This is a genomic window from Billgrantia pellis, assembly GCF_008297955.1.
Taxonomy (GTDB): domain Bacteria; phylum Pseudomonadota; class Gammaproteobacteria; order Pseudomonadales; family Halomonadaceae; genus Halomonas; species Halomonas pellis.
Map to the genome: position 1 here is coordinate 394,091 of NZ_VTPY01000005.1, position 57,671 is coordinate 451,761.

Below are 57,671 nucleotides of genomic sequence, written 5' to 3' on the forward strand. Positions count from 1 at the left end.
GTCGGCATAGAGCTTGATCTTCTGCTGATAGGAGGGCATCACCTGGCGAATGAAGGTGAGCGCTTCCTGATGAACCTGAGGGCTGTCAATCAACACCTCGCCGATATCCTGGCGCAGGTAGTCGCGCATGGCGCGGATGATGACATTCGATTCACGGTAGATCAGGAACGGCGCTGGGCGCTTGCCCGCTTCCTCGGTGATCGATTCCCATACCTGGACGAGATAGTCGAGGTCCCACTGCAGCTCTTCGCTGCTACGCCCGATGCCGGCCGTGCGCACGATGACGCCCATCTTCTCGGGCACGGTGAGCTGCCCCATGGCCTCCTTGAGCTGGGTGCGCTCCTCGCCCTCGATACGGCGCGAAATGCCTCCGGCACGCGGATTGTTGGGCATCAGAACCAGGAAGCGTCCCGCCAGGCTGATGAAGGTGGTCAGCGCCGCGCCCTTGTTGCCGCGCTCCTCCTTGTCGACCTGAATAATGACTTCCTGACCTTCCTTGAGCACTTCCTTGATGCTGGGGCGCCCTGAGGTGTCTTTCAGGAAATAGTCGCGTGAGATTTCCTTGAGGGGCAGGAAGCCGTGACGATCGGCACCGAAGTCGACGAACGCGGCTTCGAGGGAGGGTTCGACGCGGGTGATCTTGCCGCGATAGATATTGGCTTTCTTCTGCTCCCTGGCACCGGATTCGATGTCCAGGTCGTATAGGCGTTGTCCATCGACCAGCGCGACACGCAGCTCTTCCGGCTGGGTCGCATTGATGAGCATCCGTTTCATGTTGTCTCGCAATCTGGACGCGCCGGGGGCATCGAAGAAGGCGAACCTCTGGGTGCTGCGTGCTTGTGCTCAGCGCATGTCGCGGATGCACAGTGGCGCCCGATCGTGGCGGCACCCGGAGGGGGCCCGGCACGACATGATCATGTTGAGTACGCGGCGGAGGCAGGACATGTCTCGGTGGGCTTCTCCCATCCGGCCCTGCGGTCACCGCCAGACACCTGGCATTCATCGATTCGCCAACGCCGGCCACCGGCACGATGTTGAACGATTCCCGTGGCCACCGCCCGCCTGTCACTATCGGCGGGCCGGGATCCGGGCGTGGCGTCACTACTGTCTTTTTTTCCGTACATCACTCGTCGGCGGCGGGATCCCGATACGAGTACAAGGATCGTCGCGGCCCGATTTCGTCGCTCCGGCCTGCGTGTCTGTCGGGCAGGCGCCATGGGACCGAAGGGATCCATCCGAGCGAGCTGGCAATATAGCAGTATTGCCAAGGCGCAGCAATTGGCGCAGTGCGGCGCCGAGTACGTTAGAATGCTGGCCCACAACAGGTTTTCCAGCAGGAATGAGATGGCCGAAGGTCGCGACGTACAGTGGTTGGAAGTGGGCGAGGGCCAGGCGGGGCAGCGGATCGATAACTTCCTCATCACGCGCCTGAAAGGCGTGCCGCGAACGCTGGTCTACCGCATCGTGCGCAAGGGCGAGGTGCGGGTGAACAAGAAACGGATCAAGGCAGACTATCGCCTTCAGGTGGGGGACTTGGTGCGTATCCCACCGCTGAAGCTCGCCCCGCGCGAGGCAGTCAGGCACGTCAGTGATGGACTGCGCAATCTACTGGCGGGTAGCGTGCTGGTGGAAGGGCCGGGCTGGCTGGTGCTGAACAAGCCGGCCGGGCTTCCCGTGCACGGTGGCAGTGGCGTCAAGATTGGGCTGATCGAGGCGCTGCGACAAGTGCGCGAGGATCTCGACTTTCTTGAGCTGGTGCACCGGTTGGATCGCGACACTTCGGGCTGCTTGCTACTGGCCAAGTCGCGGCCGGCGCTGCTGACCCTGAATGATTCGCTCAAGCGGCACCAGATGGACAAGCGTTATCTGGCTCTGGTAGCAGGGCGCTGGCCGGCACGGCGTGAATTCGTGAGCGCGCGCCTGGAGCGGTTCGACGCCGGCAACGGGGAGCGCCGAGTGCGGGTGGATACCGCCGGCAAGGTGGCGCGGACCCGGTTCGCCGTGCGCGAGGCCCTCCCCAAGGCGACACTGATCGAAGCCGAGCCCGTGACCGGGCGCACTCACCAGATCCGGGTGCATGCCGCCCACGCGGGCCACCCGTTGTTGGGTGACGACAAGTACGGTTCACGAGAGGGCGAGGCGCTGACGCGTACCTTGGGGCTGTCGCGACTCTTTCTGCATGCCGCTTCATTGACGTTTCCCGAACCCGATAGCGGCCGGCCGGTGCAGATCCGAGCCCCCCTGCCTGCTGAACTCGAGGCGGTGCTGGCCGGTGCTCGTGCCTCGACCTGAATGGTTATCTCAAACCTTTATGGAGCCGCGATGCGTTACCGACTGGTGATCTTCGACTGGGACGGGACCCTGATGGATTCCGTAGCACGCATCGTGGCCTGCATGCAGGCGGCAGCGCTCGAAGCCGGATGGGGGCACCTCGAGGAGGCCGCCGTGCGCGACATCATCGGCCTGGGGCTGCCCGAAGCGATAGATCGATTGTGCCCGGGTATCGACGCCGAGCGCTTCGAACTGTTGCGTAGACGTTATGCCTATCATTTCGTAGAAGGGAGTCGCGCTCCGATGCCGTTCTTTTCCGGAGTGGAGGCGGGTATCGCGACGTTGCGCGAGCATGACGAGCGCCGTCTGGCGGTAGCTACCGGCAAGAGTCGTCGTGGGCTTGACCGCATCTTTCGCGAGAGCGGCAGCGGCGGCTGGTTCCATGCCAGCCGTACCGCCGACGAGACCCGCTCCAAGCCACACCCCCAGATGCTCGAGGAGCTGCTGATCGAGCTGGACGTACCGATCGAAGAGGCGGTCATGGTGGGCGATACCGAATACGATCTTGAGATGGCGCGTGCACTGGGAATGGATCGCGTCGCGGTGACCTGGGGTGTGCATGCTCCCGAGCGACTGGCCGCGTGCCGCCCCGTCTATACTGCCGGGGCGGTCGAGGAACTGTTCGACTGGCTGAATCGTTAGCGGCGACATAAGGAAGGCGAGCCCATGAGCGACGACAAGCGTGAAGACCGCTGGACCGAAGGACCGGAGCTGACTCCCGAGCAGGCGCGGGAGCAGGACTCGCCATCGGAGTCGGAGAGTGCGGAGATCCTGCGCGAGCGGCAGCGGCTGGCTCAACAGGAAACACTGGACCGCTGGATAGGTGGAGTGCTGGTCGAGCAGCGTCGCTCGCGACGCTGGAAGCTGTTTTTCCGCTTTGCTTATGTCCTGCTGCTATTGGGCCTGTTGCTGATTTCCTTTTATGGGATCTTCGGCGTGCCGATGACGCAGGAACCGGAGCAGCCGCATCTGGGTGTGGTCGAGGTGCGTGGTGTGATCGATGGCGAATCTCCGGCGAGCGCCGAGCGCATCATCACCGGCCTGAACCGTGCGTGGGAATCCAATAGGGCAGCGGCCGTGGTGCTGCACATCGACAGCCCCGGGGGCAGCCCGGTGCAATCCCAGCGCGTCTACAACGAAATAATGAGACTGCGGGAGGAGGGCGACAAGCCGATCATCGCGGTCATCGAAGATGTCGGTGCCAGTGGGGCCTACTACATGGCGGCGGCGGCTGACGAGATCGTAGCGGCGCCAGCCAGTCTAGTGGGCTCCATCGGCGTCATCTTCGCCAGTTTCGGCTTCGAGGAGGCGATCGACCGTCTCGGCATCGAGCGTCGCATCTACGTCAGTGGCGAGAACAAGGGCTTTCTCGATCCTTTCTCGGAGGTGGCGCCGGAGGAGCGGCAGTTCTGGCAGACGGTCATGGACACGACGCATCACCAATTCATCGAGTCCGTGCGCCACGGGCGCGGTGAACGCCTGGCCGATGACGAAGCGCTCTTCACGGGATTGATCTGGAGCGGAGAACAGGCCCTGGAACTGGGGCTGATCGATGGTATCGGCAGTCTCGACGAACTCTCTCGCGACCTGTTTGGCGAACTGCGGCTGCACGACTATACCCCACGCCTGGATCCCTTCGAGCGGCTTTCACGGCAGTTCGGGCGAGTCGCTGCGGAGTGGATGGGCGTATCCTCCAGCCGTTCCCCGGTCCGCTATCAATTACCCTAAGAGTACCCTGGAGCTGAGCTGGAAGCCTGGGAACAACCCGGCTTCCAGCGTCGGCGCTAGCGGTTATCTCTCCGCTCCCTTAGCAGCAAAGGCTACGTGAGGCCATTCAGCGGTTGGGGAACCTCAGCTCTGCCGCCTGAGAAAAACCCTCCTTCCTCTTTTACGCGGTTTCGTTCATGTTTACGAAACATTACCAAATGATTACATATTGGTAGCCAAGCCCTCCGCTGAAACGGGGGACTGAGCGATAGGCCGGCGGGCGACGCGAACGAAGCCAATGCTGAACGAAACCGGGCTATGTCCGTTGCGGAAAGTTCGCCATGTGAACGGTCGTAACGCATTCTATAGGGGGCTTTGTGGCGCTAGAAAACCGAAATACAAGTTCCTGCTCTCTGTTTTCCAGTATAAGAAAGTTATACACGCTTTTAAGCGACGAGCAGCGCCGTCGGCTGCTGTCGTTGCAAGCGCTTGTCGTATTGATGGCGTTTGCTGAGCTTTCCAGTATAGCGGCTATCGGTCCTTTTATGGCGGTGGTGGGGGATGAAAGTCATCTTGTCGATGAGGGAGTATTGGCTGATATCTATCGTTTGTCGGGGGCTGGGGATTCCACGGTTTTTCTGTTCTGGCTGGGTCTCGGGGTAATGGGGATACTTACGCTTGCTTCACTGATCTCTATTTTTACCACTTGGAGATTGTCGCTATACTCTCAGCAGGTGGGGGCTGAGCTTAGTACGCGTTTGTTCAAGCATTACATGAACCAGGATTGGCTGTTTCATTCCAATGGAAGTAGTAGCGAGCTTACCAGCAAGCTTTCACAAGAGTGTCGGCGCATCAGCGATAATGTGCTTACCCCGCTGATGCAGATGAATGCCAAGATCGTGATGGCCTTGTTTGTCGTCATTGCTGTTTTTATTTTCAACCCCTGGGTGGCCGTATGTGGACTGATACTGTTTGGGACGGTCTACTGGGGGTTGTATCGCGTCGTGCGACGAAGGTTGATGAATAACGATAGAATGATCAGCGCAACCAACCGCCTGCGTTTCAAACTCATGAACGAAGGCTTCGGTGGTATCAAGGACGCCCTGCTACTCGCGCGCCAGCCTGAGTTCAATCGTCGCTTTGAGCAATCCAGCCACCTGCTGGGGCGCGCCAAAGGTATCACCAAGGCCCTCAGCCACTCACCACGCTACCTCATGGAACTTGTCGCCTTTGGCGCAGTGATCATGCTGGTGCTTTATCTGCTGGTTACCCACGAGGGTCATCTTGGTACGATCCTGCCGATTCTTTCCGTGTATGCCATGGCCGGCTTCAAGCTATTGCCAGCTTGCCAACAAATCTACGGAGGTCTGGCTACGGTGCGGGGCAATATCGCTTCCTTCAACAACCTGAGAGAGGACCTGGAAGCAAGTCGTCAGGAAGCGTGCGATGAACCGGGCCACAAGACGAACAAATGGGTGCCGCGGCGTGCCATCCGTCTGGAAAACGTTACGTTTCGCTACCCGGGCAAGGAGGAGGCTGCGCTCGAAGGCATCAATCTGACGATTCCTGTCAACGGCACTATTGGCTTGGTGGGGGCCTCCGGTTCCGGCAAGAGTACAGCCATCGATCTGCTCCTGGGGTTGATCGAGCCTGAAGAGGGCCGGCTCACATTGGATGGACATCCCGTCACCTCTGCGCGCCGCCGAGAATGGCAGAACAGTGTTGGTTTCGTGCCGCAAAACATCTTCCTGGCTGATGCGAGTATTCGTGAAAATATCGCCTTTGGGCTGCCGGCAGAGCAAATCGATGACACGAAGATCTGGAGCGCCACCCAGATGGCACATCTGGATGAACTGCTGGAGCGCTTGCCCCATGGTCTGGAGACTCGAGTCGGCGAACGAGGGATTCAGCTCTCTGGCGGCCAACGCCAGCGTATCGGCATTGCCCGTGCGCTCTATGACGATGCCGAGGTCCTGGTGCTGGATGAGGCGACCAGTGCCTTGGACGGCATTACGGAGCGCCTGGTCATGGATGCGATTCATGCCTTCTCCGGAAAGAAAACCATCATCATGATCGCCCATCGCCTGGCAACGGTCAGATCTTGCGGTTGTATTTACATGATGGACGCCGGGCGCGTGATCGACAGCGGTACCTACGATGATCTGGTGAGGCGGAACAAAACGTTCCGGCAAATGGCGGAGCACGCTTGATCGACTTTGATAACACTGTCTGCAGGAAGTGTGCACTATGCCTGCATGGGAAAGGTTTGGCTAAATAAAGTTAAATAAAAAACGACCCGTCACAACAATGGGGGTAGGCGGATTCGTGTCAGGGTCGTTATGCGCAGGAGAACGGGGCGATGTTGAAAAACAAGACCAAAAAAATAATAAAAAGAGCTTTCAGGAAAACTGGGCTGGAAGTAAGAAGAGTGGCGGAGGCGAAGTTTTTCGACCTTTCTGAGGATAAGGGCCATCCGCTGGAGGCCGTCTATGCTGCGCGTGGAAAGCCATGTCTGGTGAAAGTTTCCTTGTCTCGGCTGGTGACGTTCGGGTACGGCGCGTTCTCGCTGGAAACGGGCGGTGGGCATCCGTTTCTGAAGACGCTTGAAGAATACAAGAAAAACCCCGTCATGTCGGAGAGGGAATCGTCACTATGTCGATTCTATGAGCTCTTTCGTCCGGCTTCGGCAAGCGAGTTGATGGGGCTGTCACAGCCTAGCTTTTCAAGATTGAATGAGCTATCGGCGCTTGAGGCTCCGCCGCTGTGGGCATGGGAGTCTCCTGAAGAATATGGTTCCTACATAAAAAGCATTCATCAGAAGGAGGATATAGAACAAGGGGCAAGATTTGGTGCTTTTGTTGGGGGGAGCCAATTCGGACCCGTCGAAACGAGAAAGCTGGCTGTCGAGTATTGTCGTTTGACGCGATTGTACGATTCGATCAGGGCGTATGGTTTCAGAGCCGATAGGTGTGAGCCCATGACGGGGGTGGCCATGGTCAACGGGAGCGAATGGTTGATAACCGTTTCAACGGGGCAGCACCGTATCGCATGCATGGCCGCTCTGGGCTATGACTCCGCCATCATTAAGTTACAGCCGACAAAGGCGCCAGCAGGGCTAATGCTGAGGTCATGCCACCGTCATTTTCCTACCGTGCTGAATGGCTTTCACACAGAGGAAGAGGCGCTTGAGATATTCGATAGGTTAATATCCAAGAAGCCGCCCAGGGCGGCCCACAAGTGGCTGGCTTATTGTGCTCATGGCGACGCAGTTGAGCCTGTGGTCGAAAGGAATCAATTGAGTGCCTTTCCCTGTTAGGCATGTGTTCTGTCCCGGTTGGCAACGCAAGGCGCGCCGCGAGATATGCCGGTCTAGGGTCGTAGCGGGTCCAGGCCGGCCTCGCGCAGCAGTTCGCACAGCCGGATCAGCGGCAAGCCGATCAGGGTGTTGGGGTCGTCCCCTTCGAGCTTTTCGAACAGGGCGATACCCAGCCCCTCCATGCGAAAGCTGCCGGCACTGTCGAGCGGCTGTTCGTGCTGCACGTAGTGGCCAATCTCTGCGTCGCTGAGTTGTCGGAACACCACATCGTAGCGCTCATGACAGACCCGATGGCGTCCGTTGCGCGTATCAATGAGGGCCAGCCCGGTAAGAAAGGTGACGCGGCGGCCCGAGAAGCGCATCAATTGGGCGCAGGCCGTAGCGGAGTCGCCGGGCTTGCCGAGCACTTCGCCGTCGAACACTGCGACCTGATCCGACCCAATCACCAGGTGGTCGGGATGATTCTCTGCCACGCGGTTTGCCTTGGACAAAGCCAGCCGATGCACCAGCGATTCGGGGGGCTCGCCGGGATGCGGGGTTTCGTCGATATCGGGGCTGACCCAGGCATAGGGCAGGCCAAGGCGATCGAGAAGCTGGCGGCGCCAGCGCGAGCCGGAGGCGAGTACGAGGCGAGAATCCGGGCGAGGCATGGGGCGCTCCTGTGGGTCGATTGAGGGCCGGTGGCACGGCACGGGCCCGTTAGCCGGTAGGCTATTGTAACCCGCTGACAAGGCGGCTTTGACAGGGGCAAGGGGAGTGCCTATCATTGCGCGCCTATGTTGACCTCAAGACTTCCCCACAGGGTCGAGCCCTACCGGCTCGCAGCCCGCTCCGAAAGCCTCGCTGGTCTGATGGCACTCGAGGACTTCGAGCGTCTCGCGGAGCAGGTTGGCCGCCAGGCCGGCGATTGCCGCGTATGGCTCGGTTTCGGTGTCGATGCCCAAGGGCGGCGCGAGATTCGCGGCCGCCTCGAGGCTGAGCTGCAACTGCCTTGCCGGCGTTGCCTCGAGCCGCTGGCGCAGCATGTCGAAAGCGAGTTCCTGCTGGGCATGGTCACGAGCGACGCTCTGGCGGCAGAGCTGCCGAGCACCCACGAGCCGGTGCTGGTGGAAAACGAACAGCTGAACCTGCTGGCGGTGGTCGAGGACGAACTGATCCTCAGCCTCCCCCAGGTGGTTTACCACGACGAGGCCCAGTGCGGCGTCTCGCGCGACCAGCTGAGCAGCGGCGAGGAGGCCGAATCGACCGAGCCGACTCGCGTCAGTCCTTTCGAGGTGCTGCGTCGCCTCAAGGGCAAACCCTGATTCTTTATCGTCTCACTTCGGAGTGACACCATGGCAGTTCAACAGAACCGTAAGACTCGTTCCAAGCGCGGCATGCGTCGTAGCCACGACGCCCTGAGCGCCCCGACCCTGTCCCAGGACAAGGAAACCGGTACCACTCATCTGCGTCACCATGTCTCTCCCGATGGTTTCTATCGCGGCCGTAAGATCGTCGACGCCTGAGCCGATTCGCTGTCGATGACGTCCGGCCCGTGACCGTGCGGATCGCCATCGACGCGATGGGCGGAGACGCGGGGCCTCGCGCTGTCGTACAGGGCGCGGCAGCTGCGGTGCAGGCCTGGCCTGGCTTGAGCATCGACCTGTTCGGCCCTCGCGACCAGCTGCAAACCGAGCTGATGAGCCTGCCGCGGCACCTTGCCGTGGCCGGCTCGCGTCTGTTCGTGCGCCACGCGCCGGAAACGATCCGTCAGGATCAGCGCCCGTCCGATGCCTTGCGGCGAGGTGGCGATACCAGCATGGCGCACATGTTGGCCCATGTCGCGGAGGGCGGTGCCATGGCCGGGGTCAGTGCCGGCAACACCGGTGCCCTGATGGCGTTGGCCCGGCGCGAGCTGGGCATGGTGGCTGGTATACCGCGTCCCGCGATATGCACCGCCATTCCGACCCGAGGCGACGGACGCTGTTATCTGCTGGATCTTGGCGCCAATGTCGATGCCGACGCCGAGCGACTGGTGGATTTCGCCCACATGGGCGACATCATGGCACGCCATGTGGATGGGCTGGGCGCTCCTCGGGTCGCGCTCCTCAACGTGGGTAGCGAGGGGACCAAGGGCAGCGCCACGGTACGCGAGGCAGATGCCTGGCTGAGCGAGTCGGAGGCGTTGAACTATCGCGGCTTCATCGAGGGTGACGGCATCTTTGCCGGCGCCGCCGACGTGGTGGTCTGCGACGGCTTCGTCGGCAATGCGGTACTCAAGGCCAGCGAAGGCTTGGCGCGCATGTTGATCGAGCGCGTGCAGGCAACTTTCGAGTCGCACTGGAGCAGCCGCCTGGTAGGAGTGTTGGCCAGGCCGGCGTTGCGAAGGCTGAAGGGCGAGCTGGACCCGGTGCGCTACAATGGCGCCAGCCTGTTGGGACTCGACGGTATCGTGATCAAGAGCCATGGTAGTGCCGATGCCACGGGCTTTTCCTATGCTGTGCTGCGTGCGGCCCAGGAGGTCAGCCGGGACTTGCCGGCCCGTCTCGCTCGCGAGCTGGGCGCTCGCCAGCACAGAACTCAACAAGAGTAATGGTGAACGACATGACTCAACCCCTTGCCCTCGTCTTTCCCGGACAGGGCTCCCAGCAAGTTGGCATGTTGCGGGAGCTGGCGGAGCGCTACAGCGTCGTCCGGACGACATTCGAGGAGGCAGCCGATGCGCTGGGCTATGACCTGTGGAAGGTCGTCCAGGAGGGGCCCGAAGAAGCGCTCAATGCGACTGCCTGCACGCAACCGGCGCTGCTGACGGCAAGTGTCGCCATTTGGCGCGTATGGCAGGAGCTCGAAGGGCCGCGGCCCGGCGCCATGGCCGGACACAGCCTCGGCGAATACAGCGCCATGGTCTGCGCCGGTGTCATGGGATTTGCCGACGGCGTACGCCTTGTGCGGCTGCGCGGCGAAGCGATGCAGGAGGCCGTGCCGCTCGGCCAGGGAGGCATGGCGGCCATCCTGGGGCTTGATGACGTCACCGTTGAAACGGTCTGTCACGAGGCCGCGCAAAATGATGTCGTGGCAGCAGTGAACTACAATGCCCCGGGGCAGGTGGTGATTGCCGGCGGCAAGGCTGCCGTCGAGCGGGCCATTGCGCTGTGTCAGGAGGCCGGTGCCAAGCGTGCCATGCCGTTGCCGGTGTCGGTGCCCTCGCACTGCGCCCTGATGCGGCCTGCTGCGGAGCGACTCAAGGCGGCGATGGCCGACCTTGAGATGCGTCCGCCTCGCTATACCGTTTACCAAAACGTCGACGCCCAGGCGCATGCCGACGTCGAGACGCTGCGGACGCGGTTGGTCGAGCAGCTCTATCAGCCGGTACGCTGGACTTCCTGTATGGAGGCAATGTCGGCTGGCGGTGCCCAGGTGTTTATTGAATGTGGCCCGGGCAAGGTGCTCACCGGCCTTGGCAAGCGCACCATCAAAGGCAGCAAGGGGCTGGCGGTCAATGACCCCGACAGCCTCGAGGCCGCTCTGGAGCTGGCACGCGAGACCGCCGGCCAGTAATTGCGATGCGGGGACGCATGCCCCCGAGACTCAACAGCACACCAGCGGAAACGGAATTATGACGAGCGAACGCAGAATCGCCTTGGTCACCGGCGCCAGTCGCGGCATCGGTCGCGCCATTGCCCATGAGCTGGGCCGCCAGGGGCGCGTGGTGGTCGGTACCGCGACCACGGAATCCGGCGCCGCACGGATCGACGAGGACCTGCGCACGAACGGTATCGAGGGCGCCGGGCGCGCCCTCGACGTGACCGATCAGGCTAGCGTCGATGCGCTGATCAAGGCGATCACCGACGAGTTCGGTGCGCCGACCGTTCTGGTCAACAATGCCGGCATCACGCGGGATAACCTGCTGATGCGCATGAAGGAAGACGAATGGGATTCGGTGCTCGACACCAATCTCAAGTCCGTCTACCGCGTTACCAAGGCCTGCCTGCGCGGCATGACCCGGGCACGCTTCGGACGCATCGTCAGCATCAGTTCCGTGGTGGCGACCATGGGCAATCTCGGCCAGACCAACTATGCTGCCGCCAAGGCGGGCATGGAAGGCTTTACGCGCGCCCTGGCGCGAGAGGTGGCGTCGCGGGCCATTACCGTCAACGCAGTGGCGCCGGGCTTCATCGCTACCGACATGACGCAGGCGCTGCCCGAAGAACAGCATCAGGCGCTTCTGACCCAGATTCCGCTGGCGCGCTTGGGCGAGCCGGAAGAGATAGCTGCCGCCGTCGGCTTCCTGACAGGGGAGAGCGCCGGCTACATCACCGGCGAAACCCTGCAAGTCAACGGTGGCATGAACATGCGTTGAAGCTGCCGCCGGTCGGCGGTTGCGCCGACGTGGGGGCGTCTATAAACTACCCCGCAGCTTGAGTTTGCGGACCTAACGGCTGGTCATCTGAACGGCTAACTTGAACGACTGGAGTATGTCATAATGAGCACCATCGAAGAGCGCGTGAAGAAGGTTGTGGCCGAGCGCCTGAACGTCAAGGAAGAGGACATCCAGAACAGCTCCTCCTTCACCGAAGACCTTGGCGCTGATTCCCTGGATACCGTCGAGCTGGTGATGGCGCTCGAAGAGGAATTCGATACCGAAATTCCCGATGAGGAAGCCGAGAAGATCACTACCGTTCAGGAAGCCATTGATTACGTCAACGCCCATCAGTAAGGGCGCGGTCGTCACCGCTTGCTGAGGTGAATGGGCTCTGTGAAGCCCACGGAAAGCCGTCCTGACTCGCAGGGCGGCTTTTTGCGTTGTCATGGGGGCGCGGCTGCCCAAGCGGCCCGTATGTCCGGTATAATGCGCGCAACGACGGCCCCTGGGATGGGCCGTGTCATCAAGTTGTCTGGAGGAATACTGATGGCTCGTAGAGTTGTGGTGACCGGGCTGGGATTGGTCACGCCGGTGGGCAACACCGTCACGGAGAGCTGGGAGAATATCCTGGCCGGCAAGAGCGGCATCGCCCCTATCGAGCATTTCGATGCCACCGGCTTCAACACGCGCTTCGGAGGCTCGGTCAAAGACTTCGACATCAGTCCGTATTTGAACCCCAAGGATGCGCGCAAGATGGATCTGTTCATCCAGTACGGGGTAGCGGCGGGCGCGCAGGCCATCAGCGATGCGGGTATCGAGTGTACCGAAGAGAACGCCGAGCGTATCGGCGTCGCCATAGGTTCCGGCATCGGGGGTCTCCCGATGATCGAGCACAATCACAATGCGCTCAACAAGGGCGGAGCACGCCGCATCTCGCCGTTCTTCGTACCCGGTTCGATCATCAACATGATCTCCGGCAACTTGGCCATTCAGCACGGCTTCCGCGGTCCCAATATCGCCATTACCACTGCCTGCACCACCGGTACCCACAACATCGGCTATAGCGCGCGTACGATTGCCTACGGTGACGCCGACGTAATGATTTGCGGCGGTGCCGAAATGGCGACCACGCCGCTGGGCCTGGGCGGTTTCTCGGCCGCACGTGCACTGTCGACCCGTAACGACGATCCACAAGCCGCCAGCCGGCCGTGGGATCGCGATCGCGATGGGTTCGTGCTCTCCGATGGCGCCGGTATTCTCGTGCTCGAGGAGTACGAGCATGCCAAGGCGCGCGGGGCACGCATCTACGCCGAGCTGACCGGCTTCGGCATGAGTGACGATGCCTTTCACATGACCGCGCCGCCCGAGGACGGCAGCGGGGCGGCACTGTCCATGCGCAATGCCATACGCGATGCAGGCCTGGATCCATCCGGCATCCACTACATCAATGCGCATGGCACCTCGACGCCTGCTGGCGACCTGGCCGAGACCCGTGCGGTGAAAAGGGTGCTGGGCGAGGCGGCATCTTCCGTGGCGGTAAGCTCCACCAAGTCGATGATCGGTCATTTGTTGGGTGCGGCGGGAGCCGTCGAGGCAGTCTTCTGCGTCCTGGCGATTCGCGACCAAGTCGCACCGCCAACCATCAACCTGGACAATCCCCAGGAGGGCTGCGATCTCGATTATGTGCCGCACAATGCCCGCGAAATGAAGATTGACGTAGCGCTGTCCAATTCGTTCGGCTTCGGCGGCACCAATGGCACCCTGGTCTTTTCCAGGCTGCGCTGAACGGTATTGGTGATGATTCGGGCGAGGCCGGAGCAGCAGGTGCCGCTCGACGATCGCGGCCTTGCCTATGGCGATGGTTTGTTCGAGACCGTGCTCGTACGCGACGGTGCAGCGCTGCTTTGGGACGAGCACTTGGCGCGACTTTCCCGTGGAAGCCGGGTGCTGGGCATCCCTTTGCCGCCGGCGAATGAACTTGAACGCCTGCCGCTCCAGGCCGGACCGGGGCTGCATGTGCTCAAGTTCATCCTCACTCGCGGCAGCGGCGGGCGCGGCTACCTGCCTTCTTCGGCACCGACACCACGCCTGGTGTGGCAGTTAGCCCCGTTCACCCCTCAGCCGCAGCGCTGGCAGGCAGGCGTGCGGGCTCGCCATTGTCGGCTGCGCCTGTCGATTCAGCCCGTCCTGGCGGGGATCAAGCATCTCAATCGGCTGGAGAACGTCCTGGCGCGTCGCGAGTGGAGCGACCCCGACGTGGCGGAGGGGGTGCTCTGTGATAGCGGGGGTCGGTTGATCGAGGCGACGTGCATGAACCTGTTCTGGCAACGCGGAGGGCGGCTGGAGACGCCTCGGCTGGAGGGCTGTGGGGTGGCGGGTACGCTGCGCGAGGCACTACTGGAACGCTTGGCGCTGACCGAAGTCGACGTCGGCCCCGAGGCGCTGATCGAAGCCGAGGCTGTTTGGCTTGGCAACTCGATCCAGGGCCTCTGGCCGCTCGCGCAGCTCGACGATGCCGACGGCACCCCATGCAGGCGCTGGGTGATAGGCGACATGCATCGCGCTCTTCAGGTCGAGGCGCATGCTTTGCTCGACTACCCGGTGAGCTTCGAGGTTTGAACGCAAGAGAGCCGAGCGAGGAAGACGCATGCTGCGTGTGGTAAAGATTCTGGCGTTGTTGGTGGCGATGACGGCGATAGCGGCATTCGCCGGCTATCGGTACTGGGAGAGCCGACTGGAGGCTCCCATCGCGGTGGACGAGGAGACCCTCTACGAGGTGCCAAGCGGTGCGGGGTATCATCGGGTCGTCGCAGACTTGGCCAACCGCGGTGTGTTGCAGGATGAATGGGCGTTTCGTCTCCTGACCCGGCTCGAGCCGGAATCGATACCGCGACTTCGTGCCGGTGAGTACATGCTCGAGCCCGGCATGAGTGGCCTCGAACTGCTCGAACTGTTGGGTAGCGATCGTGTCGTCACTTATTCCCTGACCGTTCCCGAGGGGTGGACCTTTCGCCAGATGCGCGCCCATCTGGATGCGGCGCCCAAGCTCGAAAAGCGGACCCGCGACCTATCCGACGAGGAAATCATGGCGCTGCTCGAGCGGGAGGGGCGCCATCCCGAGGGTTGGTTCTTCCCCGATACCTACCGTTATCACAAGGGTATGAGCGACGTGGACATCCTGCGTCAGGCGCTAACCCGCATGGAGCGGATCCTCGAGGAAGTGTGGGAGCAACGCAGCGACGACCTGCCCTTCGAGACGCCCTACGAGGCGCTGATCATGGCCTCGTTGATCGAGCGCGAGACGGGGGCCCCTGAGGAGCGCCGCGAGATCGCCGGCGTGTTCAAGCGCCGGCTCGAGCGGGGCATGCGTCTTCAGACCGACCCCACCGTGATCTACGGCATGGGCGAGCGCTATGCGGGGCGCATCACCCGCGCGGACCTGCGGGAAGCGACGCCCTACAATACCTACACCATCGACGGGCTGCCGCCGACGCCCATTGCCTTGCCCGGGCGGGCGTCGCTGGAAGCCGCCGTCGATCCGCTGCCCGGCGACACGCTCTATTTCGTCTCACGGGGCGATGGTACGCACCACTTCTCACGTAGCCTTCGTGAGCACAATAACGCGGTGAACCGCTACATCCGCAACCGCTAACCGAAAAGCGGGCAACCGGCATAGGAGTCTCGATGCAACGGCGAGGACGATTCATCACCCTGGAAGGCGGCGAGGGCGTCGGCAAGTCGACCAACCTCGACGGGGTGACGCGCTGGCTTACGGAGCGTGGCATCGAGGTGATTCGCACCCGAGAGCCGGGTGGCACACCCCGGGCCGAGGCGATACGCGACCTGCTGCTCGCTCCGGATATCGACGAGCCACTCGACGACGATGCCGAGTTGCTGTTGATCTTTGCCGCGCGTGCGCAGCACTTGGCACGGAAGATCCGCCCCGCGCTGGAGCGGGGGGTCTGGGTCGTATGCGATCGATTCACCGATGCCACCTTCGCCTATCAAGGTGGTGGGCGTGGCATCGAACCGGCGCGTATCGCCGAACTGGAACGCTTCGTGCAGCGTGGACTGGAACCCGACCTCACCCTGCTGCTCGACATGCCGGTCGAGGCGGCCCAGCGCCGCCTGCAGGGTCGGCTGGCCGCCAGCGGCGATGACCGAGATCGCTTCGAGCGGGAGCGGGCCGACTTCTTCGAGGCGGTTCGTGAGGCTTACTTGTCGCGAGCTGCTGCGGCCCCCCAACGTGTAGCGATCGTCGATGCCGATGCCCCGCTTCAGACCGTGCAGGCGCGTCTTGCCGCGTGTCTGGAAGAGCGAGTGACGCCATGGTTGTGAACGCGTCGCCGGTCGGGCCGTTGCCCTGGCAGGCCCCGTTATGGCAGCGCTTCCTGGTCCAGCATCGTGCCGGGCGCCTGCCCCACGCGCTGCTGCTCTCCGGCCCTCACGGCGTGGGCAAGCAACGCTTCGCCGAAGCACTGGTCGCCTATCTGTTGTGCACCTCTCCGGGTGAGGTGGCATGCGGCCGCTGCCATGGCTGCCATATGCTGGCGTCGGGCTATCATCCCGATCTGCTGCGCGTCTCGCCGGAAGAGGGCAAGCGCCAGATCCGTATCGATCCGATCCGCGAGGTCAACGCCTTCGTCGCCCAGACCGCCCAGCAGGGCGGGCATCGCGTCATCGTGATCTCGCCTGCCGAGGCCATGAACGTCTCCGCCGGCAATGCGCTGCTGAAGAGCCTGGAGGAGCCGGGTGCACGGACGCAGTTCGTGCTGTTGGCGGATGTGCCGTCGCGCATGCTCGCCACCATCCGCTCGCGCTGCCAGCACTGGAACCTGCCACTGCCCGATGCCGAGCGCAGCCAGGGGTGGCTCGCCGAGCGCCTGGGCGGGCACGAGGAAGCTGACTTCTGGTGGCAGGTGTCGGGTGGGCTGCCACTACTGGCAGCGGAGTTGGCCTCACCGGAGTCGCGTGTCCTGCGCAAGCAGCTCCATGAAACCTTTGACGCGTTGGTGCGCGGCGCCGAGCCGGTGGCGGAGGCCGCCCGCCTCGATCGCCAATCGGTCGAGGCCATCCTGTGGTACGGTATCGCCTGGCTGGAAGATCTGATCCGCTTGGGGTTGTCAGGAGAGGGAGCCCGGGTGCGTAACCCCGACCTGCTGCCGCTGTATCGGCAGGCGGTGAAGAACGCTCGAGTACGCGACTGGTTCCGGCTGCTGGATTACGCTCGGGAGCAGCGCCGGCTGCTTGCCACGGGCGGCAACCCGAACCCCCAGCTGGTCCTTGAGGCCTGGCTGGTACGCTGGTCGGCCCTGTTGCGTTCCTGACGCGGGGCAAGGGAGGAACTCACATGGCGCCACAGAAAGCTTTGTCGCTGGCAATCCAGGACGAGCAAACGCTGCTTTCCGCCTACATGCCGCTTCTGGAGCGGGGCGGCATCTTCGTGCCTACCCGCGAGCGCTACGAACTGGGCCAGGAAGTCTATCTATTGTTGACCCTACCCGGCGAAAGCGAGCGCATGCCGGTGACCGGCCAGGTGGTCTGGGTCTCGCCCGACGGCGTGGCCGGGCGGCGCGTGCCGGGTATCGGAATTCATTTCAGTCCCGAGGACCAGGTCGTGCGCGATCGCATCGAGACCCTGCTGGCCGGTCAGTTGGACAAGGGGACACCGACCTATACCCTTTGAGCCACTGCTCGGTATCCTTTCCTTACCATTCAACGACGAGTCCGATCCGCATGTTTGTCGACTCCCATTGTCATCTCGATCGCCTCGATCCGGTCACGCACGGCGGCAGCCTCGACGCTGCGTTGGATGCCGCTCGCGCTCGTGACGTGCGCCAGTTCCTCGCCGTTGCCGTCACTCTCGAGGACGTGCCGGCCCTGATCGAGCTGAGCCGTGAACACGCCGACGTAGCCATCTCCGCCGGCATCCATCCCATGCAGACGCTGGATCACGAACCCGATATCGAGACGATCAAGCAAGTGGCGGAGCACTCTGGTGCGGTGGCCATCGGCGAGTGCGGCCTCGACTATCATTATCTGGACAAGACGCCCGGGCGCGTCCCGTCGCGCGACGTGCAGTGCGAGCGTTTTCGTCGGCAGCTGATTGCCGCCACCGAACTTGAGCTGCCGGTGATCGTGCATACCCGCGAGGCACGAGAGGACACCCTGGAACTGATCCGCGAACACAGCGACCCGGCGATCGGCGGGGTCCTGCATTGTTTCACCGAAGATCTCGACATGGCGCGCGAAGCGGTTCGGCACGGTTTTTCTATTTCGCTGTCGGGCATCGTCACCTTTCGCAATGCCGAGGCGCTGCGTGACGTGGCCCGCCGCGTTCCGCTCGATCGCCTGTTGATCGAGACCGACAGCCCCTACCTGGCACCCGTGCCGCATCGTGGCAAACCCAATGAGCCGGCTTGGGTCGTTGAAGTGGCTGAGTGCATCGCCGCTGTACGTGGCATCAGCGTCGACGAAGTCGCCATGCAGACCACGGCCAATTTCTATCGCCTGTTTCGCGCCGCGGCCCCCGAACCCTCCGCGGATATCCGCGAAGCCCTCGCCAGGGCCGGCCTGGTCTAGCCTGTAAGACAAAGGACTTCCTGCGGAGACCAGCATGAACCTGGAGCCCCTGCTCAAGCATGTCGACCCCGATGCTGCCATTCCCCCGCTGGATCGTTGGAATCCGGCACGTGCCGGGGAGATGGATCTGGAAATTACCCTTGACGGCCGCTGGTTTCACGAAGGGCGGGAGATGACGCGTCCCCGCCTGGTCCGGTTGCTGTCGACGCTGCTGCGGCGTGAAGAGGATGGCGGCTACTATCTGGTGACACCGGCCGAGAAGCAACGTATTCGTGTCGTCGACCGGCCCTTCGTCGGCGTCGACGCCGAGCAGGACGAGGCAGGGGACTGGTGGCTGATCACCAATGTCGGCGATCGCGTGCGGCTCGACGAGGCGCATCGCTTTCAGCTCAGCGCCATGCCCGACGGGGACGAGATCCCTGAGGTGCCGATCCGCTTCGGTCTGTCGGCGCGGTTGGGGCGCAACGTCTACTATCGCCTGGTGGAGTGCGCCGAGCAGCGTGACACCAGCAACGGTCTCGTCGAGCTTGGGCTTGTCAGTGTCGGTGTCTGGCAGCCCCTCGGGGTCTTGCCGGCCGAGACACCGTGAAGTTGACCGACGAGCAACGCGCTGTGATCGAGCATGGCGACGGCCATGCTCGAGTCGCTGCGGTGGCAGGGGCCGGCAAGACCACCACGCTCGTCGCGCGGGTGATGCATCTGCTTGATCGTGGCGTGCCGGCCAGTCGGATCCTGGTGCTGATGTTCAATCGCTCCGCGCGCGAGGATTTTCAGCGCCGGCTGGTCGAGGGAGCATCCGCCGGGCAGCGTCTGCCTGACGTGCGCACCTTCCATTCCCTGGGGCATCGCCTGACGATGAGCCTGACCCGCTGGGGAGCGCTGGCGCCGCGTCAGCTCATCGCCGCAGACTGGCAGGTGGAGCGCTTGTTGCGCCAGGCGACCGTGGAAGTTCTCGACGACGAGCGATGCGAGACGGCTCTCGAATCCGACACGCTGGAGGCGCTGGCACATTTCTGCGGTCTGGTGAAGGCCGAAATGCAACCGGCGGCGGCGCTCTATGAGCGGCTCGATTTCGGCGAGGAGACGTCACACTTCGCGGCGGCCTTCGAACGGCTCGAATCGCTGCTCGCCGAGCACGGCCTGATGACCTACTCCGATCTGCTCTACCGACCGCTCAGGGCGCTGGAAGCCGACCCCGCACTGGTGCAGCGGGTCCAGGGCTACCTCGACCATGTCATCATCGACGAATATCAAGACATCAACCAGGCGCAGTTGCGCCTGCTGGCGCTGTTAGCGGGGCGGGATGCCGACGTGATGGCGGTGGGCGACGCCAACCAATGCATCTACGAATGGCGTGGCGCGCACCCCGATACCATGCATGCGCACTTTTCCGCCACCTTCGGCGATGCGACCGACTACCCGCTTTCCACGACCTTCCGGCATGGCCACTCGCTGGCGCTGCTGGCCAACCATGCCATCGCTGCCAATCGTCGTCGCCCCGACCAGCTCTGCCTGGCCGCTCCCGGCAATCCTCCCACCGAGCTCAGCGTGGCGCAGGGCGGCGCGGCGCTGCTGGCCAGCCTCGAAGAGTGGCAGCGCAGAGGGCGACGCCTCGGCGAGGCCTGTCTGCTGGTGCGCAGTTGGGCGTTAACGGTTCCGGTGCAGTTACAGCTGCTGCAAGCCGGCATTCCGTTCCGGCTCTCGCGCGAGGATCGTTTCGTATTTCGTCTGCCGCTGGTACAAGCCCTGGCGGGGTATCTGCGCCTGGCCCGAGCTCCACAGGGGCTGCGCGACCCGGCCTTGCTGCTGCGCTTGTTCGAGCAGCCCACACCATTCGTCGCCCGCGAGCGCCTGGTGGCATTGGCTCGACGGCTGGCCGATACCCAGCACTTTCCCGAGCGGCACGACCCCCTGCTGGCCGGCCTCAAGCCGATGCAGCGCCGCAATCTCAAGCGACGCTGGGCGCTATTGTGCGAACTGCCACGACTCGGAGACTGGTCGCCGGCGAGACTGCTGGCGCATGTCGTCGATAGCCTGGATGCGGAAAAGGTACTCAAGCGTGCGGCGGCGAGACGGGAGAAGGGCGATGAGGATGTGCGGTTGCTCGACGTACTGGTTGAGCAGGCCGGCGAAGTGCATGATATCGATGCCTTCATCGAACTGCTGGAACGCCCCGTCGAGAATCACGCCGATGGCCTGACGATCACCACGGTGCATGGTGCCAAGGGGCTGGAATGGCCATTAGTGATCCTTGCCGGTGTCAACGAAGAGGACTTCCCTCACTACAGCCGTGACAATCCGCTGACACCCCATCGGCTCGAGGAGGAGCGGCGCCTCTTCTACGTGGCAGTGACACGGGCCAGGGAGCGCTTGCTGCTGTTGCACGGCGGCGGCGAGCATCGACCCAGCCGCTTCATCGCCGAAACGGCCTGGGAAGATTGCCGGGACATTGACGCACGGCTGAGGGATGTGGAGCCAGACATGCCTCCCCTGGCGGTCGAGGCGCCGGCATTGGTCTCGCGCTATCTTCAGGCCGTAGGCCATGATATCGCCATAGCGGCGCGTAGGGCGGCGATCGCCGAGACGCCCGCCGGATATGCGGCGGAGTACCAGCCGGGGCAGCGGCTGCGCCATGCGGTATTCGGCGAGGGCGAGGTGGCGGTGGTGGAGGGCGACCCCGCGGATCCGGTGATCGAAGTGCGCTTTGTCCAAGCCGGGCGTCGTCGGCTGCTTGCCCGCCGAGCACCGATCGAGTTGCTGCCGGTGGTTAGCGTCAGTGAACATGCCGGAGGAGAACGGTGATGAAGCGAGTGCTGATCACGGCCGAAGAGGTGTCGGCCGAGTTACGGGAAGGGCGCCCTCTTCGCGTGTTGGATTGTCGTGCGCGGCTGGGTGAGCCTGAAGCCGGAGAGCGATTGTGGCAGGCAGGTCACGTGCCCGGCAGTCTCCATTTCGATCTCGACCGCGACTTGGCGGCTTCGCCGGGCGAAGGTGGGCGACACCCGCTGCCGTCTACCGATGCCTTCACTGCATCGCTGCAGCGGCTGGGGATCTCTCCGAAGCTGCCCGTTGTGGTTCTGGATGACATGGGCGGTCAGTTGGCAGCGGCACGGGCCTGGTGGATGCTTGCCTGCTGGGCAGGTCATCCCAATGTCCGGGTACTGGATGGTGGCCTGCAGGCCTGGCAGGAAGTGGGGGGTGAGCTGCCGCTGGGGCGCGAGCCTTTACCCGAGCCCAGCCGATGGCAGCCGCATTATGATGCGAGTGCCCTGGTCAGCGCCGACGAACTCTTCTCGGGGCGAGCGTTGAAGGTCGATGCTCGCGGCGAGGAACGCTTTCGTGGCGAGGTCGAGCCCATCGATCCGGTGGCAGGCCACATCCCCGGTGCCACGTGTCGGCCGAGTGGCGCCAACCTGACCGACACGGGACGCTTCAAGCCACCGGAGAGACTCGACGACGAACTGCCACGTGCCGAAGCCATCGTGGCCTACTGTGGCTCGGGCGTGACCGCCTGCCACAATATTCTCGCCTATGCCGTTGCCGGGCGCTCCCTGCCGAGGCTCTATCCGGGCTCCTGGAGCGAGTGGATTCGCGATCCGTCGCGTCCCGTGGCTCAAGGGTGACGAAATGGTGACAATGCATGTGTTCCGTGCCGACTATCGCTAAGCTCAGGGAGGAAGCGTAGGGAATAGGGAAGGCCAAGGAGGCCGACATGAATTTTGCGCTTATCGGAGCTGCGGGTTATATCGCCCCCCGTCACATGCAGGCCATCAAGGAGACCGGCCACGCGCTGGTCGCCGCCTACGATATCAACGACTCGGTCGGCATCATCGACTCCATCTCGACCGATTGCGCCTTTTTCACTGAGTTTGAGAATTTCATGGAGCATGCCTGGCGCCTCAGGCGACAGCAGAATCGGGCGATCGACTACTGGGTGGTCTGTTCCCCCAATCACCTGCACAGCGCCCATATCACCGCTGGCTTGTACCTAGGCTGCGACGTGATTTGCGAGAAACCGCTGGTGTCGACGCCGGCCCAGCTCGATGAGCTGCGCGGCATCGAAGCGGAAACCGGGCGGCGCGTCTACAGCATCATGCAGCTTCGTCATCATCCCGCCATTCATGAGCTGCGCGACAAGATCCTGACCGAGTGCCGCGAGGAGCGATACGACGTCGAGCTGACCTATATCACGGCGCGTGGCCCCTGGTACCAGGCCAGCTGGAAGGGCGATCCGCGCAAGTCGTTCGGTGTTATGGCGGAGATCGGCATTCACTTTTTCGATATGCTGCACTTGATCTTCGGCGACCTGCAGCATCATTCGCTGCACTACCATGACGAGCGCAAGGCCGCCGGCTTCCTGGAATACGAAAAAGCGCGAGTCCGCTGGTTTCTCTCCATCGATGCCGAGGACCTGCCCGCCCATGTCCGCGATCGTCACGCGACCTATCGCAGCATTGTCTGCGACGAAGAGGCGTTCGATTTCTCCAATGGCTACACCGACCTCCATACCGTGAGCTATCGGGAGATCCTGGCCGGACGCGGCTTCGGCATCGAGGACGTACGCCATTGTCTCGAGACCGTACATCGCCTTGGCCTTGCCACACCTCAAGCCCCGCGTGACGGCGAAGCCCACCCTTGGCTCGAACGGGTCGACGCGACGCCGGCCGGCAACGACGATAAGGCGTCGGGGCGGTAGGTACCGGCAGGCGCCGGCCCGGAAAGTGAGGGGCCGGCCGCATCGCGATCACATGTTGGGGTAGTTGGGCCCGCCGCCACCCTCCGGCGCCACCCAGTTGATGTTCTGGGCCGGGTCCTTGATATCGCATGTCTTGCAATGTACGCAGTTCTGGAAGTTGATCTGGAAGCGCGGCTTGCCGTCGTCATCCTCGACCACCTCGTAGACCCCGGCGGGACAATAACGCTGCGCCGGTTCGGCGTACTTGGGCAGGTTCTCACGAATCGGCAGCTCAGGGTCATCCAGCCGCAGGTGGCAGGGCTGGTCTTCTTCGTGATTGGTATTCGACAGGAACACCGAGGAGAGCTTGTCGAAGGAGAGCTTACCGTCGGGCTTGGGATAGTCGATCTTCTCGAACTGGCTGATTGGCTTGAGCGCCGCGTGATCCGGCGTGGTGTCGTGAACGTTGGGCAGCTTGCCGCCCAGTAACTGATTGACGAAGTTGTAGGCACCGCCGCCCACGGTACCGTACTTGTGAATCGCCGGGCCGAAGCTGGCGGACTCCTTGAGCTCGGCATAGGCCCAGCTCGCCTCCCATTTCTCGGTGAAGGCGGTCAGTTCCCGGCCCCCCTCGTCGCCGCCGGCAAGGGCCTCGAATACCGTCTCGGCGGCTAGCAGGCCAGATTTCATTGCCGTATGCAGCCCCTTGATCTTGGCGAAGTTCAGCGTGCCGGCATCGCAACCGATTAGCAAGCCACCGGGAAAAGTTATCTTCGGCAAACAGTTGAGACCGCCCTTGGTGATGGCGCGGGCACCATAAGCCACGCGCTTGCCGCCCGTCAGGTACTTGGCCAGCACCGGATGATGCTTCATGCGCTGGAATTCGTCGAACGGCGACAGCCACGGGTTCTGGTAGGCGAGATCCACGATCAGGCCGACGACGACCTGCTGATTCTCGGCATGGTAGAGGAACCAACCACCATGGGTGTCCTTGGGTAACGGCCAGCCGGAACCGTGCAGCACCAGGCCTGGCTCATGCTGGTCGGCCGGAACGTCCCACAGCTCCTTGAGGCCGATTCCGTAATGTTGCGGATCCTTGCCCTCGTTGAGCTTGAACCGCTCGATCAGGCGCTTGCCCAGGTGACCGCGCGAGCCTTCGGCAAACAGCGTGTACTTGGCGCGCAGTTCCATCCCCGGCATGTAGCTATCCTTGGGCGTGCCGTCGGCGGCAACGCCCATATCGCCGATGAGAATGCCGCGCACGGTGCCATCTTCATCGTGCAGCACTTCCTGGGCGGCGAAGCCGGGGAAGACCTCGACGCCTAGTTCCTCGGCCTGCTCGGCTAGCCAGCGGCACAGGTTGCCGGCGCTGGTCACGTAGCGCTTCATGTCGCCGCCGGTATTGTGCATGCTCTTGGGTACCAAAGCGTTAGGCAGTTTCTGCGCCTTCTCGGCATCCTTGAGCAGATAGACCTCGTCGCGGATGGCAGGCGTGGTAAGCGGTGCGCCGCGCTCCTCCCAATCGGGAAAAAGTTCTTGCAGGGCGCGCGGCTCGAAGACCGCACCCGACAGGATATGAGCACCCACTTCGGAGCCTTTCTCCACCACACAGACCGATAGCTCCTGGCCGGCATCGTTGGCCTGTTGCATCAGGCGGCAGGCTGCTGACAGCCCCGAGGGACCGGCCCCGACGATCAATACGTCGAAATCCATCGAATCACGTTCCACTTGCTCAGACATCCGCTCGCTCCTCCCACGATTCCGGCGCTGGGGTGATGCCACCAACGTCGAAAGTAATTTAAACGGTCGTTTGCTTCTCGATATTCTCCATGATAGGCATAATAAACGACTCAGGATACCCCTACGATGGCAATGTAAGACGAGTCTGCCGGTGGCGAGGGGATTGTTGCCGGCGGCTGGCTTATGGCAAATTGACAGGGTTTTTTTGGCTGGCGCCTATCAAACGCTTGCATGAATGCATAGACGACATGCCGGATGGTTCCAAGGACGCGTTGACTTCGCATGCGCAGTGCGATGCCCGCTGGCGCAGCGGTTGTGTGCGATACGTGCCTCTTGAACGGAAGCGGAAGTCAACGAGTCCCTAACCCAAGGTTCATCGATCGAACCAAGCGAGGACACCATGAAAGTACTCGTCGCGGTCAAACGCGTCATCGACTACAACGTCAAGATCCGGGTCAAGGCGGATCACTCCGACGTCGATCTCACCAACGTCAAGATGGCCATGAACCCCTTCTGCGAGATCGCCGTGGAAGAGGCGGTACGGCTGAAGGAAAAAGGCGTGGCCACCGAGGTGGTCGCCGTGACCGTCGGCCCCAAGGCCGCCCAGGAGCAGCTGCGCACCGCGCTGGCGCTGGGCGCCGACCGCGCCGTGCACATCGAGACCGACGCGCGCGTCGAGTCGCTGGCCGCGGCCAAGCTGCTGGCCAAGGTGGTGGAGGCCGAGCAGCCGGGGCTGGTGATCCTCGGCAAGCAGGCCATCGACACCGACAACAACCAGACCGGCCAGATGCTCGCCGCCCTGGCCGGCCTGCCCCAGGGCACCTTCGCCTCCGAGGTCGTGGTGGAGAATGACAAGGTCCAGGTCACGCGCGAGATCGACGGCGGCCTGCAGACCGTCGAGCTGACCCTGCCGGCGGTGATCACCACCGACCTGCGCTTGAACGAGCCGCGCTACGCCAAGCTGCCCGACATCATGAAGGCCAAGAAGAAGCCGCTCGACGTCAAGTCGCCGGCCGAGCTGGGCGTCGAGGTGGAAAGCCGGCTCACGCTGCTCAAGGTCGAGTCGCCGGCCGAGCGCAAGGGCGGCATCAAGGTGGGCTCCGTCGACGAGCTCGTGGACAAACTCAAGAACGAAGCCAAGGTGCTTTGAGGGGAGCTGATCGGATGAGCATTCTGGTACTTGCCGAACATCACGACGGCGTCCTGGCCGGCGTCACCGCCCACGTCGTGGCCGCCGCCCAGGCCATCGGCGGCGACATCGACGTGCTGGTCGCCGGCGAGGACGTCGGCGCCGTGGCCGACGCGGCCGCCAGGCTCGACGGCGTGCGCCGCGTGCGCGTGGCCGACCACGCCGTCTACGCCCACCAATTGGCCGAACCGCTGGGCGCGCTGCTGGCCGAGCTCGCCGGCGACTACACGCACGTGCTCGCCGCCGCCACCACCACCGGCAAGAACGTGCTGCCGCGGGTCGCCGCGCTGAAGGACGTCAGCCAGGTGTCCGAGATCGTCGAAGTGGTCGACGCCGACACCTTCAGGCGCCCGATCTACGCCGGCAACGCCATCGCCACGGTCAAGAGCGCCGACAGCCTCAAGGTCATCACCGTGCGCGGCACCGGCTTCGATGCGGTAGGTGAGAGCGGACATGCCGCCATCGAGAGCGTCGACACGGTCGTCGACAACAGCCAGTCCACCTTCCTCAAGCAGGAACTGGCCCAGAGCGACCGTCCCGAGCTCGCCGCCGCCAAGGTGGTGATCTCCGGCGGTCGCGGCATGGGCAGCGGCGAGAACTTCACGCTGCTCGAGGGCATCGCCGACAAGCTGGGCGCGGCCATCGGCGCCTCGCGGGCGGCGGTGGACGCCGGCTTCGTGCCCAACGACATGCAGGTGGGGCAGACCGGCAAGATCGTCGCGCCGGAGCTCTACATCGCGGTGGGCATTTCCGGAGCCATCCAGCACCTGGCCGGCATGAAGGACTCCAAGGTGATCGTGGCGATCAACAAGGACGAGGAGGCGCCGATCTTCCAGGTGGCCGACTACGGCCTCGTCGGCGACCTGTTCGAGATCCTGCCGGAGCTGGAAAGCAAGCTGTAAGAAGATCGCGATCCTCCGAGGGCAGGCCCGACAGAGACTTCGTCGGCGACCGGCACGAAGGTCTGCTGACCTGGAAAGCGAGCGACACGTGCCCGACTGGCACGAAAAGCCGGCCTTTGGGCCGGCTTACCTTTTTTGGCCTACCTCTGTTCATTAGCAATGGCTATATAAAAGCGACACATTCGCTATTAGCGTATAGCGCAACTTTTTGCCATGCTAGGTGGACGCAGTCACGGGGATAACCCCTGAATTCCGTTGCTTTCATGGAGGAGCGAATATGCCGCATACACTGCCCGAGCTTCCTTACGCCTATGACGCGCTCGAGCCGCACATCGACGCGATGACCATGGAAATTCATCATTCGCGCCACCACAAGACCTATGTCGACAAGCTCAACGCCGCACTGGAGGGCACCGGACTGGAGGACGTGCCGGTGGATGAGCTGATGGCCAGCATCGATCGGGTGCCTGAAGCGAAACGGCAGGAGGTCATCAATAACGGGGGCGGACACTCCAACCACGCCAAGTTCTGGCAGATGATGACACCGAACGGTGGCGGACAGCCCCAGGGCAAGGTGGCCCAGGCCATCGACAACGAGTTGGGCGGCTTCGATGCCTTCAAGGAGGCCTTCACCAAGGCGGCCTTGGGTCGCTTCGGTAGCGGCTGGGCTTGGTTGAGCGTGACGCCCGAGAAGAAACTGGTGGTCGAGAACACCCTGAACCAAGACAGTCCGCACATGCATGGCAACACTCCGGTGTTGGGCCTGGACGTGTGGGAGCACGCCTACTACCTGAAGTACCAGAACAAGCGTCCCGACTACGTGAGCGCCTTCTTCAACGTGGTCAACTGGGACGACGTGGAGCGTCGCTACCAGGAAGCGACTGCCTGATGGCGTAGGCGACAAGCCACCCAACGGGACCTGTCGAACGCCGCAGCCCATGGCTGCGGCGTTTACTTTGGCAGAATCAGTGACGACACCCGAGGATCAAGCAAAGGAGAACGATTGTATTTTAATTGGTGAATGATAAGTATTACCATGTGTCTCGTGCCGCTTCGCTGGTTACCACGGCTTCTCCAACCCGTTAGAGACACGACATGTCACGCTCATCCATCGCCCTCACTGCCTACCCGCTCACCCATGCCGTTCGTGGCGCCCTTGGCCTCGCGGCGTCTGGTGCCCTTGTCGTCACCCCCTTGCTCGCCACCGCCCAGGAGGAAGCCGAGCCAATGGACACCGTGGTCGTCGTCGGCACGGCACTCAAGGTCGACACGCCGGCGCTGGAAACCCCACGCTCCATGTCGCTGATCGATGAGGAGGAGTTGGAGAATCGCGCGGTCACCAAGTTCGACGAAGCCTTGCGTTATCGTAGCGGTGTGCTTTCGGCGCCCTTTGGCCGCGATACCAAGGCCGACTGGTTCTACCTGCGTGGCTTTAATGGCGAAGACTCCACCTACCAGGACGGGCTTCGCCTGTTCCGTGAGGGAGGCTATTTCTGGTGGCAGACCGAACCCTTCGGGCTTGAGCGCATCGATGTTCTCAAGGGACCGGCCTCGATTCTCTACGGTGAGGCGCCTCCGGGCGGAGTGGTCAATGCCACCAGCAAGCGACCCACCGAAGAGGCCCAAGGTCAGCTTGAGCTGCAGGGCGGCAACAAGGGGCACCGTCAGTTGGGCATCGACAGTTCAGGACCGGTGGGCGAGCGCGACGATGTGCGCTACCGCATGGTAGGGCTGTTTCGCGAAGGCGATGGAGAACTCGACGGCACCGACAACCAGCGTGTCTACCTGGCCCCCAGCCTTTCACTTGACCTGAGCGATGCCACCAAGATCACCTTCCTTGGTAGTTACATGCGTGACCATGGTACGCCGACCAACGGTTTCTTCCTGCCCTACGGTACGGTAGAAGACACGCCGTTCGGCCGCGTACCGCGAGACACGAACCTGGGGGAGCCGGATTACGACCGGCGGGAGCTGACACAACTGTCGCTCGGCTACGAGTTGGAGCACGAGGTCAGCGATACGTGGGAGTTCCAGCAGAACCTGCGCTATAGCGAACTCGACCTGCTGCTGCGTGGCGTTTACGCCTCATATATGAACGATGGCAGGACAGCCGGACGCGGCCTGACCTATCGTGACGGGAGTTACGATGCCTTTACCGTGGACAATCGCCTGGTGGGTAACTGGTATACCGAGAGCACGGAGAATACGTTGTTGCTTGGCGTCGATTATCAGAAACTCGATGTGGATTATCGGAGCGGTGAAAACAGTGCAGTCATCGGCCCTATCGATCTCTTCAACCCGCAATATGGCAATTACACACCGGCCTCTTTAGATACTCAGCATAACGAGGGCAAGGAGCAGATCGGCCTTTACGCGCAGAACCAGCTGCGCCTATATGACCGCTGGATACTGCTGGCGGGGCTTCGGCACGATAGCGTCGATGTGACCAATCGCGCCGAAGGGCGCCCCGATCAGGGATTCGACGACTCGCAGCTTTCGCTCACCGGCGGGATCATGTATTTGGGCGATCACGGTATCTCGCCCTATCTGAGCTACAGCGAATCTTTCAGCCCCCAGGTCGGCAGCGACCCCGATGGCAATGCCTATGTTCCCAGTGAAGGCGAGCAATGGGAGCTTGGGGTCAAGTTCGCGCCGAATTGGCTGGATGGTTATCTGAATGCTGCGCTGTTCGATCTCAAAGAGAGCAATACTCTCTACACCAGCGGCCAGGCCAGCAACAGACAGGGCGGGGAGCGCCACTCGCGGGGCTTCGAGCTGGAGGGCGTCGGCTTCCTGACCGAACAGTTGCAACTGACCGCGGCTTACACCTACACGGATACTCGAGTCGATATCAGTCCGGAAGCAACGAATCTCCGAGCCGGCCTGATCCCGCGTCACCAAGCCTCGCTCTGGCTCGATTACGGCTTCGACGCGGGTATCCTGGCAGGGCTGAGCGTCGGCGGAGGGGTGCGCTATGTGGGCGATAGTGTCGACTCACCGCAGTACAGCGATACGCAAGTTCCTTCCTACACGGTCTACGATGCCAAAGTGAGCTATGACATCAATGAGAGCTGGACGGCTCAGCTCAACGTGAACAATCTCACCGACGAAGAGTACGTAAGCGGTTGCGAGTATTGGTGCTACTACGGCGAGTCACGCAGCGTGATCGGCAGCCTCAGCTACCGCTGGTAATCCCATCGTGCAGGACGCACGGCGCCCGGCCAACTGGCCGGGCGCCGTGCGTTTGGGCGAGCGAAAGGGCTAGAGCCTACGCAGCCCCCACATGAAGTAGGCGCCGCCGATCAGCGAGGCGACCAGCCCGGCGGGGATTTCATCGGGGAACAGCCACTGCCGGCCCAGCCAGTCGGCGATCACCATCAGCAAAGCGCCGATCAACGCTGCGCCCAGAAGATGCCAGCGGGCCCGATGGAAGCCCGCTAGCCGCGCCATGTGCGGTGCCAGCAGGCCGACGAAAGAGAGTGGCCCGACCACGAGGGTCGCAGCAGCCGTTAGCAGAGCGACCAGCCCCAGCAATGCCAGGCGAGCGTGTTCCACATGGATGCCCAGTGAGGAAGCCGTGGCCTGACCTAGCGGCAGGATATCGAGCCAGCGAGCGAAAGGGCGCGCGGCCATGCCCAGCAGGCCGGCGAGGAGTGCCACGATCAGTGCCGAGGAAAGGTCCACGTAGTAGGTGGAGCCCGACAGCCAGGCGACCACCTGCTGGCCGCGCGGATCGCCACCGGCGAGCACGATGGCACGCACGGCATCGAACAAGGCGGTGATCGCGACCCCCGTCAGCAGTAACCGTTCAGGGAGGAATCCCCCTCGGCGGTTGATCCCCAGCAGCATGGCCATGGTAGCTAGCGCACCGAGCGTACCGACACCGACCAGGGTGAGGTTGCTCGGCGCCGGCAAGACGAAAATCGCCACGATGAGGGCAATGGCACAGCCACCGCTGATGCCGAGCAACTCGGGACTGGCCATGGGGTTGGCCGTTAGGCGCTGGATGAGCGTACCGGCCACGGCGAGCATCAGCCCGCTGGCGGCGGCGGCTAGCAGGCGTGGAGTGCGCCACTCGAGCACCTGCCAGTCCAGGGTGAGCGTCCAGCCGCGTTCGGCCTGGCCGAGCGTTAGGGCGAAGAACCCGATGAATAGCAGCGCCAAGCCTAGCAGCAGGGACAATCTGCCCGGATCGGAGTGAGGCTGAGCGAGAGCGACACCCGCCCTGGGCGGCCCGCCGCCCAGCCGCAGACGGGGAATCAGCCACAGCAGCAGCGGCGCACCGAGTGCCGCCGTGGTGGCGCCGGTCGGGATAAGGGTGGGCAAAGTGCTGCTGAAATGCTGTAGCAGCAGGTCGGTTCCCGCCAGCAGTAACGCGCCGAGCAGTGTCGACCAGATCAGACGGGAACCCAGGCTGCGGGCTCCGGCCAGGCGCACGATATTGGGCGCCGCCAGGCCGATGAAGCCGACCACACCCACCACACTCACCACGCAGCCAGTGACGAAAACGGCAAGCCCCAGGCCCGCCAGGCGAAGGTGCTTGAGCGACACGCCTAGGCTGCGCGCGCTGGCGTCGTCCAGCTCGAGCAGGGCGAGAGGGCGCAGCAGGAGCCAGGCCGCCAGGGCGCCCAACAGCAGTCGCGGGGCGAGGAAGGCAATGTCATGCCAACCGTTCTGGGCCAGCGAGCCGGCTCCCCAGATCAGCAGCCCCTTGAGTTCTTCCTGATGGAAGAGCAGCAGTACCATGGACAATGCGCCGGCATAGAGATTGACCACCAGGCCGGCCAGGACGACCACCATGGGGGCCAGGGCACGACGCCAGGCCAAGGCGAAGACCAGCGCCATGGCACCCACCCCTCCGGCCAGGGCCACCCACTCGCGCCCGGCGGCAAGCCATCCCGGGGCGAGCAGGGTAGCGGCGAGCAATGCCAGGTTAGCCCCCGAAGCCACGCCCAATGTGGTAGGGGCCGCCAGCGGGTTGCGCAGCACCTGCTGCATCAGTACGCCGGCCAGCGCCAGGCCGCTTCCGGCCAGCAGCGACATGGCCAGGCGCGGCCACCAGCTGTAGTGCAGCATCATCGATTCGGGCGTATCCGGGGCGGCATCGAACAGGGCTCGAGCGCTCTGGATGAAGCCGGGTGCCGACAATTGCCATAGGGCGGAGACGGCGACGATCAATCCGAGCGTCAGGCATACCGTCAGCGGTCCTGTATGCTGCATCCGCGCTGATTTCATGGCGCCTCTCCCACCAGGGCGGTAACCAGCTGCTCGGCGAAGCGGCGAGCCGAAGGCAGGGCGCCGAAGCTCCATACCGGCGGTAGCACGATCCAACTGTCGTCCCGCACGCTGGGTTGATGCTGCCAGAGACCGCTGTCGGCGAGGCGTGCCTCGACGCCGACCGGGAACGGTTCCACCACCACCAACCGGGCATCGATCGCTGCCAGCCGCTCCAGCGCGACCAGCGAAAATCCCCAGGCGTTGGTATTTCCCTGCCAGGCGTTGTCCAGCCCGAGCTTTGTCAGCACTGCCTGGAACAGGCCATTGTCGCCGAAGACACGGACGTGGCGCTCGTCCATGAATTGCACGACGAGTAGGGGCGAGGGATCGGCCGGCAGATGTTCGCGGAGTGTGGCGAGGCGCGACTCGGTATCCTCGATCAAGCGCTCGGCGGCTTCGCGACGCCCCACCAGGTCGCCGATTTTACGTGTCAACTCTAGCATTTCCTGCCAAGTGTCACGTTCGGGGGTATAGAGTTCGAGCATCTCTACCGGTGCGATACGCTGCAGCCGCGGCGTGAGATTGGCGAACATCGGCGAGGTAAGAATGCGATCCGGCGCCATGGCGGCGAGTCGCTCTAGGTTGGGCTGGGTGCGTAACCCCAGGTCGAGCGTCGAGTCGGGAAGTGGGGGGACTCGTACCCAGGCATGATAGGCATCGACCTGGGCCACGGCATGGGGTGGAGCGCCTAGTGCCACCAGCGTCTCGGCCAGTGTCCAGTCGAGTGTGGCGATGGTTTCGTCAGCGGCCATTGCCGCCGGTGTGAGGCTGGCCAGCAGCCAGCAGAGCAGGCATGTGAGCCGAGGGGTCAAAAGGCGCGAGGTGGGCATGTTCGGACTCTGAGTGGCCGACGTCAGACGACGACGGCAAGCGGATGATGCCCGCTGGGATGAGCCATCACCTGCATGGGAATACCGTAGATGGCTTCCAGCGTGTCGCCGTTCATCAGCTCCGCCGGGGTACCGTCGGCCAATACCCGGCCACCATGCAGGGCGACGAGGCGATCGCAGTAGCGTGCCGCCATGTTGACATCATGCAGCACAATGACCACGCCAAGCCCGAGTTCACGGCTGAGCTGTCGGATCAGAGCGAGCACCTCGACCTGATGGGCGATGTCCAATGCCGCCAAGGGTTCGTCGAGCAACAGGAAGCGGCTGCCCTGCGCTAGCAGCATGGCCAGCCAGACCCTTTGACGCTCACCTCCCGAGAGGGTATCGACGAGTCGGTCGGCGAAGGGTTCGGTATGGGTCAGGGCGATGGCGCGCTCGATGGCGAGCCGGTCTTCCTGGCCATGGCGACCGATCAACCCACGCCAGGGGTAGCGGCCGAAGGCCACCAGTTCACGTCCGGTCAGGCTCTCGGTGGTCGGCAGTTGCTGGGGTAGGTAGGCCACCCGTCGGGCGAACTCGCGCTGTCCCCAACGGCACAGCGGGCGCGTATCCAGCGACAGCTCGCCGTGAGTCGCCAGCTGCTGACGAGCCAGCAGCTTGAGCAGGGTCGATTTTCCCGAGCCGTTGTGGCCGATGAGACCATGCACCTGTCCCTCGCCAAAGACGAGATCGGAGGGAGCGAGCAGCGATTTGCCATCGATATCGAAGCCGACGCGTCTGAGCTCGAACATGGACGAGGTCTCCGGCGAAATTGACGAGGCGCTACCATAAAGCGAACGATAAGAGTTATCAATGCGAGGCCGAAACCGCCTCGACGACGGCGATGTGCCTGGCTAGCCAGGCCCGACTCTCCGTGGGCGGCCCCGTGGCCATATCGGCGCAGGTGTCGTGGCGCTGCAATGAAAGCTGCTCGCAGTTTACCTCGAGGCGTCCTGAACGGCTGGTCGCCTGCCAGTCGACACATAGCCGACGGTGGTTGGCCGAGCCGTCGCCGTCCGGCTCCGCGACCGATACCTCTGCCGCGATCCCACGCGCCGCCAGCCATTGCAGTGCGGCAACCTGGGCGCACTGCTGCAGCGGGCTGAGTCGGGAGTCGCCGCGATAGCAGGGCAGATAGGGCCGGTTCGCCATTTCGCATTCGAGCAAGGGTCTTGCGTCCTCGGCATCGATGCGGCCGTACTTGCGCAGGGCAGGAAAGACCACGGCGCTGGCTGCCAGGCGGCAGCCGCCGAGGTGAGTGCTCTCCCACACTTCGACGGGTAGGCGGCCGGTATCGACGCTCTCGGCCAAGGCCTTGTAGGTGGCATAACCGAATTTAGCACAGCACTTGTCCTTCCTGCCGTGGGTACAGCACAGCAGCACCGGGCCCACGGGAGGGGCGATTTCCCAAAGGGCGAGCGGCTTATCCAACTGCAGTGCGGCCAGGAAGAGCGGCAATTCGCGGCGCGGGATATCGAAGCGACGATTCTCCGGCATCAAGTAGGCACGATGGCAACGTTCATCCCAATGGCGGCGATGGATGAGATTCACTCGCCGGCCCGAGCCGGCGATGGCTTCGAGTCGTTCGGTCACTTCGGCGGCCATGTCGCTGGCCCGGCGCAGGCTGCGGCACCATTTGGCGCGGGGCCAACTGAGCAGCAGGTTGTGCTCGGCATGGGCGGCGCTACCCGCCAAGGGATCGCCCAGTGCGGCGCTCTCACGGGCGCAGAAGCGCTGGACTGCGCTCATGCCGATACCTCCTGCGACCGCACGGCCGACATGCCGATTCCGCCCAGCGTGGGGATGCAGATCGGCCGGCCGGTGTTCGGTGCGCGCATCACCTCGGCGTCGAGGTCGAAAACCCGTTTCAGATTGGCCGCGGTGAACACCGCTTCGGGCGAACCGCATTGCTCGATGCGGCCGTCGCGCATCATCACCAGCACGTCCGCATAGGCGGCTGCCAGGTTGAGATCGTGCAGCACTACCAGCAGGGTGCGGCCGCGGTCATGGGCCAGCCTCACCAGAAGTTCCAGCAGATCGACCTGCACCTTGAGATCGAGGAAGGTGGTCGGCTCGTCGAGCAGGATCAGGTCGGTCTGCTGGGCCAGCACCATGGCGATCCAGCAGCGTTGGCGTTGCCCGCCGGAGAGCGCGTCGACGGGGCGCTCGGCGAATTCGGCGACACGGGCGATAGTCATGGCCTCTCGCACCGCCTGCTCGTCCTGCGCCGACCATTGCCGCCACAGACGCTGATGGGGAAAACGCCCCATGCCGACCAGTTCGCGCACCGTGAGCCCTTCGGGGGCCGTGGGGCTTTGGGGCAGGATGCCCAGACGATGGGCGACCTCGCGAGTGCGATAGCGATGGATGTCGTGACCGTCGAGCAGCACGTGGCCCTGCTGTGGCGTCAACGTGCGAGCGAGCGTCTTGAGCAGCGTCGATTTGCCACAGCCGTTGGGGCCCAGCAGGGCCGTGACCCGACCATCAGCGACACGAAAATCCACCCCGTCGATAACCCGCCGGCCATCGTAGCCGGCGGTCAGGCCTTCACCCTGAAGACGGGAGGCGTGGCATTCCGGGGGAGAGAGCATAAGCGCTGCCGAGTCGTCGTGAGATGCGCACAGTATAAGAGCTTCCCATTTGCGATGCGATACTTACATACGATTACTAATGCTTATGAGAATTGTTTGCATATGAGATTTCAATGTGGCAGCCTCGTTGACGTCATCAGGCTCCGATCGCGTTAGGGGAGTCGATTACAGGGATAGGGTGCCATGTCCAGGGAGAAAGCCGTTCCGGTGCTGATCACCGTGCTGCTGGGGACCTTTACCGTCAGTCTCAACAACAGCGCCTTGAATCTGGCGATTCCCGAGCTGATGCGTGTCTTCGATGTCGGTGCGGCGCGCGCCAGCTGGGTCATGACGCTTTTCCTGATCGCCATGGGCATGACCATGCCGCTAACCGGGTTCCTTGCCGATCGCTGGGGCGCCCATCGCCTCTACCTGTTGGGCCTGTGGCTGTTCCTCGCCGCCTCTTTGCTCGGCGCCCTGGCCGGTACGCTGGCCTGGGTACTGGCCGCACGAGGTCTGCAGGGCGTTGCCGCGGGTCTGATGATTCCTCTTTCTCTGCCGCTGATCTTTGCCGCTTGGCCCGTCGAGCGGCGTGGCCGGGTGACCGGCGTCTGGGGTTTTGCCGTGATGATCGCGCCGGCCTTGGGTCCCAGCCTCGGTGGGCTGCTGCTGGAGGTGAGTCGCTGGCAGGCCCTGTTTCTGATGAACCTGCCCGTCGCCGTCCTGGGCCTGCTGAGCGGTCACTGCTATCTCGAGGCGCAGCGGCGAGACTCTGCGCGCCGCTTCGATCTGCCCGGTTTCCTGTTGGTGACGCTGGGGGTGGGGGCCGTATTGACCGCCCTGGCCGGTATCACCTCGCCAGCCGACCTGCATCAGACGATGCGCTGGGGTCCACTGCTCGCCGGGAGCCTCCTGCTGATCGTCTTCGTGCACATCGAGCGACGCACACCGCACCCGCTGCTGGATCTCAACTTGTTCGCCGTCCGAACCTTCCGTATCAGCGTGCTGCTCGCCTGTTGCCAGGCCGTGGTCACTTTCGGCTGCCTGTTGTTGATTCCGATCTGGATGCAGCACGTCCTGGGATACGACCCGTTGACCACCGGTCTGATCTTCCTGCCCACCGCGCTGGTCGCTGCCATCTGCTCGCCGTGGGCCGGTCGTCTGTTGGATCGTGACAAGGCGCGCCATGTCGTGGTCTTCGGCATGGCGGTGACCGCGGCTGCGCTGCTGGGCCTCGCCATGTTGGGGCCAGAGGCCCCGCTATGGCTGATCGGCGCCCTGATGGCGGCGCGTGGGATCGGCCTGGGCTTCGGCTATCTACCGGTCACCACGGTGGGGCTCAACGCCTTGCCGAATCGTCCTATCGCTCAGGCTTCGGCCATGAACAACCTGTGCCGTCGCCTGGCATCGTCGCTGGGCGTCGTACTCCTCGCCCTGCACCACGACCTGAGCCGAGCGCGGCACCTGGCACAAGGCGCCGAGGCCGGTGCAGCCGACATGGCGGCGCTGGGCGAGGCTTTCCTGGTCCTGGCCGTCCTGGTTCTCGTGGCGACGCCCCTGGCGTTGTCGCTTCCCTCCAACCGCCGTGAGGTAACGTCAGCCCATGACCCACATCGAGCTACCCAGACTTCCCCAAAGTGACGCGGAGGCGCGACCTGTCATGCTGCCGAGTCCGCACGCGACCTGCCCCTCCTACGCCAGTCATCTGCTGGCCAAGGAGGCCAGTCTACGCGCTCTGCTCAACAGCTACCTGCGTGAGACGGGATGCAGCGACCCGCGTCGGCCCGACCCCGGCCTCGTCGCCTCGCTGCTCGACGCAGGCGAGCCCTTTTGCCTGACACTGCCCCAGGGAGAGCTGATCGGCACGCTGCGCTATTTCTCGCTGTCGGGTCAGCATCGCTACGGCTCGGCCTTCTATCTGCGCGACGAGCAGGGCAGGGTGGTGCCCCCGGACATGCAGGACATCATCCAGCGGCTGCTCGAGGCGCTGGGCTCGCCCACCACGGCCGACAATACCCATGAGCTGCGGCTCTGGGACATGCGCGACAAGATCAACAACAGCTTCACCCGGATGGCCGCTCACCTCGACGACTTTCATCGGCGTCATGCCGAGGCGCCACTCGCGGCACCGGACTTCATCGATGCCGAACAGTCGCTCTACCTCGGGCATCCTTTCCATCCGTTTCCCAAATGCTCCCAGGGGGCCGAGCGGCGCACCTTCGAGAACTTCAGTCCGGAGCGTGGCGCCTGTTTCCGCCTACGCTACCTGGCCGTGCATCGCACCCTGATGGAGGAAGCCTGGCTCGGCGCCCCCGATACCGGTCTGGCCGAGACAGTGTCGGTCGCGGCTCGCCAGCGGCTCGGCGGGCGTCGTGCCGATTACGCCATCCTGCCCATGCATCCCTGGCAGGCGGGATATTTGCTGACCCAGGCGGACATTCGCCCACTGCTGATGGAGGAGCTGCTCGTTGATCTCGGCCTCCTGGGGCCGCTGGCCTAACCCACCTCCTCGGTACGCTCGGTCTGGATTCCCGAAACCGGCCACGGCTACAAGCTGCCGCTTCAGGTGCGAATCACCAATCTCATTCGCGAGAACACGCTCGAACAGGCGCGCCGTACCCTCGATGCGGCACGTGTCATCCAGCATCTTCGTGACGACCTGGAGAGCGATGCGTTCCGGATCGTGCTGGAGACCGGCTATCGCACCCTGAGTGGCACACACCCGGCGCTGGCCACCCATCGCATCCCCGCGTTCACGACCTTGTACCGGCCGATGCCGACCGAAGCGCGTCATGCCTGTGTACTGGCGTCGCTACTGGAGCCGTATCCCGGCGGGACCGAGCCCAAGCTGATCGCGGCGATCCGTCAGGGCGCCGATGGCGAGGTGGATCTGTACCAATGGTTCGAGGCTTACCTGGAGATATCCCTGGTGCCGATCCTGGGCATCCTGGCCCGCACTGGTATCAGCTTCGAGGCGCACCTGCAGAACGTCCTGCTCGGCCTGGAGAATGGTTGGCCGCGCATTTTGTTCGTCCGGGACCTGGAAGGGGTGAGTCTGGACCGCGACTGGGTCACGGCCGCGTCCTGGTGGCCTGCCCTGGGCATCGCCAAGGGAAGCCCGTTGCTCTACTCGCCGGAGGTGGCTTGGCGCCGCACCCAGTACTACTTCTGCGTCAATCAGCTCGGCGGCGTCGTGCATGCCCTGGCCAGCCACCTCGGCGTCGCAGAGGACGGCTTCTGGCGTCGGGTGGGGGCTCGTCTGCAGGGGCTGCGTGGTGCAGGCAATGCCCGCCAGGCGGCGTTTGCCGAGGAATTGCTGCAGGCCGACCATTGGCCGGCCAAGGCCAATCTCCTCAGCTGTTTCCGACAGCGCGGCGATACCCCGCTATTCATCGATGTCGTCAACCCCATCAAGCGAGCCGGATGAGAATCATGGAAGCGATCCTTCAGCGACCCATTGCGGGCATCGACTACGGGCAATTGCCCGCATCGCTGGACTATGCCAGAGCGGAGCAGCGCGTGCTGCGCCAATTGATTCAGGGACTGATCTTCGAAGCGGTGCTACCGGTCGCCGAGGAGACGGCGGCCGGCCCGGAGGGCTGGCATTCGCTGGCCCTCACGGGGCGCGGCGCCGACGGGAGCGAGGTGCGCTATGTCGCCCTGGGCAAGCGCAAGGCGAGCTTCGGCCGGATATGCTTGGCGCAGCGGCCCGTACAGCGTCTGGCAGTGGACGGTAGCCGACGTGATGCGACCCTGACGGATTTTCTTGGCGAGGTGCTCGCCGAGGTGGTGCCTCCACAGCGCCTGCCGGGCTTCATGAACGAGCTGCAGCAGACCCTGCTCAAGGATGCCCAGTCGCGGGCAATGAGCGGCATGCCGACCGCGCCGGACCTGAATTGGGACCACGACGCCTGGGAGGGGCGGCTGCAGGAGGGGCACCCTTATCATCCCAGCTACAAGTCGCGCCTGGGCTTCTCGCTGGAGGACAACGCCCGCTACGGTCCGGAGTTCCGGCAGGCCATACGTCCGATCTGGCTGGCCGTGGCTCGCACCGACTGCCGGTTGTCGATCTCCGCCTCGGTCGCGCTCGGTACCTTTCTGCGCGAGGAGCTGGGTGACGCGACCTTGACGCGCTTTCGCCAGCAACTCGTGACGGGGGGTTGTCGGGCCCAGGACTACGCCTTCCTACCCGTTCACCCCTGGCAGTGGTCCCATGTCATCCTGCCGACCTTTCAGGCCGAACTGGCCTCGGGTAGGCTCGTTTGCCTGGGGCAGGCCGACGATGACTATCGTGCCCAGCAATCGATTCGCACCCTGGCCAACGTCAGCCGGCCCCAGCGGTCGAGCCTCAAGCTGGCGCTGAGCATCACCAACACTTCCACCAGCCGAATCCTGGCCGCCCACACCGTCGAGAACAGCGCGCGCATCAGCGATTGGCTCCACGACCTGGTGGCGCGGGATGTCACGGCTCGGCATTGCGGCGTGATCATCCTGCGCGAAGTGTTGGGAGTGGCCTATGACGTCTCGCGCCTCGCCGCTCCGCGGCGAGCGCTGGCCTACGGCACCTTGGGGGCCGTGTGGCGGGAGAGCCTGCATCGTTACCTGCGACCGGGCGAGCGGGCGCTGTCCTTCAACGGCTTGACCCAGCTGGCCGGCTCGGGTGCGCCGATGCTCGACGGCTGGGTGCGTCGCTATGGCGTGGAGCGTTGGAGCCAGCGCCTGCTGGAGGTCACGATGACGCCGCTGATCCATATGCTCTACGCCCACGGCATCGGACTGGAATCCCACGGCCAGAACATTGTGCTCGTCCATCGCGATGGCTGGCCCGAGCGCATCGGGCTCAAGGACTTCCACGATGGGGTGCGCTACAGCGTGTCATTGTTGGCCGAGCCCGGGCGGGCGCCCGACCTGGTGCCTGAGCCGGCCAGCCATGCCACGGTCAATCGCAACTCCTACATCCAGACCGACGACGCCGCCGAGGTACGCGACTTCACCTACGACGCCTTCGTGTTCATCTGCCTGACCGAACTCTGCCTCTGCCTGGAACAGCATTACGGCTTGCCGGAAGCGACTTTCTGGGCGATGGCCGCCGAGACCGTCCATGCCTACCAGATGGCGCATCCGGGCCTGAAGGAACGCTTCGCGCTGTTCGATCTGTTCACCGAGACCGTAAGTATCGAGGAACTGACCCGGCGACGCCTGTTCGGCGACGGCGAGAAGCGCTTTGCGCAGCGCGACAACCCCCTCCATCCCTTTCGGTTCGTCGCCGGGGAGTGACCATGCTGACACCCAACCGCATGAAGCAGAAACTGGGCCGAGGCGAGCCGGTCATCGGCCTGTTCGCCTCCATTCCCGCAGCCGTGACCGTCGAAATGATCGGCCAGGCGGGCTTCGATTTCGTGATTCTCGACACCGAGCACAGCCTGGTGAATCCCGAGACGATCGAGCATATGCTGCGTGCCGCAGAGCTCTCGGGGCTCACCGCGCTGGTGCGGGTGGCGCGGCCCGATCCGGCCAGCGTGATTCCGTTGCTCGACGGCGGGGCACGGGGCATCGTGCTGGCCAACGTCGAGGAACCCGCCGCGGTGGAAGCGCTGAACGACTGCCTGCGCTTCCATCCGCTGGGGCGGCGCAGCATGAATGGCGGCCGACCGGCGCGCTTCGGCGCCGACGACCTGAGCGCCTATCTGGAGCGTGCCAACGAGGCGCTCATGCTGGTGCCAATGATCGAGAGTCGCCAAGGGGTCGAGAATCTGGAGGCCATCCTGCGTGTGCCGGGGGTGGACATGGTGCTCGAGGGCGCGGCGGACCTGTCGCAGTCGCTGGGCGTGCCGTGGCAGACCGAGGCGCCCGCCGTGACCGCAGCGCTGGATCGTGTCCACGAGGCCTGCCGTCGAGCGGAGGTGTCGTTCTGTGCGATTCCGCGTAGCGAGGCGCGCCGCGACTATTGGCGCAAGCGGGGCGTGCGCGCCTTCGTGCTGGGCGACGAACGCGGCACGGCTTTTCGCGCCTTGCAGGCCAAGCTTGCCTCCTTCCAGGGGGACGCATCATGATGACCCTGGCGACGATTTCCAAGCCGGCTGCGTGGGGCCCGCCCTCGGCAACTGTCGCTCAAGGTCTGGCGACGCTGGGCGAACCCGACGCCGACGGTAGACGCGAGCCGGTCTGTGCCTTTCTCTATGATCTCGAGGCGCTGCGCAATCACGTGGGGGCCATGGTGGAAGGGCTGCCGGATCGGTGTCGACTCTACTATGCCGTCAAGGCCAACCCCGATCGACGCCTGATCGAGGCGCTCGTTCCCCTGGTTGCCGGCTTCGAAGCCGCCTCGATCGGAGAGATACGGTGCATTCGCGAGGTGAGCGATACCGCCCCGATTCTCTTTGGCGGCCCCGGCAAGAAGGATGCCGAGATCGAGGAGGCCCTCGACCGGGGCGTGGAGCGCATCCACGTGGAGAGCCTGCATGAGCTGCGTCGGCTGCGGCTGATCGCGGAGCGCCACGGCTCGGTGGTACCGATCCTGCTGCGGGTGAACCTGCATGATGCGCTTCCCGAGGCCACCGTCACCATGGCGGGGCGGGCCACCCAGTTCGGCATTGACGAGCCCCAGGTGGAGGAGGCGATCCAGGAGGCACGGCGCTGCCCGGCACTGCGCCTCGATGGCTTCCACATGCATTCGATCTCCAACAACCTCGACGCCCGCCTGCATGCGCAACTGGTGGCGACCTACCTGGCGCGCGTACGGGACTGGGCGGAGCGCTTCGAACTGGAAATCCGCTGCGTCGATGCCGGCGGTGGCTTCGGTGTCTCCTATGACGAGCGGCCGGACTTCGACTGGGCCGCCTTCCTCGACGAGCTGGGCCCGGTGCTGGACGCCGAGCCGTTGCCCGGAGCGGCGTTGATCTTCGAGCCCGGGCGCTACATCGCCGCCTTCTGCGGCTACTACGCGGCGGAGGTCATCGATCTCAAGCGCAGCCACGGACGCGACTTCGCCGTTCTGCGAGGGGGGACCCATCACTTCCGCCTGCCCGCTTCCTGGCGCCACGACCACCCCTTCGAGGTGATTCCCCGCCACGTCTGGCCCTATCCCTTCGTGCGCCCGACCCTGGCGAAAGGACGAGTGACCTTGGTGGGGGAGCTCTGCACGCCTAAGGACGTCCTCGCCACGGACGTACCGGTCGCGCGACTGAGAGTGGGTGATGTCGTGTTGTTTCATCGAGCCGGCGCCTACGGCTGGACCATCTCGCACCACGATTTCCTGGGCCATGCCCACCCCCGACATCTCTTCATCGGTCGTCGCTGCGGCGACGAGGAGCGCGCAACATGACGTTATTCTCCCAAACTCCGGTGGTCGAAACGGTCGCCGACGCCGCCGGACGCCTCGCCGAGGCGCGCGTGATGGGCGACCTCATCGACACCCTGCTGGCCGAAGGCTTTCTCGACGACCAGCCCATCGACTGGCCGGCACCGCCAACGCTTCCCGGGGAACTGGGCTGGCCGCGGGGAGCCGTCTGCCTGCGCTGGTGGATCGACCGTCGGCAAGGGCAAGCGCTGCTCATTCCGCTAGGTGCCGCCATTCTGCCACCGCATCGTCACGTCGCCGGCGCTGGTGTATTCATGGCTCGCTATGGTGGCGATGGCGCGGTCACCGAATGGCGGCGTCTGATGCCCGACGAGCTGCTGTCGCATGTCGAGGCGAACTGCCTGGACGCCGAACAGCGCCTGCAGCCGGGAGTGGCCAACGTGCGCCGGCTGCTAGCCACCAGCCTGTGGCAAATGCGCCAATCGATCGCCGAGATGGCACCGCTGGAGACCTCCCTGGCGATGCCCATGGCGGCGGGTTTCCGCGCTCTGGAGCGACGTGCCGCCTTGCGCGATCGTCCCTTCCATCCGCTCGCCAAGGCCAAGGAGGGGCTCGACGAGGACGGCCACCGGCGCTATGCGGCGGAGTTTAATCGACCCATCCGCCTGCGCTGGCTCGCCATGCGACGGGAGTGTCTCGCCTGCGGTAGTGGGGATGACGAAGCCCTGGAGCCGATCCGGCTAGTGTTGAACGATGCGCAGCGCGGCGAACTCGAGGCGGAAATGGCGAGGCGCGGGCTACCCAATGCGGACTACCTGGCCTTGCCGGTGCACCCCTGGCAGCTAGCGCATGGGCTGCCCCGGCATCTTGGCGAGATGCTGGAAGCGAAGGAGGGCGTGGTATTGCAGACGGCAGCAGGGGATTTCCGGGCCACTTCGTCGCTGCGTTCGCTGGCACCGCTGGGCGAGAGTCGCTTTCATCTGAAGCTGCCCATGGCGGTGTTCTCGCTGGGAGCGGCGCGTTATCTGCCGGCGGTTAAGCTGATCAACGGCGAGAGCGGACAGACCCTGCTCGAACAGGCGCGAACGCAGGACCCGGTGCTGCAGGCTCGGCTGTACCTATGCGATGAGCGGCGCTGGTGGTCCTATTTGCCGTCGGGCAGCGGGCTGTTCGACGATCCTCCGCGCCATCTGGGGGCAATGGTACGGGAATACCCCGCTGTATTGGTCGATGACCCGGCGGTGCGCCTGATTCCCATGGCCGCGCTGGGTGTCTCGCTGATACCGTGGGGGCAGCCCGAGGAGCATCCCTTCGACGAATGGCGTCGGCATTCCGGGCGGGGAGCGGGGCCGACGGCCAGCATCGGCCTGTTCGGCGAACTGTGCGAGGCCTTCTTCGACATCGTTCTGAGGCTCTATCGCCTGGGAGTGATGCCGGAAATCCATGGCCAGAATGCGGTGCTGGTGTGGCGTGCGGGGCGTATCGAGGGCCTGCTGCTGCGCGATCACGATTCGGTGCGCCTGCATCGGCCCTGGCTCGATCGGCATGGCATTGACGACCCGGCCTACCGGATCCGTCCCGGCTACTCGAACAGCCTCTACAACGACACCCCGCGCGACCTGTTGTTCTATCTCCAGACACTGGGCATTCAGGTCAATCTACTGGCGATCATCGAGGCTCTGGTGCGGCATTGCGCCATTGAGGAGGCACTGCTGTGGCTCGAGATGCGGGACCGGCTGGAAGCGCGGATCACCGCTCTGGCGTTCAATGACGAGGAGCGACGAACCCTGCATGAGGTGTTGTTCGCCTCGCCGCGCTGGCCGCAGAAGAGCGTCCTGCGACCGCTGTTCGAGCAGCAGGGCGTGCCCGGCAGTATGCCCTCGGGAAAATCCAGCCTGCCCAATCCGTTCCATGCCGAGGCGCTGGCCGGACGCATGCCGGCCAGGGCGTGCGTTGTCGACGACGAACCTGTATAAAGGGGCGCCTATCCTGCAACAGAGAATGATTCTCATGGGCCTTTCGCTGTCCTGCCGTCGCTTCATCGTCATGGCGTTGCCGGTGGTCTGCAGCTTATGGCTGCCGGCGTATGCCGGCGCGACGCGCAGCATCGAGCATGCCCTGGGCGAGGCGCGTTTCGAGCACTCGCCCGAACGCATCGTGACCCTCCATCAGGGCGCCACGGACAGTGCCTTGGCGCTCGGCCTCGCCCCGGTGGGGGTGGTCGAGTCCTGGCTGGAGCGGCCCATGTACCGTTACCTGCGCGATAGCCTGCCGACCGGGGTGCGCTACCTGGGCCTGGAGACGCAGCCTGACCTGGAGGCGGTGGCAGGGCTCGCGCCCGACCTGATCGTCGGGGTCCGCTATCGCCACGCCGACGTCTACCCGCTGCTGTCGCGCATCGCCCCGACGGTGATGGCCGAGACGGCCCACGACTTCGAGGCCATGCTTGAGTTGATGGGCGAAGCGACGGGGCGTGAGCGACAGGCCGAGGTGCAGCTTGAGGCCTGGCGGGAGCGGGTCCAAGACTTCCGCTGCCGCGTGTCGGCCCGGCTTGGCGACGCTTGGCCCCAGAGCGTGTCGGTGGTCAGCTTTCGAGGCGATCATGTGCGCCTCTACTACGATGGGTTCGCCCGGCGCATCCTCGATCAGCTCGGCTTTCGCCGACCCGCGGGCCAGGAAGGGGCCGGGTGGGGCGTCAAGCTGGTCAGCCGCGAGCGCCTGCCGGCCATGGAGGCCGATGCCATTTTCGTCTTCATGCGTGACGACCCGGCGGTGGCCGAACTGCATCGAGAATGGACGGCGCACCCGCTATGGCAAAGCCTCGGAGCGGTGAAGCGGGGGCGGGTTTACCTGGTCGATCCGGTGGTCTGGAGCATGGGGGCCGGGATCCTGGCGGCCAACCGCCTGCTCGACGAACTCTACGGGCACTACGGATTGCAGGACACGAGCGATAGGCGGGATCCGGATCGCGCGGATTCTCCAAGCGGCCAGGATTCGGACGGTCCGGAACGCGATCTTCAGGTCCTGGATCGGCGGGGCGACGAGTGGCCACACGGAGAGGACGAGACATGTTGACGAGCCCTGCCGCCAAGCTTGTGGGCCTGTTGCTGACGGCGGCCCTGGCGCTCGCCACCGGCTTGGCCAGCCTGGCGCTGGGAGCGACCGAGATCGCGCCGGCCGTGCTGCTGGAAGCGTTTGTCGCGCCCGACCCGAGTTCGACACAGCATTTGATCCTGTGGACCGAGCGCCTGCCCCGAGCGGCGATTGCCGCGCTGGTGGGCGCGAGCCTGGCGGTGGCCGGCGCCCTGATGCAGACCCTGACCCGCAATGCCCTGGCGGCGCCGAGCATTCTCGGCATCAATGCCGGGGCCATGTGTTTCGTGGTGCTGGGCAGCACGTTCTTTGCTATACGCTCACCGCTGGGGCTGGCCTGGGTGGCCTTCCTGGGCGCCTTGGTGGCCGCTCTGCTGGTTGCGCTGCTCGGGCGCGAGCGGCGTGGGGGCATTTCGCCGGTGCGCGTGGTGCTGGCCGGTGTGGCGGTCACGGCGCTGTTCGTCTCGCTGGCCCAGGGACTCCTGATCATCGATCAGGAGCGCTTCGAGAGCCTGCTGCTGTGGCTGGCGGGCTCCGTGGCGGGGCGCGAACTCGAGATGATGACACCGCTGCTGCCGTTCTTCCTGTTCGCCGCCGGCGTTTGCCTGTTTCTTGTGCGACAGCTCAACCTGTTGGTGCTGGAGGAGGAAGTGGTCAGAGGGCTGGGACAACGCACCGGTCGAGTCAAGTTGCTGGCCGGGACGGCAATCATCATGCTGGCCGGTGGCGCCGTGGCGCTGGCCGGCATGATCGGCTTCGTGGGGCTGATCGTGCCGCATATGGTACGAGCCCTGTTCGGCCGCGATCATCGCTGGGTACTGCCGGGATGCACGCTGCTGGGGGCGGGTCTGTTGCTCGGCGCCGACACGCTGGCGCGCTTCGTGATACCGCCTCAGGAGGTGCCGGTAGGCGTGATGACGGCGCTGCTCGGCACTCCCTTCTTCCTTCATCTCGCTCGTCGCCGGAGCCTGGCACCATGAGTCGCTCGTGGGTCTGGCGAGCCGTCGACGGGCGGCTGTCGCTTCGCCTCGACCGTCGCACCCTGACGGTAGCGCTGCTGCTGGCCCTGGCACTCTTCATCAGCGCCCTGGTATCCCTGGGCCTCGGCAGTCAGGCCACGCCTCCCTCGGCGGTGCTGGAGGCGCTGCTGTTCCCCGAGCGCAGCGATATCGCCCTGATCGTGCACGAGATTCGCCTGCCGCGAATTATGCTGGCGATCCTGGTGGGGGCTTGCCTGGGCGTGGCCGGCTTGCTGTTGCAGGGGCTGGTGCGCAATCCCCTGGCCTCGCCGGACGTGATCGGAATCACCGGCGGGGCTTCCCTGGCGGCGGTCGCCTTTTTGGCGCTGGGTGGAACGGCACTTGGCGAAGCCTGGTTACCGCTGGCGGCGCTGGTCGGTGCGCTGTTGGTGGCGCTGGCCATCCTTGCCCTGGCCGGGCGCGGCGTGACGCCGGCCAGGCTGGTGCTGGTTGGCATTGGCCTGGCTGCCGCCCTAGGAGCCGCGACCACCCTGATCCTGGTGCTCAGCCCCGATACCACGGCGATGCAGGCCTACGTGTGGCTGACCGGCAGCCTTTATGCCGCTCAATGGCGCGAAGTGGCCGCGTTGGCTCCCTGGGCGGCGTTGGGGTTGCCCCTGGCGCTGGGGCTGGCGCGTCACCTGGACGCGCTGGCGCTGGGTGACGACCTGGCCACCGGGCTCGGCAGTGCCGTACGCGGCACCCGTCTGTCGTTGCTGCTGCTCGCCGTGGCACTGTCCGGCGCGGCGGTGGCGTTCGCCGGTGGACTGAGCTTCCTCGGCCTGCTTGCGCCTCATATCGCGCGGCGGCTGGTGGCGCGCGGCCATACCGGCCTGGTGCCGGCGAGTGCCCTGGTCGGTGCGCTGATTCTTTTGCATGCCGACCTGCTCGGTCGCCTCGCGTTCCTGCCCCGCGATCTGCCGGCGGGTATCTTCGTCGCCGGCATCGGGGCGCCGTTCTTCGTCTACCTGCTCTATCGTTGGCGTACCTGACCGGCGCTGGAGCGGCGGCAAGGAGATCCGACATGTTCGATATTCGTCCTCGAGCCGAGGGGGCTTCGCCCGGCTTGCGTGCTCGTTACCGGGAGGTGGCGACTTCCACCCTGGGGCATCTCACCGACTTCGGCGCGATCGCTGGATTGGCTCCCGTACGGCGTCCCGCGCGGCTGCTGGGAAATGCACTGACGGTGCGCATTCCGCATCTCGACGGCAGCGCGATTCGTCGCGCGCTGGAACTGGCCGAGCCGGGGGACGTGCTGGTGATCGACGTGTCCGGCGACGAGCGGCGCGCCTGCTGGGGCGAGCTTCGAACCTATGCGGCGCTGCGCAAGGGGTTGGCAGGGGTGGTGACGTCAGGCTGTGTGACCGATATGGCCGAACTCGCCCGCTTGTCGTTGCCGGTCTACTCCCGGGGCGCTAGCCCATTGACCACCCGCGCACTGGACCTCGAGGGCGAAGTCAATGTGCCGGTCGCCATCGATGGCGTGGCGATTCGCCCGGGCGACCTGATGATTGGCGATGACGACGGCCTGTTCGCGCTTACCCCGGCACGTGCCGAGGCGCTACTGGCACCCGCGCTCGACAAGCAGGCCGGTGAAGTGGCGCGGCGCCGGGAGCTGCAAGCCGCCTATCCCGAGTGGTGGCGATGAGGAGAGCGAACAACGAAAAAAGGCGGCGCCCAAGGCGCCGCCAAACAGTAAGCCAGGTCCTGCTGGGACAGGCGTTCAGAAATCCAACTGATAACCCAGGGTAAAGGTGCGACCGCGACCGGCAAAAAATAGATCATCGTTGACCACCCCCGCCTGGGAGTAGTAGGTGATGTACTGCTCATCGGTCAGGTTCTCGATACCGAAGGTGGCACGACCCACGGGTAACTGATAGGCCAATGAGGCGTCGACCAGGGTATAGCCATCAAATTCAAGGTCGGAGTTTGCCGAGTAGCTGCGGTCGAAGTAATGGCTGGCCTGCAGATGGGATGAGAGTGCATCGTTCCAGGCGGCGCTCCAGCCGAGGCGCAATGTATCCGGCGCCATATTGCGCCCCGTGAGCTTGGTATCGACACGGTCGTCTCCATCGGTGTCGGACTTGCCCTCGGTATGGGCATATGACAGCTGCAGATCGTGCGTATCATTGAGGCGCATGTCGCCGGAGATCTCGACTCCCCTGATCTCGGTCCTCTCCCGCTCGACTCGGTAGTTACCCTGGTCATCGGCCTCGATTCGCTGGCCGAGATCGGAATCGGACTCGAAATAGCTCAGCTCCAGGCCGTAGTCGCCCCAGTCGAAGCGGGCGCCAACCTCACGGTTATCGGTAACGATAGGGGACAGGTCGACCAAGGTGTCGACGTCCTGCCCCGGATCTTCGACGCCTCGCAGTACGCGGCCTACGTCGGGCATGCCGAAGCCTTGGGAGTAGTTAGCGAACAGTTGGGCCCAATCGGTGGCCTGGTAGACCAGACCGATATTGAATAGCGTTTCATTGAAGGTTGGCTTGCCGCCGCCCACGGCTACCAAATCATTCTCGACACTGGTGTCTCTGTCGAGCGTCGAGTAGGAAGCTACGTCGAGCTCGGCCCACTCTTGACGAACGCCGGCATGCAGAGTCAACGGGTCGGCCAGGCGTAGCTCGCCCTGCAAGAAGGCGGCCGCGCTGTTGAGCGTCGCTTCGGGAGAGTAGGTCCGACCGGTCTGCGTCAGCTCCTGGACGGTTTCGTCCTGCAGTAAGTCGACGCCGGTGGCCAACGCCAAGCGATCATTGAACAGTCCGTCGCGGCTGAGCGTGAATTTGGCGCCAAGCTTGTCCGAACGCGTTCGCGACTGATCGTAGAGGGTGTTGCCCGCCTCGTCCTGATAGGGATAGGCTGTCGGATGTGGGCCGAACTGGGCACGGAAGCGCTGGTGGTAGACCTTGGCATCCAGCTCGTTGCCGAACCAGTCGGCATGGTGATAGGCCAATTGGGTGGTCATGGCCTCATTGTAGGGGGCCTCGCCATTCGGCGTGCCGCGCTCGGCACTGGTGGGAATCCCCGCGGCCCGATCGCCTGACACGCGGACATAGTCGTTGTCACCTTCCAGTTCGAAGCGATTGATGGAGAAGACGAGATTTTGATTGTCGTCGATCCAGTAGCCGAGCTTGGCAAAGAGGTCGTAGCTGGTCGAGTCCTGGGTCTCGCCCTGGATGGGATCGATACCGATATTGCGGCCATTGCCGTCGCGAAAGATCCCACGCTTCTGGTGGGTAACGCCACCAAAAAAGTCCCAGTTTCCCTGCTGGGCGTTGAGCTGGTAACCCAACTTGTGGCCGAAACCCTCGGAGTCGAGCTCGTCGTCGAAGGTGAGCTGGCTTGAAACCTGATGATTGACACCCCCTCCCTCGGCGCGTTTGGTGACGAAGTTGATGATGCCGCCGGTGGCTCCCAGCCCGTGCTCGGCGCTGGCGCCATGGATCACTTCGATGCGCTCGACCATATCGAGATCGATGGTATAGCTGTCCCGGTCGGCATCGCGCATCGGGTTGGACTGCGGGACGCCGTCGACCAGGAACAGAGCGTCGCGACCACGGAAGGTCTCGCCGGTATTGGAAAGCTTCTGGCGGCTGGGGGAGTAACCGGGAATCAGGTTGCCGAGGATCTGGCCGCGGTCGCTGGTGATGGCTAGCTGCTGCTCGATCTGCTCGCGAGTAATGACGGTGACCTTCTGTGGCGTCTTGCCGGCAACGCTGCGGTTGCGGGTGGCGCTGACCACCAGCGGAGACAGATCCGTGGCCGTTTCGTCCGTGGTGGATTGGGCGTGGACCAGGCCCGGCAGGGTAGAGCCGAGTAGCGCCGGCATCAGCCAGACGATGCGCGTCTTCTTGGGGTAAGTCATGCTGCGATTCCCTTGCTAGGTATGGAGTGTCGGGCCTCGACGCGGGTGAGGCTTTTATTTGATGAAACTCAATGATAATTCTTATTATTTGCAACATCAATAAGATTGCATCGGCCCGGCAAGCCGACTTCCGGCTGGCTGTTCGACGGGCACGCCCGGCATTGGCCGGGCGTGCTTTCGTATAATGAGTGTCCGTCAGAAGGCGTAGCTGAGGGTGGCGCTGACACTGCGTTCGGCGCCGAAGTAGCAGTAGTTGAGGTCGTAGCAGGACGCCACGTATTCCTTGTCTAGTAGGTTGGTGGCATTCAAGCGGGCCGATACACCCTCCAGGCCTACCCGGCCCAGGTCGTATCCCAGGGTGGCGTCGACCAGGGTGTAGTCGGGAACCTTGCGGGTGTTCTGCTCGTCCGCGTAAATGTCGGCGTGATAGCGTATTCCAAGCCCGGCATCGACGCCGCCTAGCATGCCCTGGTCGAAGGTATAGAAGCCCCAGACGGAAGCCTGGTGTTTAGGTGACTGGTTGGTGCGATTGCCTTCGGTGCCGTCTTCGGCCCGGCGGTAGCTGGCGTCGATATAGCTGTATCCAGCTTGCATGCGCAAATTGTCGGTAGGGTGAGCCAGCGCCTCGAGTTCCACGCCGCGGGATTCGATCTCGCCGACCGCGCTGAAAAAGCTTTCGTTGGGATCCTTGGTGGCTACGTTTTGCTGAGAAATGTGAAAGAACGCCACGCTGTAACGATCTTCGCTGCCCGTCGGCTGATACTTGAGACCGGCTTCCACCTGCTCGCCTTCGGTGGGGGCAAGAATGTCGCCCGACTCGTCAGCCACACCGTTCGGCGAGAACGACGTAGTGTAGTTGATGAAGGGCGACAGGCCATTGTCGAAGGCATACAGCAGGCCGGCCCGTCCGCTGAATTGGGTATCATCGAGCGATTCGTGGATATTCTGGAGGTAATCCCCGTTGCGAATCTCCACCCGATCGTAGCGACCTCCTAACATGGCATGCCAGTTGCCGAAACGGGCCTGATTCTGAAGATAGGCGCCGACCTGCTCGAGATCCCGATCCTGTCGATAGAACGGGGCAACGCCGAGGGGGGTGGCACCGTATTCGGGGGCGAACGCATCGAGAGGGGGGAGACCACCGAACGATTCATTTCGACGTGTCGTGCGCTGCTGGTAATCGGCACCTAACAGTGTGGTATGGTCAATGTCACCTATCGCGAAGTCGGCCTGTAATTGGTTGTCGACTACCCAGGCCTTGAGATCCTCTTCGGCGTCCAAGTACCCGCGATTGAGTTGCGTTTCGTTGGCCCAGGTTCCGGCATAGTAGGCTTGCTCGTTGACGACATCCGCCTCTAGATAGCGCAACTTGTGACGCCCCGTCCAGGTGTCGCTGAAACGGTGCTCGAGCTCATAGCCGATCATGGCCATCTCGCGCTCGTACCGGTCGTGTTCCGCTTCGCCCTCGAAGAAATTTCGCGAAATCCTGCGTCCATGACGTGTTTCCACCGCGCCTTCATAAGGCAAGCCCCCGTGATAACCACCCTCAGGATCGCGCTGCAGGTAGGCATGCAAGGTCAGGCTGGTGGTGTCGGTGACGTCCCAGGTAATAGCCGGGGCCAAGGCATAGCGTTTCTCCTCGACGGGGCCGAACTGTGTATCCGAAGCGCTGGCCAGGCCGGTCAGGCGGTAGGCCACGCGACGTTCTGCGTCCAATGGACCGGTCAGGTCGAACGCGACACGGCGCTGCTCGAGGTTACCTATGCCCAGGCGAAGCTCACCGCTACGCTGGAATTCGGGCCGCTTGCTGGTCATTGCCACCAGACCGCCCGGAGAGGCGCGACCATAGAGGACCGATGCGGGACCCTTGACCACTTCGATACGCTCGAGGAAATAAGGGTCGACGGACATAGAGCTGTAGGCGCCGCTGTCGCCCATGACCTTGAGGCCGTCAAGAAACGTGTTGTTGACGCTGCCATCGGCGAAGCCCCGCAGAACGAGGTAGTCGTAGCGATTCGAAGCGCCGATCTGGTTGGTGAAAACGCCCGGGGTATAGTCGACGGCACGCTGGACGCTGCGGACACCGCGGGCTTCCCACTCGTCTCGTGTCACTACTGACGTGGCTTGGGGCGTTTCGTTGAAAGGCGTTTCGGTCTTGGTGGCGGCCTGGCCGGTAACGGTCAAGGCTTCCAGGCTTTCGGCCTGCGTCTCCACAGGCTGTTGAGCCTGGGCATGGCTCGCGACGAGGATGGACGCGAGCGAGATACTCAGTGCCAGTGGGCGGGGAGTCGGCATGAAGGTTCCTCTACGGAATTTCTCATCAGGTAATGAGAATTATTCCTTGTATTCGGCAGTGCTGTCCTATGCCGTTTGCTCAGCTTTCTCTTCGGGGCGCTCGGTTTACGCGGCGCAGGGAACTCGGCGGATAGCCATAGTGCAGGCGGAAGGCCGTGGTGAAATTGTTGGCATGCCGATAGCCGGCGCACTGGGCGACGCGCTCCACACCATGCCCTTGCAACAGCAGCTCGTGAGCGAGCTTGAGGCGCCTTTCGCGCAAGTATTCGAAGATGGAGCAGCCGTATGCTGCCTGAAACTTGCGGCGCAGGGTGGCCGGGCTCATCGAAGCCAGTTCGGCCAGTGCCGCGAGGCTGTGGGGTTGGGCAGGCTGCTCATGCAACTGCCGATGGACTCGTTCAAGACGCTGCCTTTCGCCAGGGGGAATCCGGACGTCGGAGGCACTTGCGTCATGCGGCAGCCCGTGAGCCAGCAGCTGTAGGCCCAAACCTTCCCACTGCAAGTTCAAGGCCGCCTCGCTGAGAGGGGAGGACAAGGCTTGTTCCAGAGCCTGCGGCAGGAGAGGGGGAAGCACCCAGGCATGCATGCTCGACCTATGGCGGGGCAGAGAGGCACCGAGCTCGGCCAGGCGAGGTGCGTCGAGGGCCAACGTCAGGGCGCGTATGCGTTGGCCGGGTGGCTGAATGGCTTGCAATCCTTGTTGAGTATCCAGCGTGACGCTCAAGGCCATGCCTTTAGTCAGATTCAGACGCTGCTCGCCCAGCTTCACCTCGGCTCGGCCTTCGAGCATGACGATGATGGACAGAGGGATGGGGCGGCGTGAGCGGGAATCGTAGCGTTGCAGGACTTCAATGTCGGAGGTGACGAGCTGCATTCCTCGTGCGGGGGCCAATTCCTGAATGTGCCCCCGTATCACCGAGGTACGCTGTGCAGCGCGCATTGGGAGCGTAGGGAAGCGATAGTCGATACCGTAGCGTTCACCGTAGGTACGCAGATCTTGTGGTGTATGCTGTCGGGTGGCTTGAGCAAGTTGGGTCACGAGGCGGCTCCGTGCTTCGGCTCGCGAGTGCGGCAGGTCAGTGGGCAATTGCCGCAGTAACCATGCTCGCCGATCAGGTAGCGAATGCAGCAGAGACGACGTACCCGCTGTGGACCGTCGCCGTCGCCGTCGGGCAGGTAACGCACGGGACGATAGAGTGGGTTACGCCGGCCGTCGGGAAGAGTGGCGTCTTCCAACAGGGCAAGCGCTGGCGCATTGACTTCCGGTAGTGCCAACGGGTGGTGCGCAAGCGCACGGGCGAAGTGCTCGAAATAGTTGCCGGCATTGCTCCAGAACACCTTGGGCGAGGCGCCGCTGAGGTTGGCCAAGGCCTCGATCAGCGGCGTCAGGTGGCCGTCGATAAAGGTCGCGAAGCGCCGTGGGCTCTCTCGCGTGTCCAGTGGTCGGCCTTCATGGCGCAGCAACAAACCCGTCGTCTGGCCGTATCGATCCTGCGCCACGCGCAAGCTGTCGAGACCCAAGGGCAGATCGCGCTCCAGCACCAGATTGGCGGCCAGACCGGTCGCCAACACGCTGCTGAAATGCCATTTCGACCACAACGATGCCACGGCGCGGCGATCACCATGGCCATGGCGTCGACCGAAGCGCGTCAGGAGCTCGTCGAGATAAAAGGGGTCGAGCAGCGACGCCCCCATCGCACCGTCTGTCGTCTCGTCGTGCCACAGGCGAGCCGGTGTCAGGCCCTCCAGCGGCCCGACGTAAAGCTGGGGCAAGACATAGGGCATGGGGTCGTCCACGACGGCTAGCCGGGGCATGTGCTTGTGCCTCAGTAGTCGACCGACCAGGTCAGGGTGTAGGTGCGGCCCCGACCTTGATAATCGTACAGATACTCGGGGCCATAGTAGGGCGAATAGAACATCGCGGCGCGTTGTCCCCATACGGTCGAGTCGTTTTCATCCAGCAGGTTCTGCACGCCGAGGCTGAACTTGCCGAAATCGGTCTGTTGGCTGAGGGCCAAGTCCAAGGTGGTGTTGCCCTCTATCTTCCTGTCGGCGCTATCCTCAAGATCGAAGGTATGGTTGGCCTGGAGCCGCGCCGAGCGGACATGGTCCGACCAGCCGACGAAGGCCGTGGCCGAGGAGAGAGAAGCATAGCGAGCGTCACGCTTCTCCCAGTCTCCGCCATCGTTCTTCTGCTCGGAACGCACCAGGTGCAGGGTACCGCCGGCCTCGATGCCATTGTCGAAGTAGCGAGTCACCGCACCTTCAAGCCCGTAGTCGCGCTTCTTCTCGTCGATGACAGTGACGCTCAGGTCCTCGGCATTTTCCACTGCCTTGTCGGACCAGGCGTAATACATCGCCGCTTGAGTCACCCAGTCGCCGCCACGATAGCGCCAGCCCAGCTCGACCTGATCGGTCTCGATAGCGGACAGCGGATTGTTGGCAACGCTGACATCAGGGCTCTTGCCGTAATATTTGGCTGGGTCGGGCAGCTCGAAACCTTGGCTGTAGCGCAGCCAGCTCTGCGTGCCGTTCCCGACATCATAGAGGGCACTGGCGTTGAGCAGGGTGGTGTCGTAGTCGTTCGCGCCACCGGGAATGCCATTGAAGTCATCGACCTTCACGTCCGAGTGCTGGCGGCGCACGCCGGCCGAGAGCTTGAGTGCCTCGCTTGCCTGCCAGTCGCTCTGGAGGAAGGCAGAGTAGGAGTCGATCCGGTAGCCGGGATAGCGTGGGGAAACGTCTACTTGCTGCTGTACCAGGCCGCCGGTGGCGTCGGATACGGCCTGGTCGAAATTCATCTGGCTGGCATCGAAACTTTCGCGGTCCAGATCCAGGCCATAGACGAGCGATACATTATTAGTGAGGCGGGTGTCGAACAGCGCCTTGATCCCGCTCAGATCTGTATTTTGCTTAGAGGTGCCGAAGCCATACTGATGAACCGTCTCTCCTAAATCCCAGCGCCCATTGGTGTTGGAATCCGTATAATCCTCAACGTAGGGAAATGCTCTGAAACTGGCCTCCTCCTCGCGATGAAAGGCCTGCAGGTAGAAATCCTGGCCCAACAGGTCGGCATGGTGATACTGCAGGTTGATCATGCGACGATCGGTGGCCGGGTCCCGGTCGGAACGATAGCCGTTGCGAATCTCGGCGTTCTCGAGGTTGGGTGTGGCCGCATCGAGGTTGGGAAAGTAGACCCCACGATCGCCCTCGAAGCGCGAGCGATAGAGTTGAGCGCCCAGCTCCAGGGTCTGGTCATCGTCCAGCAGGAACGTCAGGTTGCCGAGCACGTCGATGCTGCGATTGTTCTGAAGGTCGGTTTGAGCCAGGTCGGGAAAGATTTCCTCGCCGTTACCGTCGTAGTGGCGTCCGTTATCTTGGTAGGCCGTGCCGAGGTAGGCCTGAACACGATCGTTACCACCGCTGATCGACTGAGCGATGCGTCGATCAAGATCGTCGCTGTCGCCGAAGCCACTGGTAAGTCCGGCTTCAGTGCGCCAATCGGGGCCGCCGACATCCCCTGTACGCGTAATAATATTGATGATGCCGCCGGTCGCACCGCCGCCGTAAAGGCTGTTGGCACCGGAGAGCACTTCGATGCGTTCGATGTTGAACGGATCGATGGAATCGAACTGGCGGGAGAGACCGCGCGAGCTGTTCATGGACACGCCATCGATCAGGACCTGGACGGACCTGCCACGCAGGTTCTGGCCATAGTTGGTGCGCCCCTGAGGCGCCATGTCCAGCCCCGGCACCAGGCGGCCCAATGCTGTCTTGAGGTCGGCACCGGCCTCGATCTGCTGCTGGAGTTCTTCCTTCTCGATGAGCCAGGCGGCGCCGGGAATCTGGCTTATCTGGGTCGGCGTGCGCGAACCTACTATCACCATGGTTTCCTGTTGCTCTTGGGCCTGGAGCGGCAGGGCAGCGGCCCCGGCAACGAGGGCGACGCAAATCGAATGACGATGGTTCATCTTGGTCCCTTGCTGGTTTTTTGGCGAGTGCTCTGGGTGGCCTCGCTCAGCGGAAGCAAGCATAGCAGCAGACATTCAAATATCAATGAGAGGGATTAGCATTAAGTTCGTGCATAGGTGTTCCGTTCGTTTCAGGTGACGCAGAGGACATTGCTGAAGCACGGTAGCCCTGATGAAACGCCCGACACAGGGTCGGGCGTGGATTCGCTTGCTGTGCCTAGAGCATGAAGTCCTCGGTGCGCAGGCTATCGATACCCAGGACGTCGACCTGCAGGTCGACGACGCCATCGCCGTTGACGTCGCCCTGGATCAGGCCGCCCTCGCTGCGCAACTCACCGGCAGTGCCGCTGAAGGCAGCGTTGCCGACCCAAGCGAACGCTTGCTCGCCTTCGGTGGTGAGATCGCCATCGATGCCCGAGAGGTCGATCAGGTCACCTGCGTCGCGATCGAAGTCGACGATAATGTCGCTATCGAAGGCCGTGGACTCGAAGGTCGAGAGGTAGACGAAGCGGTCGCCCCCCTCGCCGCCGGTCAGGCTGTCGGCGCCCAGGCCACCGTAGAGGGTATCGCTGGCCGCTGTGCCCAGAAGGGCGTCGTCGCTTTCGCCGCCGATGAGGCTATCGTCTGT

The 57,671-nt window shown here is 63.7% G+C and carries 50 protein-coding genes and 1 pseudogene (2 of these 51 running past the window's edge); 37 read left to right on the forward strand and 14 right to left on the reverse strand.

Annotated elements, in window-relative coordinates; all coding sequences use genetic code 11:
• A protein-coding gene (rne, locus tag F0A17_RS15010) for a ribonuclease E (protein ID WP_187774708.1) crosses the window boundary here: on the reverse strand, positions 1–774 show its 5' end (the start). 2,334 nt of this gene lie to the left of the window's left edge; only the first 774 of its 3,108 coding nucleotides appear in the window; the start codon lies at positions 772–774; the stop codon falls past the left edge of the window.
• A 570-nt stretch (positions 775–1,344) separates the two neighbouring features.
• On the opposite strand from rne, the gene F0A17_RS15015 reads away from it, so the two are divergent.
• From F0A17_RS15015 to F0A17_RS15035, 5 genes are all read left to right on the forward strand, one after another.
• Complete coding sequence (locus tag F0A17_RS15015; RefSeq protein WP_149329144.1) at positions 1,345–2,292, forward strand: RluA family pseudouridine synthase; 948 nt, start codon at positions 1,345–1,347, stop codon at positions 2,290–2,292.
• A gap of 30 nt (positions 2,293–2,322) precedes the next feature.
• Positions 2,323–2,973 carry an HAD family hydrolase gene (locus F0A17_RS15020; RefSeq protein WP_149329145.1) on the forward strand — a complete coding sequence of 217 codons (651 nt, stop codon included), beginning with the start codon at positions 2,323–2,325 and terminating at the stop codon, positions 2,971–2,973.
• A 24-nt stretch (positions 2,974–2,997) separates the two neighbouring features.
• Positions 2,998–4,059, forward strand: a complete 1,062-nt coding sequence (sppA, locus tag F0A17_RS15025; protein WP_149329146.1) for a signal peptide peptidase SppA — start codon at positions 2,998–3,000, stop codon at positions 4,057–4,059.
• 356 nt (positions 4,060–4,415) lie between these two features.
• Positions 4,416–6,248, forward strand: a complete 1,833-nt coding sequence (locus F0A17_RS15030; RefSeq protein ID WP_228716919.1) for an ABC transporter ATP-binding protein — start codon at positions 4,416–4,418, stop codon at positions 6,246–6,248.
• 149 nt (positions 6,249–6,397) lie between these two features.
• Positions 6,398–7,354, forward strand: coding sequence for a hypothetical protein (locus F0A17_RS15035; protein WP_149329147.1), 957 nt, complete (start codon positions 6,398–6,400; stop codon positions 7,352–7,354).
• A gap of 53 nt (positions 7,355–7,407) precedes the next feature.
• Here the strand turns inward: F0A17_RS15035 and F0A17_RS15040 are convergent, their stop codons facing one another.
• Complete coding sequence (locus tag F0A17_RS15040) at positions 7,408–8,004, reverse strand: Maf family protein (RefSeq protein WP_149329148.1); 597 nt, start codon at positions 8,002–8,004, stop codon at positions 7,408–7,410.
• Positions 8,005–8,130: 126 nt separating this feature from the next.
• On the opposite strand from F0A17_RS15040, the gene F0A17_RS15045 reads away from it, so the two are divergent.
• The 17 genes from F0A17_RS15045 to F0A17_RS15125 all read left to right on the forward strand — a co-directional run bounded on the left by F0A17_RS15045 (position 8,131) and on the right by F0A17_RS15125 (position 22,974).
• Positions 8,131–8,658: a YceD family protein gene (locus F0A17_RS15045; protein ID WP_149329149.1), complete on the forward strand. Its 528-nt coding sequence runs from the start codon at positions 8,131–8,133 to the stop codon at positions 8,656–8,658.
• Between the two features lie 30 nt (positions 8,659–8,688).
• Complete coding sequence (rpmF, locus tag F0A17_RS15050; RefSeq protein ID WP_102588615.1) at positions 8,689–8,859, forward strand: 50S ribosomal protein L32; 171 nt, start codon at positions 8,689–8,691, stop codon at positions 8,857–8,859.
• 35 nt (positions 8,860–8,894) lie between these two features.
• Positions 8,895–9,926, forward strand: a complete 1,032-nt coding sequence (gene plsX, locus F0A17_RS15055; protein WP_149329255.1) for a phosphate acyltransferase PlsX — start codon at positions 8,895–8,897, stop codon at positions 9,924–9,926.
• Between the two features lie 11 nt (positions 9,927–9,937).
• Positions 9,938–10,891, forward strand: a complete 954-nt coding sequence (gene fabD / locus F0A17_RS15060; RefSeq protein ID WP_149329150.1) for an ACP S-malonyltransferase — start codon at positions 9,938–9,940, stop codon at positions 10,889–10,891.
• A gap of 58 nt (positions 10,892–10,949) precedes the next feature.
• Positions 10,950–11,693, forward strand: a complete 744-nt coding sequence (gene fabG / locus F0A17_RS15065; protein WP_149329151.1) for a 3-oxoacyl-ACP reductase FabG — start codon at positions 10,950–10,952, stop codon at positions 11,691–11,693.
• A gap of 123 nt (positions 11,694–11,816) precedes the next feature.
• A complete protein-coding gene (gene acpP, locus F0A17_RS15070) occupies positions 11,817–12,050 on the forward strand; it encodes an acyl carrier protein (protein ID WP_008956801.1) in 234 nt (77 codons plus the stop codon).
• Positions 12,051–12,239: 189 nt separating this feature from the next.
• A complete protein-coding gene (fabF, locus tag F0A17_RS15075) occupies positions 12,240–13,481 on the forward strand; it encodes a beta-ketoacyl-ACP synthase II (RefSeq protein ID WP_422671008.1) in 1,242 nt (413 codons plus the stop codon).
• 12 nt (positions 13,482–13,493) lie between these two features.
• Positions 13,494–14,315 (forward strand): aminodeoxychorismate lyase, encoded by an 822-nt coding sequence (gene pabC / locus F0A17_RS15080; RefSeq protein WP_149329153.1) that lies wholly within the window; start codon positions 13,494–13,496, stop codon positions 14,313–14,315.
• 28 nt (positions 14,316–14,343) lie between these two features.
• Complete coding sequence (gene mltG, locus F0A17_RS15085) at positions 14,344–15,348, forward strand: endolytic transglycosylase MltG (protein ID WP_149329154.1); 1,005 nt, start codon at positions 14,344–14,346, stop codon at positions 15,346–15,348.
• A gap of 32 nt (positions 15,349–15,380) precedes the next feature.
• Positions 15,381–16,034, forward strand: a complete 654-nt coding sequence (tmk, locus tag F0A17_RS15090) for a dTMP kinase (protein ID WP_149329155.1) — start codon at positions 15,381–15,383, stop codon at positions 16,032–16,034.
• Positions 16,025–17,023: a DNA polymerase III subunit delta' gene (locus tag F0A17_RS15095; protein WP_149329156.1), complete on the forward strand. Its 999-nt coding sequence runs from the start codon at positions 16,025–16,027 to the stop codon at positions 17,021–17,023. The genes tmk and F0A17_RS15095 overlap by 10 nt, the downstream gene beginning before the upstream one ends.
• A gap of 23 nt (positions 17,024–17,046) precedes the next feature.
• On the forward strand, positions 17,047–17,382 hold the full coding sequence (locus F0A17_RS15100) for a PilZ domain-containing protein (protein ID WP_149329157.1): 336 nt from the start codon (positions 17,047–17,049) through the stop codon (positions 17,380–17,382).
• A gap of 50 nt (positions 17,383–17,432) precedes the next feature.
• Positions 17,433–18,278, forward strand: a complete 846-nt coding sequence (locus tag F0A17_RS15105; protein ID WP_149329158.1) for a TatD family hydrolase — start codon at positions 17,433–17,435, stop codon at positions 18,276–18,278.
• 34 nt (positions 18,279–18,312) lie between these two features.
• A complete protein-coding gene (locus F0A17_RS15110) occupies positions 18,313–18,867 on the forward strand; it encodes a DUF1285 domain-containing protein (RefSeq protein WP_149329159.1) in 555 nt (184 codons plus the stop codon).
• On the forward strand, positions 18,864–21,080 hold the full coding sequence (locus F0A17_RS15115; RefSeq protein ID WP_149329160.1) for an ATP-dependent helicase: 2,217 nt from the start codon (positions 18,864–18,866) through the stop codon (positions 21,078–21,080). The genes F0A17_RS15110 and F0A17_RS15115 overlap by 4 nt, the downstream gene beginning before the upstream one ends.
• Entirely contained in the window at positions 21,080–21,901 is an 822-nt protein-coding gene (locus tag F0A17_RS15120; RefSeq protein ID WP_149329161.1) for a sulfurtransferase, read from the forward strand. The genes F0A17_RS15115 and F0A17_RS15120 overlap by 1 nt, the downstream gene beginning before the upstream one ends.
• An 89-nt stretch (positions 21,902–21,990) precedes the next feature.
• Positions 21,991–22,974 (forward strand): Gfo/Idh/MocA family oxidoreductase, encoded by a 984-nt coding sequence (locus F0A17_RS15125; RefSeq protein ID WP_149329162.1) that lies wholly within the window; start codon positions 21,991–21,993, stop codon positions 22,972–22,974.
• A gap of 48 nt (positions 22,975–23,022) precedes the next feature.
• On the opposite strand, the gene F0A17_RS15130 is transcribed toward F0A17_RS15125, so the two are convergent.
• Positions 23,023–24,693 carry an electron transfer flavoprotein-ubiquinone oxidoreductase gene (locus tag F0A17_RS15130; RefSeq protein WP_149329163.1) on the reverse strand — a complete coding sequence of 557 codons (1,671 nt, stop codon included), beginning with the start codon at positions 24,691–24,693 and terminating at the stop codon, positions 23,023–23,025.
• Positions 24,694–25,093: 400 nt separating this feature from the next.
• Between F0A17_RS15130 and F0A17_RS15135 the strand changes: the two genes are divergently transcribed.
• The 4 genes from F0A17_RS15135 (at position 25,094) to F0A17_RS15150 (ending at position 29,976) form a co-directional block, all read left to right on the forward strand.
• Complete coding sequence (locus F0A17_RS15135; protein WP_149329164.1) at positions 25,094–25,843, forward strand: electron transfer flavoprotein subunit beta/FixA family protein; 750 nt, start codon at positions 25,094–25,096, stop codon at positions 25,841–25,843.
• Positions 25,844–25,857: 14 nt separating this feature from the next.
• A complete protein-coding gene (locus F0A17_RS15140) occupies positions 25,858–26,784 on the forward strand; it encodes an electron transfer flavoprotein subunit alpha/FixB family protein (protein ID WP_149329165.1) in 927 nt (308 codons plus the stop codon).
• A 277-nt stretch (positions 26,785–27,061) separates the two neighbouring features.
• A complete protein-coding gene (locus F0A17_RS15145) occupies positions 27,062–27,673 on the forward strand; it encodes a superoxide dismutase (RefSeq protein ID WP_149329166.1) in 612 nt (203 codons plus the stop codon).
• A gap of 206 nt (positions 27,674–27,879) precedes the next feature.
• Positions 27,880–29,976, forward strand: a complete 2,097-nt coding sequence (locus F0A17_RS15150; RefSeq protein ID WP_149329167.1) for a TonB-dependent siderophore receptor — start codon at positions 27,880–27,882, stop codon at positions 29,974–29,976.
• Positions 29,977–30,045: 69 nt separating this feature from the next.
• Here the strand turns inward: F0A17_RS15150 and fhuB are convergent, their stop codons facing one another.
• Genes fhuB through F0A17_RS15175 form a run of 5 tightly spaced genes read right to left on the reverse strand, consistent with a single transcriptional unit; the run spans position 30,046 to position 35,521 of the window.
• The gene (fhuB, locus tag F0A17_RS15155) at positions 30,046–32,019 is read right to left on the reverse strand and encodes a Fe(3+)-hydroxamate ABC transporter permease FhuB (protein WP_149329168.1); all 1,974 of its coding nucleotides are present in this window, start codon (positions 32,017–32,019) and stop codon (positions 30,046–30,048) included.
• Positions 32,016–32,891: an iron-siderophore ABC transporter substrate-binding protein gene (locus F0A17_RS15160; RefSeq protein WP_149329169.1), complete on the reverse strand. Its 876-nt coding sequence runs from the start codon at positions 32,889–32,891 to the stop codon at positions 32,016–32,018. Before F0A17_RS15160 ends, fhuB begins: the two co-directional genes overlap by 4 nt.
• Before the next feature lie 23 nt (positions 32,892–32,914).
• Positions 32,915–33,682, reverse strand: coding sequence for an ATP-binding cassette domain-containing protein (locus tag F0A17_RS15165; protein ID WP_149329170.1), 768 nt, complete (start codon positions 33,680–33,682; stop codon positions 32,915–32,917).
• Positions 33,683–33,740: 58 nt separating this feature from the next.
• Positions 33,741–34,679 carry a sucrase ferredoxin gene (locus F0A17_RS15170; RefSeq protein ID WP_149329171.1) on the reverse strand — a complete coding sequence of 313 codons (939 nt, stop codon included), beginning with the start codon at positions 34,677–34,679 and terminating at the stop codon, positions 33,741–33,743.
• A complete protein-coding gene (locus tag F0A17_RS15175) occupies positions 34,676–35,521 on the reverse strand; it encodes an ABC transporter ATP-binding protein (RefSeq protein ID WP_149329172.1) in 846 nt (281 codons plus the stop codon). The genes F0A17_RS15170 and F0A17_RS15175 overlap by 4 nt, the downstream gene beginning before the upstream one ends.
• Positions 35,522–35,704: 183 nt before the next feature.
• Here F0A17_RS15175 and F0A17_RS15180 point away from each other — a divergent pair, with 183 nt between their 5' ends.
• The 11 genes and pseudogenes from F0A17_RS15180 to F0A17_RS15230 all read left to right on the forward strand — a co-directional run bounded on the left by F0A17_RS15180 (position 35,705) and on the right by F0A17_RS15230 (position 48,560).
• Positions 35,705–37,141 (forward strand): DHA2 family efflux MFS transporter permease subunit, encoded by a 1,437-nt coding sequence (locus F0A17_RS15180; RefSeq protein WP_149329173.1) that lies wholly within the window; start codon positions 35,705–35,707, stop codon positions 37,139–37,141.
• A 397-nt stretch (positions 37,142–37,538) separates the two neighbouring features.
• Positions 37,539–38,306: pseudogene (locus F0A17_RS20815) on the forward strand (IucA/IucC family protein); the annotation flags it as partial.
• Between the two features lie 78 nt (positions 38,307–38,384).
• Positions 38,385–38,927, forward strand: coding sequence for a ferric iron reductase (locus F0A17_RS20820; RefSeq protein ID WP_228716931.1), 543 nt, complete (start codon positions 38,385–38,387; stop codon positions 38,925–38,927).
• Between the two features lie 5 nt (positions 38,928–38,932).
• Positions 38,933–40,777, forward strand: a complete 1,845-nt coding sequence (locus tag F0A17_RS15195) for an IucA/IucC family protein (protein WP_149329176.1) — start codon at positions 38,933–38,935, stop codon at positions 40,775–40,777.
• Positions 40,778–40,779: 2 nt separating this feature from the next.
• Entirely contained in the window at positions 40,780–41,553 is a 774-nt protein-coding gene (locus F0A17_RS15200) for an HpcH/HpaI aldolase family protein (RefSeq protein WP_149329177.1), read from the forward strand.
• Positions 41,550–42,824: a type III PLP-dependent enzyme gene (locus F0A17_RS15205; protein ID WP_223111553.1), complete on the forward strand. Its 1,275-nt coding sequence runs from the start codon at positions 41,550–41,552 to the stop codon at positions 42,822–42,824. Before F0A17_RS15200 ends, F0A17_RS15205 begins: the two co-directional genes overlap by 4 nt.
• On the forward strand, positions 42,821–44,776 hold the full coding sequence (locus F0A17_RS15210) for an IucA/IucC family protein (protein ID WP_149329178.1): 1,956 nt from the start codon (positions 42,821–42,823) through the stop codon (positions 44,774–44,776). Before F0A17_RS15205 ends, F0A17_RS15210 begins: the two co-directional genes overlap by 4 nt.
• A 34-nt stretch (positions 44,777–44,810) precedes the next feature.
• Positions 44,811–45,875: an ABC transporter substrate-binding protein gene (locus F0A17_RS15215; RefSeq protein ID WP_228716920.1), complete on the forward strand. Its 1,065-nt coding sequence runs from the start codon at positions 44,811–44,813 to the stop codon at positions 45,873–45,875.
• Entirely contained in the window at positions 45,869–46,873 is a 1,005-nt protein-coding gene (locus F0A17_RS15220; protein WP_149329179.1) for a FecCD family ABC transporter permease, read from the forward strand. The genes F0A17_RS15215 and F0A17_RS15220 overlap by 7 nt, the downstream gene beginning before the upstream one ends.
• A complete protein-coding gene (locus tag F0A17_RS15225; RefSeq protein WP_149329180.1) occupies positions 46,870–47,904 on the forward strand; it encodes a FecCD family ABC transporter permease in 1,035 nt (344 codons plus the stop codon). Before F0A17_RS15220 ends, F0A17_RS15225 begins: the two co-directional genes overlap by 4 nt.
• A gap of 32 nt (positions 47,905–47,936) precedes the next feature.
• Positions 47,937–48,560, forward strand: a complete 624-nt coding sequence (locus tag F0A17_RS15230) for an RraA family protein (protein WP_149329181.1) — start codon at positions 47,937–47,939, stop codon at positions 48,558–48,560.
• A gap of 75 nt (positions 48,561–48,635) precedes the next feature.
• On the opposite strand, the gene F0A17_RS15235 is transcribed toward F0A17_RS15230, so the two are convergent.
• The 6 genes from F0A17_RS15235 to F0A17_RS15260 form a co-directional block, all read right to left on the reverse strand.
• Positions 48,636–50,777 carry a TonB-dependent receptor gene (locus F0A17_RS15235; RefSeq protein WP_149329182.1) on the reverse strand — a complete coding sequence of 714 codons (2,142 nt, stop codon included), beginning with the start codon at positions 50,775–50,777 and terminating at the stop codon, positions 48,636–48,638.
• A gap of 195 nt (positions 50,778–50,972) precedes the next feature.
• Positions 50,973–53,072 carry a TonB-dependent siderophore receptor gene (locus F0A17_RS15240; RefSeq protein WP_149329183.1) on the reverse strand — a complete coding sequence of 700 codons (2,100 nt, stop codon included), beginning with the start codon at positions 53,070–53,072 and terminating at the stop codon, positions 50,973–50,975.
• 79 nt (positions 53,073–53,151) lie between these two features.
• On the reverse strand, positions 53,152–54,111 hold the full coding sequence (locus tag F0A17_RS15245; protein WP_228716921.1) for an AraC family transcriptional regulator: 960 nt from the start codon (positions 54,109–54,111) through the stop codon (positions 53,152–53,154).
• On the reverse strand, positions 54,108–54,887 hold the full coding sequence (gene fhuF / locus F0A17_RS15250) for a siderophore-iron reductase FhuF (RefSeq protein WP_228716922.1): 780 nt from the start codon (positions 54,885–54,887) through the stop codon (positions 54,108–54,110). Before fhuF ends, F0A17_RS15245 begins: the two co-directional genes overlap by 4 nt.
• An 11-nt stretch (positions 54,888–54,898) precedes the next feature.
• Positions 54,899–57,043, reverse strand: a complete 2,145-nt coding sequence (locus F0A17_RS15255) for a TonB-dependent receptor (protein WP_149329184.1) — start codon at positions 57,041–57,043, stop codon at positions 54,899–54,901.
• Between the two features lie 217 nt (positions 57,044–57,260).
• Positions 57,261–57,671, reverse strand: partial view of a cellulose binding domain-containing protein gene (locus F0A17_RS15260; RefSeq protein WP_149329185.1) — the end only. Its footprint extends 2,649 nt past the window's final position; only the last 411 of its 3,060 coding nucleotides appear in the window; its start codon lies off the right edge, out of view — the gene reads right to left on this strand; the stop codon is at positions 57,261–57,263.

What these genes read in the sequence shown, in the direction of transcription:
- F0A17_RS15015 (WP_149329144.1), top strand. Translation starts at nt 1,345, where the DNA reads ATGGCCGAAGGTCGCGACGTACAGTGGTTGGAAGTGGGCGAGGGCCAG.
- F0A17_RS15165 (WP_149329170.1), bottom strand. Translation starts at nt 33,682, where the DNA reads ATGTTCGAGCTCAGACGCGTCGGCTTCGATATCGATGGCAAATCGCTG.
- mltG (WP_149329154.1), top strand. Translation starts at nt 14,344, where the DNA reads ATGCTGCGTGTGGTAAAGATTCTGGCGTTGTTGGTGGCGATGACGGCG.
- F0A17_RS15235 (WP_149329182.1), bottom strand. Translation starts at nt 50,777, where the DNA reads ATGACTTACCCCAAGAAGACGCGCATCGTCTGGCTGATGCCGGCGCTA.
- F0A17_RS15100 (WP_149329157.1), top strand. Translation starts at nt 17,047, where the DNA reads ATGGCGCCACAGAAAGCTTTGTCGCTGGCAATCCAGGACGAGCAAACG.
- F0A17_RS15120 (WP_149329161.1), top strand. Translation starts at nt 21,080, where the DNA reads ATGAAGCGAGTGCTGATCACGGCCGAAGAGGTGTCGGCCGAGTTACGG.
- rpmF (WP_102588615.1), top strand. Translation starts at nt 8,689, where the DNA reads ATGGCAGTTCAACAGAACCGTAAGACTCGTTCCAAGCGCGGCATGCGT.
- F0A17_RS15240 (WP_149329183.1), bottom strand. Translation starts at nt 53,072, where the DNA reads ATGCCGACTCCCCGCCCACTGGCACTGAGTATCTCGCTCGCGTCCATC.
- F0A17_RS15210 (WP_149329178.1), top strand. Translation starts at nt 42,821, where the DNA reads ATGACGTTATTCTCCCAAACTCCGGTGGTCGAAACGGTCGCCGACGCC.
- F0A17_RS15095 (WP_149329156.1), top strand. Translation starts at nt 16,025, where the DNA reads ATGGTTGTGAACGCGTCGCCGGTCGGGCCGTTGCCCTGGCAGGCCCCG.
- acpP (WP_008956801.1), top strand. Translation starts at nt 11,817, where the DNA reads ATGAGCACCATCGAAGAGCGCGTGAAGAAGGTTGTGGCCGAGCGCCTG.
- F0A17_RS15175 (WP_149329172.1), bottom strand. Translation starts at nt 35,521, where the DNA reads ATGCTCTCTCCCCCGGAATGCCACGCCTCCCGTCTTCAGGGTGAAGGC.
- fhuF (WP_228716922.1), bottom strand. Translation starts at nt 54,887, where the DNA reads ATGCCCCGGCTAGCCGTCGTGGACGACCCCATGCCCTATGTCTTGCCC.
- fabG (WP_149329151.1), top strand. Translation starts at nt 10,950, where the DNA reads ATGACGAGCGAACGCAGAATCGCCTTGGTCACCGGCGCCAGTCGCGGC.
- F0A17_RS15110 (WP_149329159.1), top strand. Translation starts at nt 18,313, where the DNA reads ATGAACCTGGAGCCCCTGCTCAAGCATGTCGACCCCGATGCTGCCATT.
- F0A17_RS15195 (WP_149329176.1), top strand. Translation starts at nt 38,933, where the DNA reads ATGGAAGCGATCCTTCAGCGACCCATTGCGGGCATCGACTACGGGCAA.
- F0A17_RS15170 (WP_149329171.1), bottom strand. Translation starts at nt 34,679, where the DNA reads ATGAGCGCAGTCCAGCGCTTCTGCGCCCGTGAGAGCGCCGCACTGGGC.
- fhuB (WP_149329168.1), bottom strand. Translation starts at nt 32,019, where the DNA reads ATGAAATCAGCGCGGATGCAGCATACAGGACCGCTGACGGTATGCCTG.
- F0A17_RS15220 (WP_149329179.1), top strand. Translation starts at nt 45,869, where the DNA reads ATGTTGACGAGCCCTGCCGCCAAGCTTGTGGGCCTGTTGCTGACGGCG.
- F0A17_RS15160 (WP_149329169.1), bottom strand. Translation starts at nt 32,891, where the DNA reads ATGCCCACCTCGCGCCTTTTGACCCCTCGGCTCACATGCCTGCTCTGC.
- F0A17_RS15135 (WP_149329164.1), top strand. Translation starts at nt 25,094, where the DNA reads ATGAAAGTACTCGTCGCGGTCAAACGCGTCATCGACTACAACGTCAAG.
- F0A17_RS15180 (WP_149329173.1), top strand. Translation starts at nt 35,705, where the DNA reads ATGTCCAGGGAGAAAGCCGTTCCGGTGCTGATCACCGTGCTGCTGGGG.
- F0A17_RS15200 (WP_149329177.1), top strand. Translation starts at nt 40,780, where the DNA reads ATGCTGACACCCAACCGCATGAAGCAGAAACTGGGCCGAGGCGAGCCG.
- F0A17_RS15125 (WP_149329162.1), top strand. Translation starts at nt 21,991, where the DNA reads ATGAATTTTGCGCTTATCGGAGCTGCGGGTTATATCGCCCCCCGTCAC.
- pabC (WP_149329153.1), top strand. Translation starts at nt 13,494, where the DNA reads ATGATTCGGGCGAGGCCGGAGCAGCAGGTGCCGCTCGACGATCGCGGC.
- tmk (WP_149329155.1), top strand. Translation starts at nt 15,381, where the DNA reads ATGCAACGGCGAGGACGATTCATCACCCTGGAAGGCGGCGAGGGCGTC.
- F0A17_RS15020 (WP_149329145.1), top strand. Translation starts at nt 2,323, where the DNA reads ATGCGTTACCGACTGGTGATCTTCGACTGGGACGGGACCCTGATGGAT.
- F0A17_RS15255 (WP_149329184.1), bottom strand. Translation starts at nt 57,043, where the DNA reads ATGAACCATCGTCATTCGATTTGCGTCGCCCTCGTTGCCGGGGCCGCT.
- F0A17_RS15130 (WP_149329163.1), bottom strand. Translation starts at nt 24,693, where the DNA reads ATGTCTGAGCAAGTGGAACGTGATTCGATGGATTTCGACGTATTGATC.
- F0A17_RS15205 (WP_223111553.1), top strand. Translation starts at nt 41,550, where the DNA reads ATGATGACCCTGGCGACGATTTCCAAGCCGGCTGCGTGGGGCCCGCCC.
- F0A17_RS15225 (WP_149329180.1), top strand. Translation starts at nt 46,870, where the DNA reads ATGAGTCGCTCGTGGGTCTGGCGAGCCGTCGACGGGCGGCTGTCGCTT.
- sppA (WP_149329146.1), top strand. Translation starts at nt 2,998, where the DNA reads ATGAGCGACGACAAGCGTGAAGACCGCTGGACCGAAGGACCGGAGCTG.
- fabD (WP_149329150.1), top strand. Translation starts at nt 9,938, where the DNA reads ATGACTCAACCCCTTGCCCTCGTCTTTCCCGGACAGGGCTCCCAGCAA.
- F0A17_RS15215 (WP_228716920.1), top strand. Translation starts at nt 44,811, where the DNA reads ATGGGCCTTTCGCTGTCCTGCCGTCGCTTCATCGTCATGGCGTTGCCG.
- F0A17_RS15230 (WP_149329181.1), top strand. Translation starts at nt 47,937, where the DNA reads ATGTTCGATATTCGTCCTCGAGCCGAGGGGGCTTCGCCCGGCTTGCGT.
- F0A17_RS15105 (WP_149329158.1), top strand. Translation starts at nt 17,433, where the DNA reads ATGTTTGTCGACTCCCATTGTCATCTCGATCGCCTCGATCCGGTCACG.
- F0A17_RS15140 (WP_149329165.1), top strand. Translation starts at nt 25,858, where the DNA reads ATGAGCATTCTGGTACTTGCCGAACATCACGACGGCGTCCTGGCCGGC.
- F0A17_RS15040 (WP_149329148.1), bottom strand. Translation starts at nt 8,004, where the DNA reads ATGCCTCGCCCGGATTCTCGCCTCGTACTCGCCTCCGGCTCGCGCTGG.
- F0A17_RS15035 (WP_149329147.1), top strand. Translation starts at nt 6,398, where the DNA reads ATGTTGAAAAACAAGACCAAAAAAATAATAAAAAGAGCTTTCAGGAAA.
- F0A17_RS15150 (WP_149329167.1), top strand. Translation starts at nt 27,880, where the DNA reads ATGTCACGCTCATCCATCGCCCTCACTGCCTACCCGCTCACCCATGCC.
- F0A17_RS15145 (WP_149329166.1), top strand. Translation starts at nt 27,062, where the DNA reads ATGCCGCATACACTGCCCGAGCTTCCTTACGCCTATGACGCGCTCGAG.
- F0A17_RS15045 (WP_149329149.1), top strand. Translation starts at nt 8,131, where the DNA reads ATGTTGACCTCAAGACTTCCCCACAGGGTCGAGCCCTACCGGCTCGCA.